The organism is Bacillus sp. NPDC094064 (assembly GCF_050279585.1).
In the GTDB taxonomy this organism is placed as follows: domain Bacteria; phylum Bacillota; class Bacilli; order Bacillales; family Bacillaceae_G; genus Bacillus_A.
This window is the reverse complement of sequence record NZ_JBNNUI010000017.1, coordinates 1-48,479: the sequence shown is the minus strand read 5'-3', so window position 1 is coordinate 48,479 and position 48,479 is coordinate 1. Positions and strand designations below refer to the sequence as shown.

Annotated in this window: 50 protein-coding genes and 2 tRNA genes; 51 read left to right on the top strand and 1 reads right to left on the bottom strand. The window is 36.2% G+C overall.

Annotation, left to right across the window (positions count from 1 at the left end; all coding sequences use genetic code 11):
• The first annotated feature begins 250 nt into the window (after window positions 1–250).
• The 9 genes from ACQKNI_RS25615 to rsmI all read left to right on the top strand — a co-directional run bounded on the left by ACQKNI_RS25615 (window position 251) and on the right by rsmI (window position 6,757).
• Window positions 251–430, top strand: a complete 180-nt coding sequence (locus ACQKNI_RS25615) for a sigma factor G inhibitor Gin (protein ID WP_088233014.1) — start codon at window positions 251–253, stop codon at window positions 428–430.
• A gap of 78 nt (window positions 431–508) precedes the next feature.
• Window positions 509–1,930 carry an aminotransferase class I/II-fold pyridoxal phosphate-dependent enzyme gene (locus tag ACQKNI_RS25610; RefSeq protein WP_098841522.1) on the top strand — a complete coding sequence of 474 codons (1,422 nt, stop codon included), beginning with the start codon at window positions 509–511 and terminating at the stop codon, window positions 1,928–1,930.
• A 1-nt stretch (window position 1,931) separates the two neighbouring features.
• On the top strand, window positions 1,932–2,558 hold the full coding sequence (tmk, locus tag ACQKNI_RS25605) for a dTMP kinase (protein ID WP_088233016.1): 627 nt from the start codon (window positions 1,932–1,934) through the stop codon (window positions 2,556–2,558).
• A gap of 35 nt (window positions 2,559–2,593) precedes the next feature.
• Window positions 2,594–3,577 (top strand): DNA polymerase III subunit delta', encoded by a 984-nt coding sequence (gene holB / locus ACQKNI_RS25600; protein WP_088233017.1) that lies wholly within the window; start codon window positions 2,594–2,596, stop codon window positions 3,575–3,577.
• A 5-nt stretch (window positions 3,578–3,582) separates the two neighbouring features.
• Complete coding sequence (locus ACQKNI_RS25595) at window positions 3,583–4,410, top strand: PSP1 domain-containing protein (protein ID WP_000272429.1); 828 nt, start codon at window positions 3,583–3,585, stop codon at window positions 4,408–4,410.
• A gap of 14 nt (window positions 4,411–4,424) precedes the next feature.
• On the top strand, window positions 4,425–4,775 hold the full coding sequence (yabA, locus tag ACQKNI_RS25590; RefSeq protein WP_000412056.1) for a DNA replication initiation control protein YabA: 351 nt from the start codon (window positions 4,425–4,427) through the stop codon (window positions 4,773–4,775).
• A 120-nt stretch (window positions 4,776–4,895) separates the two neighbouring features.
• Window positions 4,896–5,636 (top strand): tRNA1(Val) (adenine(37)-N6)-methyltransferase, encoded by a 741-nt coding sequence (locus ACQKNI_RS25585; protein WP_088233018.1) that lies wholly within the window; start codon window positions 4,896–4,898, stop codon window positions 5,634–5,636.
• Window positions 5,623–5,913 carry a GIY-YIG nuclease family protein gene (locus tag ACQKNI_RS25580; RefSeq protein WP_088233019.1) on the top strand — a complete coding sequence of 97 codons (291 nt, stop codon included), beginning with the start codon at window positions 5,623–5,625 and terminating at the stop codon, window positions 5,911–5,913. Before ACQKNI_RS25585 ends, ACQKNI_RS25580 begins: the two co-directional genes overlap by 14 nt.
• The gene (gene rsmI / locus ACQKNI_RS25575) at window positions 5,882–6,757 is read left to right on the top strand and encodes a 16S rRNA (cytidine(1402)-2'-O)-methyltransferase (protein ID WP_088233020.1); all 876 of its coding nucleotides are present in this window, start codon (window positions 5,882–5,884) and stop codon (window positions 6,755–6,757) included. Before ACQKNI_RS25580 ends, rsmI begins: the two co-directional genes overlap by 32 nt.
• Before the next feature lie 20 nt (window positions 6,758–6,777).
• Here the strand turns inward: rsmI and ACQKNI_RS25570 are convergent, their stop codons facing one another.
• Window positions 6,778–7,062, bottom strand: coding sequence for an AbrB/MazE/SpoVT family DNA-binding domain-containing protein (locus ACQKNI_RS25570; RefSeq protein ID WP_000843036.1), 285 nt, complete (start codon window positions 7,060–7,062; stop codon window positions 6,778–6,780).
• Between the two features lie 493 nt (window positions 7,063–7,555).
• Between ACQKNI_RS25570 and metG the strand changes: the two genes are divergently transcribed.
• From metG to lysS, 42 genes are all read left to right on the top strand, one after another.
• Complete coding sequence (metG, locus tag ACQKNI_RS25565; RefSeq protein ID WP_098356789.1) at window positions 7,556–9,565, top strand: methionine--tRNA ligase; 2,010 nt, start codon at window positions 7,556–7,558, stop codon at window positions 9,563–9,565.
• Between the two features lie 166 nt (window positions 9,566–9,731).
• Window positions 9,732–10,499 (top strand): TatD family hydrolase, encoded by a 768-nt coding sequence (locus ACQKNI_RS25560; protein WP_088233022.1) that lies wholly within the window; start codon window positions 9,732–9,734, stop codon window positions 10,497–10,499.
• 209 nt (window positions 10,500–10,708) lie between these two features.
• Window positions 10,709–11,266, top strand: coding sequence for a ribonuclease M5 (gene rnmV / locus ACQKNI_RS25555; protein WP_000692829.1), 558 nt, complete (start codon window positions 10,709–10,711; stop codon window positions 11,264–11,266).
• Window positions 11,263–12,141 carry a 16S rRNA (adenine(1518)-N(6)/adenine(1519)-N(6))-dimethyltransferase RsmA gene (gene rsmA / locus ACQKNI_RS25550; protein WP_088233023.1) on the top strand — a complete coding sequence of 293 codons (879 nt, stop codon included), beginning with the start codon at window positions 11,263–11,265 and terminating at the stop codon, window positions 12,139–12,141. Before rnmV ends, rsmA begins: the two co-directional genes overlap by 4 nt.
• Window positions 12,142–12,251: 110 nt before the next feature.
• On the top strand, window positions 12,252–13,115 hold the full coding sequence (gene yabG / locus ACQKNI_RS25545; protein WP_088233024.1) for a sporulation peptidase YabG: 864 nt from the start codon (window positions 12,252–12,254) through the stop codon (window positions 13,113–13,115).
• A 236-nt stretch (window positions 13,116–13,351) separates the two neighbouring features.
• On the top strand, window positions 13,352–13,615 hold the full coding sequence (gene veg, locus ACQKNI_RS25540) for a biofilm formation stimulator Veg (RefSeq protein WP_088233025.1): 264 nt from the start codon (window positions 13,352–13,354) through the stop codon (window positions 13,613–13,615).
• Window positions 13,616–13,706: 91 nt separating this feature from the next.
• On the top strand, window positions 13,707–13,886 hold the full coding sequence (sspF, locus tag ACQKNI_RS25535; protein ID WP_001985066.1) for an acid-soluble spore protein SspF: 180 nt from the start codon (window positions 13,707–13,709) through the stop codon (window positions 13,884–13,886).
• 196 nt (window positions 13,887–14,082) lie between these two features.
• Window positions 14,083–14,952: a 4-(cytidine 5'-diphospho)-2-C-methyl-D-erythritol kinase gene (ispE, locus tag ACQKNI_RS25530; RefSeq protein ID WP_140417517.1), complete on the top strand. Its 870-nt coding sequence runs from the start codon at window positions 14,083–14,085 to the stop codon at window positions 14,950–14,952.
• A gap of 54 nt (window positions 14,953–15,006) precedes the next feature.
• Window positions 15,007–15,855: a pur operon repressor gene (purR, locus tag ACQKNI_RS25525; RefSeq protein ID WP_088233027.1), complete on the top strand. Its 849-nt coding sequence runs from the start codon at window positions 15,007–15,009 to the stop codon at window positions 15,853–15,855.
• A 123-nt stretch (window positions 15,856–15,978) separates the two neighbouring features.
• Entirely contained in the window at window positions 15,979–16,353 is a 375-nt protein-coding gene (locus tag ACQKNI_RS25520; protein ID WP_088233028.1) for a RidA family protein, read from the top strand.
• 152 nt (window positions 16,354–16,505) lie between these two features.
• Window positions 16,506–16,799 carry a septation regulator SpoVG gene (gene spoVG, locus ACQKNI_RS25515; RefSeq protein ID WP_000454042.1) on the top strand — a complete coding sequence of 98 codons (294 nt, stop codon included), beginning with the start codon at window positions 16,506–16,508 and terminating at the stop codon, window positions 16,797–16,799.
• A 321-nt stretch (window positions 16,800–17,120) separates the two neighbouring features.
• Window positions 17,121–18,500, top strand: coding sequence for a bifunctional UDP-N-acetylglucosamine diphosphorylase/glucosamine-1-phosphate N-acetyltransferase GlmU (glmU, locus tag ACQKNI_RS25510; RefSeq protein WP_088233029.1), 1,380 nt, complete (start codon window positions 17,121–17,123; stop codon window positions 18,498–18,500).
• Between the two features lie 18 nt (window positions 18,501–18,518).
• Window positions 18,519–19,472, top strand: a complete 954-nt coding sequence (locus tag ACQKNI_RS25505) for a ribose-phosphate diphosphokinase (protein WP_000107420.1) — start codon at window positions 18,519–18,521, stop codon at window positions 19,470–19,472.
• A gap of 73 nt (window positions 19,473–19,545) precedes the next feature.
• Complete coding sequence (pth, locus tag ACQKNI_RS25500) at window positions 19,546–20,106, top strand: aminoacyl-tRNA hydrolase (RefSeq protein WP_088233030.1); 561 nt, start codon at window positions 19,546–19,548, stop codon at window positions 20,104–20,106.
• Between the two features lie 70 nt (window positions 20,107–20,176).
• Window positions 20,177–20,401 (top strand): anti-sigma-F factor Fin family protein, encoded by a 225-nt coding sequence (locus tag ACQKNI_RS25495; RefSeq protein ID WP_000399441.1) that lies wholly within the window; start codon window positions 20,177–20,179, stop codon window positions 20,399–20,401.
• A gap of 105 nt (window positions 20,402–20,506) precedes the next feature.
• Complete coding sequence (gene mfd, locus ACQKNI_RS25490) at window positions 20,507–24,037, top strand: transcription-repair coupling factor (protein WP_088233031.1); 3,531 nt, start codon at window positions 20,507–20,509, stop codon at window positions 24,035–24,037.
• A gap of 135 nt (window positions 24,038–24,172) precedes the next feature.
• Entirely contained in the window at window positions 24,173–24,709 is a 537-nt protein-coding gene (gene spoVT, locus ACQKNI_RS25485; protein ID WP_000648302.1) for a stage V sporulation protein T, read from the top strand.
• 231 nt (window positions 24,710–24,940) lie between these two features.
• Entirely contained in the window at window positions 24,941–26,542 is a 1,602-nt protein-coding gene (locus ACQKNI_RS25480; RefSeq protein ID WP_088233032.1) for a putative polysaccharide biosynthesis protein, read from the top strand.
• A gap of 12 nt (window positions 26,543–26,554) precedes the next feature.
• Window positions 26,555–28,015, top strand: coding sequence for a nucleoside triphosphate pyrophosphohydrolase (gene mazG, locus ACQKNI_RS25475; RefSeq protein ID WP_280147498.1), 1,461 nt, complete (start codon window positions 26,555–26,557; stop codon window positions 28,013–28,015).
• 14 nt (window positions 28,016–28,029) lie between these two features.
• The gene (locus ACQKNI_RS25470) at window positions 28,030–28,305 is read left to right on the top strand and encodes an RNA-binding S4 domain-containing protein (RefSeq protein ID WP_088233034.1); all 276 of its coding nucleotides are present in this window, start codon (window positions 28,030–28,032) and stop codon (window positions 28,303–28,305) included.
• Window positions 28,306–28,363: 58 nt separating this feature from the next.
• Window positions 28,364–28,672 (top strand): sporulation protein YabP, encoded by a 309-nt coding sequence (gene yabP / locus ACQKNI_RS25465; RefSeq protein ID WP_001059102.1) that lies wholly within the window; start codon window positions 28,364–28,366, stop codon window positions 28,670–28,672.
• Window positions 28,669–29,322 (top strand): spore cortex biosynthesis protein YabQ, encoded by a 654-nt coding sequence (gene yabQ, locus ACQKNI_RS25460; RefSeq protein WP_088233035.1) that lies wholly within the window; start codon window positions 28,669–28,671, stop codon window positions 29,320–29,322. Before yabP ends, yabQ begins: the two co-directional genes overlap by 4 nt.
• Complete coding sequence (gene divIC, locus ACQKNI_RS25455) at window positions 29,319–29,678, top strand: cell division protein DivIC (protein ID WP_001208736.1); 360 nt, start codon at window positions 29,319–29,321, stop codon at window positions 29,676–29,678. The genes yabQ and divIC overlap by 4 nt, the downstream gene beginning before the upstream one ends.
• Window positions 29,679–29,765: 87 nt before the next feature.
• Window positions 29,766–30,251 carry a S1 domain-containing RNA-binding protein gene (locus tag ACQKNI_RS25450; RefSeq protein ID WP_000021451.1) on the top strand — a complete coding sequence of 162 codons (486 nt, stop codon included), beginning with the start codon at window positions 29,766–29,768 and terminating at the stop codon, window positions 30,249–30,251.
• Window positions 30,252–30,411: 160 nt separating this feature from the next.
• Window positions 30,412–30,485 (top strand) — tRNA-Met (locus ACQKNI_RS25445).
• A 13-nt stretch (window positions 30,486–30,498) separates the two neighbouring features.
• A tRNA-Glu gene (locus tag ACQKNI_RS25440) sits at window positions 30,499–30,570 on the top strand.
• Between the two features lie 259 nt (window positions 30,571–30,829).
• Window positions 30,830–33,301 carry a stage II sporulation protein E gene (gene spoIIE, locus ACQKNI_RS25435; RefSeq protein WP_140417518.1) on the top strand — a complete coding sequence of 824 codons (2,472 nt, stop codon included), beginning with the start codon at window positions 30,830–30,832 and terminating at the stop codon, window positions 33,299–33,301.
• A gap of 254 nt (window positions 33,302–33,555) precedes the next feature.
• Window positions 33,556–34,986: a tRNA lysidine(34) synthetase TilS gene (gene tilS, locus ACQKNI_RS25430; RefSeq protein ID WP_088233036.1), complete on the top strand. Its 1,431-nt coding sequence runs from the start codon at window positions 33,556–33,558 to the stop codon at window positions 34,984–34,986.
• A complete protein-coding gene (gene hpt / locus ACQKNI_RS25425) occupies window positions 34,983–35,525 on the top strand; it encodes a hypoxanthine phosphoribosyltransferase (RefSeq protein ID WP_000981842.1) in 543 nt (180 codons plus the stop codon). Before tilS ends, hpt begins: the two co-directional genes overlap by 4 nt.
• Window positions 35,526–35,610: 85 nt before the next feature.
• On the top strand, window positions 35,611–37,512 hold the full coding sequence (gene ftsH, locus ACQKNI_RS25420) for an ATP-dependent zinc metalloprotease FtsH (protein WP_088233037.1): 1,902 nt from the start codon (window positions 35,611–35,613) through the stop codon (window positions 37,510–37,512).
• A gap of 244 nt (window positions 37,513–37,756) precedes the next feature.
• On the top strand, window positions 37,757–38,545 hold the full coding sequence (locus ACQKNI_RS25415) for a type III pantothenate kinase (protein ID WP_088233038.1): 789 nt from the start codon (window positions 37,757–37,759) through the stop codon (window positions 38,543–38,545).
• Between the two features lie 6 nt (window positions 38,546–38,551).
• The gene (gene hslO, locus ACQKNI_RS25410; RefSeq protein ID WP_088233039.1) at window positions 38,552–39,427 is read left to right on the top strand and encodes a redox-regulated molecular chaperone HslO; all 876 of its coding nucleotides are present in this window, start codon (window positions 38,552–38,554) and stop codon (window positions 39,425–39,427) included.
• A 111-nt stretch (window positions 39,428–39,538) separates the two neighbouring features.
• Window positions 39,539–40,462, top strand: coding sequence for a cysteine synthase A (cysK, locus tag ACQKNI_RS25405; protein WP_088233040.1), 924 nt, complete (start codon window positions 39,539–39,541; stop codon window positions 40,460–40,462).
• Between the two features lie 222 nt (window positions 40,463–40,684).
• Window positions 40,685–42,082, top strand: coding sequence for an aminodeoxychorismate synthase component I (gene pabB / locus ACQKNI_RS25400; protein ID WP_088233041.1), 1,398 nt, complete (start codon window positions 40,685–40,687; stop codon window positions 42,080–42,082).
• A gap of 5 nt (window positions 42,083–42,087) precedes the next feature.
• Complete coding sequence (gene pabA / locus ACQKNI_RS25395) at window positions 42,088–42,675, top strand: aminodeoxychorismate/anthranilate synthase component II (protein WP_088233042.1); 588 nt, start codon at window positions 42,088–42,090, stop codon at window positions 42,673–42,675.
• Window positions 42,669–43,541 (top strand): aminodeoxychorismate lyase, encoded by an 873-nt coding sequence (gene pabC, locus ACQKNI_RS25390; RefSeq protein ID WP_088233043.1) that lies wholly within the window; start codon window positions 42,669–42,671, stop codon window positions 43,539–43,541. Before pabA ends, pabC begins: the two co-directional genes overlap by 7 nt.
• A complete protein-coding gene (folP, locus tag ACQKNI_RS25385) occupies window positions 43,516–44,376 on the top strand; it encodes a dihydropteroate synthase (protein ID WP_141552109.1) in 861 nt (286 codons plus the stop codon). Before pabC ends, folP begins: the two co-directional genes overlap by 26 nt.
• Entirely contained in the window at window positions 44,377–44,739 is a 363-nt protein-coding gene (folB, locus tag ACQKNI_RS25380) for a dihydroneopterin aldolase (protein WP_088233045.1), read from the top strand. It begins immediately after the preceding gene.
• Window positions 44,736–45,251 carry a 2-amino-4-hydroxy-6-hydroxymethyldihydropteridine diphosphokinase gene (gene folK, locus ACQKNI_RS25375; RefSeq protein WP_088233046.1) on the top strand — a complete coding sequence of 172 codons (516 nt, stop codon included), beginning with the start codon at window positions 44,736–44,738 and terminating at the stop codon, window positions 45,249–45,251. Before folB ends, folK begins: the two co-directional genes overlap by 4 nt.
• Window positions 45,203–45,406: a helix-turn-helix domain-containing protein gene (locus ACQKNI_RS25370; RefSeq protein WP_000387027.1), complete on the top strand. Its 204-nt coding sequence runs from the start codon at window positions 45,203–45,205 to the stop codon at window positions 45,404–45,406. The genes folK and ACQKNI_RS25370 overlap by 49 nt, the downstream gene beginning before the upstream one ends.
• A 23-nt stretch (window positions 45,407–45,429) precedes the next feature.
• Complete coding sequence (dusB, locus tag ACQKNI_RS25365; protein ID WP_088233047.1) at window positions 45,430–46,428, top strand: tRNA dihydrouridine synthase DusB; 999 nt, start codon at window positions 45,430–45,432, stop codon at window positions 46,426–46,428.
• Between the two features lie 159 nt (window positions 46,429–46,587).
• The gene (lysS, locus tag ACQKNI_RS25360) at window positions 46,588–48,087 is read left to right on the top strand and encodes a lysine--tRNA ligase (RefSeq protein WP_088233048.1); all 1,500 of its coding nucleotides are present in this window, start codon (window positions 46,588–46,590) and stop codon (window positions 48,085–48,087) included.
• Window positions 48,088–48,479 lie beyond the last annotated feature (392 nt).

Genomic DNA, 48,479 nt, shown 5'->3' with positions numbered 1-48,479 from the left:
GCTCTCTAGCGCCGATGGTAGTTGGGACCTTGTCCCTGTGAGAGTAGGACGTCGCCAAGCAACTTAAAACACGAGTCATTTGACTCGTGTTTTTTTGTGCTGTTAAACAGTATGTGAAAGAAGTGAAGGTAATACAAACACGTTGCCCAAGAGTAAATCATATTATATAAGAGATTGATGTATATTTTTCTGTAAATTGTTAAGGAATAGAAGTATAAAATATGTCCATTTACGTAGAGGAGGAAGGGATATGAAATTACAAAGTGAAATATGCATTGTTTGTGAGACAAAAAGAACAGAAGGTATATATGTGTATAATAATTTGATATGTCATGAATGTGAAAAGGATATGGTGAATACCGAGACGGATGATCCGAAATATATACATTATTTAAAACAACTTCGAAAATTAGAAGTATCATATTTTTAAATAGGCATATGCCTATTATTTTTTTTGTCTTAATATCTGTATAATAGATACAGAATGAATAATAAGGAAGAGATATATATGAACCAAAATCGTATGCCTTTATATGAGGCGTTAATAGAGTTTAAAGAAAGAGGACCACTATCCTTTCATGTTCCAGGTCATAAGAATGGCGTAAACTTCCCTCAGGAAGCCGCTAGGGAGTTTAAAGATATACTATCCATTGATGTAACCGAACTAACAGGGTTAGATGATTTACATAGTCCGTTTGAATGTATAGAGGAAGCGCAACAATTGTTAACTGCTGTATATGGTGCAAAAAAAAGTTATTTTTTAATTAATGGTTCAACAGTGGGAAATCTAGCAATGATTTTTTCTTGTTGCGGTGAGCATGATATTGTTCTTGTACAAAGAAATTGTCATAAATCAATCATTAATGGGTTAAAACTAGCCGGCGCGAATCCGATTTTTCTAGATCCGTGGATTGATGAGGCGTATAACGTACCAGTAGGAATTCATGATGAAATTATTAAGGAAGCAATCAAACAATATCCCAATGCTAAAGCCCTTATTTTAACGCATCCTAATTATTATGGTATGGGGATAGATTTAGAGGTAAGTATCGCTTATGCACATGCACATAAAATCCCTGTTTTAGTAGACGAAGCTCATGGAGCACACTTTTGCCTAGGAGAACCATTTCCAAAGTCAGCGTTAGAATATGGTGCAGATATTGTAGTTCATTCTGCACATAAAACATTACCTGCGATGACAATGGGCTCCTATTTACATGTAAATAGTCATTTAGTGAATGAAGAAAGAATTTCTACTTATTTGAGTATGCTACAATCTAGTAGTCCGTCATATCCAATTATGGCTTCTCTCGATATAGCGCGCTTTACACTAGCGAATATAAAAGAAAAAGGTCACGATGAAATTGTCGAGTTTTTATGGAGATTTAAAAAGGGATTGGGCTCGATTCCGCAAATATCTGTTTTACAATATCCGTTGCAAGATGATTTAAAGGTTACTGTACAAACTCGTTGTCAGTTATCGGGATATGAATTACAGTCTTTATTCGAAAAGGCAGGAATATATACAGAAATGGCTGATCCATATAATGTCCTATTTATTTTACCTCTGCAAGTAAATGAGGAGTACATAAAGGCTATAGAGATAATCCGAATAGCATTGGAATATTATGAGATGAAAGACAAGAGCGAATCAATTCGTTATACTTATAAAAGAGAATTTTCTCCTTTACCGTATACGTATAAGCAACTAGAAGGATACAAAACAAAAGTAGTGCCTATAGAAGAAGCGGTTGGGATGATAGCAGCAGAAATGGTAATTCCGTATCCACCTGGAATTCCATTGATTATGTATGGTGAAAGAATTACTTCAGAACATAAAGAGAAAATTATATATTTAGAGAACACAGGAGCTCGTTTTCAGGGGAGCACGAAAGATATGAAAGTGTATGATATAGAAAGTAGGTTTTAGGATGAAGGGATTATTTGTAACAATTGAGGGGCCAGAAGGTTCGGGTAAAACAACGTTAATTAAAAGATTATTACCGTACTTTGAGCAAAAAGAGCAAAAGGTAATGGCGACGAGAGAACCAGGTGGTATTGCAATTTCTGAAGATATTAGAACGATTTTACATAAAAAAGAATATACGATGATGGAAGCACGTACAGAGGCGCTGCTGTATGCTGCTGCACGCAGACAGCATTTAGTGGAAAAAGTTATGCCCGCACTTAATGAGAATTATCTTGTGTTATGTGATCGTTTTATAGATAGTTCTTTAGCTTATCAAGGCTATGCAAGAGGATTAGGCATGGATAAAGTATTTGAAATCAATCGTTTCGCAACAGAAGACTGTATGCCTAGTTTAACAATTTACTTAGATATTGAACCAGAGGTTGGTTTAGCACGTATTGAAAAAGATGCAGGTCGCGAAGTAAACCGATTAGATATGGAAGATATCTCTTTCCATAAACGTGTGCGTGAAGGATATTTACAAGTTGTAGAGCGTTTCTCTGATCGTATTGTATTAGTAAATGCCGATCAACCGATGGAAAAACTTATAGAAGAAGTTGTTCAGATTATAGAAAAGAAATTGTTATAATAGAGGGAAAGAATGAAATAAGTGAGGTATGCATTATGACGAAGACGTGGGAGCAGCTTTCTGCTATACAACCCATCGGTGTAAAAATGTTGATGAATAGCATTGCAAAAGAGCGTATATCCCACGCTTACTTGTTAGAGGGAGGGAAAGGGACAGGAAAATTTGCAACAGCAATTCAAATGGCCAAGAGTTTTCTCTGTTCTCAAAGGAATGGGGTAGAACCCTGTCATGTATGTACAAATTGCAAGCGAATTGATTCAGGTAACCACCCGAACTTACATATTGTAAAACCAGACGGATTATCTATTAAGAAGCAGCAAATTCATGATTTACAAGAAGAGTTTTCAAAAACAGGATTAGAGGCAAATAAAAAAGTATATATTATTGAGCATGCAGATCGTATGACGGCAAATGCGGCGAATACACTTTTAAAATTTTTAGAAGAACCAAGTAGCGATACAACAGCTATTTTACTTACTGAACAAAGTCATCAAATTTTAAATACGATTTTATCTCGTTGTCAAGTTGTTACATTTAGACCGTTACCTACAGAATCTTTAATTAGAAGATTACAGGATGAAGGGATTACAGCATCTTTAGCGACCCTTGCTGCGCAACTCACGAATAGTTTTGAAGAAGCTTTAGCTTTGTGTAACGATGAATGGTTTGCACAAGGACGAACTTTAGTGATAAAATTATGTGAAGCGCTCGAAAAAGATAAAGCCTCTATTTTTTTTGTACAAGAAAAATGGGGAAAACACTTTGGAGAGAAAGAGCAATTACAGCAAGGTTTAGATATGTTACTCCTTATTTATAAGGATTTATTATATGTTCAACTTGGAGAAGAAGATCGTCTTGTTTTTCATGAGCAGAAAGAGATGTTTGAATCTTTCTCTTATGCTCAGAAGCGCATTGTATCAGCTCTCTTTAATATATTAGAGGCAAAAAATAGAATCAACGCTAATGTAAATGCGCAGCTTGTGTTCGAACAGTTAGTGTTGCGGTTGCAGGAGGGATGACCGTTTTGTATGATGTAGTAGGTGTTCGCTTTAAGAAGGCCGGAAAGGTATATTACTTTGATCCGAATCAGTTCGATATCTCTGAAAATGAGTTCGTAATTGTAGAAACGGTAAGAGGTATTGAATACGGAAAAGTAGTTATTACCAAAAAGCAAGTTGATGAAAATGACGTTGTATTACCGCTGAAAAAGGTTATTCGTATTGCAAATGAAAATGATCGTACCATTGTTGAAGAGAACAAACATGCTGCGAAAGAAGCATATCAAGTTTGTCAACAAAAGGTAGTAGAGCATAATCTCGATATGAAACTTGTAGATGTAGAGTATACGTTCGATCGTAATAAGATTATTTTCTACTTTACTGCGGATGGTCGGATTGATTTCCGCGAACTAGTGAAGGACTTAGCAGCAATTTTTAGGACAAGAATTGAACTAAGACAAATTGGTGTTCGTGATGAAGCGAAGATGCTTGGTGGTATTGGTCCATGTGGTCGTATGCTTTGTTGTTCTACTTTTTTAGGAGATTTTGAACCTGTATCCATTAAAATGGCTAAGGATCAAAATTTATCATTAAATCCTGCAAAAATCTCTGGTTTATGTGGTCGCTTAATGTGTTGCTTAAAATATGAGAATGACGAATATGAGGCAGCAAAGGAACAACTTCCTGATTTAGATCAACGTATACAAACCCCGCATGGTACTGGCCGTGTTATCGGATTAAATATTTTAGAAAGATTAATTCAAGTGGAACTAGTAGACAAGGAACGGATAGTAGAATATACGTTAGATGAGTTAGTGAATAAAGGGGTCGTTTCGAGTCAAACCACAGATTAATGAGGTGGGTGCTTGTGGAGAAAAAGGATATTTTTGCATCGGTTTCTAGTATGGAAGAGCAAATTGGACATTTATACAAACAGTTGGGAGAGCTAAAACAACATCTTGCAGAGTTATTGGAAGAAAACCAACATATAAAAATGGAAAATGAAAATTTGCGACACCGTTTTGAAGAAGTGCAGATTAAAGAAAAACAAAAAACTCAAAAACGTAAAGAAGTGAAGCCGAAGACAGATATTGGTGAAGGCTACGATAATTTAGCAAGACTGTATCAAGAAGGTTTTCATATTTGCAATCTACATTATGGAAGTGTACGTAAAGAGGGAGATTGTTTATTCTGTCTGTCATTTTTAAATAAAAAGTGAAATTACCTTTCCAATTATAATTGGAAAGGTAATTTTTTATACATGAGAATAAAATGAAATTTATTTTATATTAGTAGAAGATCCAATAGGGTAGGTTAAGGGTAAGAGAAGGAGTAATATATGAATTTATATGAAGATGAACGTTTAGATTATTTATTAGCGCAAGATATGAAGATTGTACAAAGTCCATCAGTATTTAATTTTTCTTTGGATGCTGTTTTGCTGGCGGATTTTGCTTGGGTGCCAATTCAAAAGGGTAATTTACTTGATTTGTGTACAGGTAACGCAGTTGTCCCCCTTTTATTAAGTACAAGAACAAAAGGGAATATTACAGGCGTGGAAATTCAAGAACGTTTATACGATATGGGAATAAGAAGTGTTCAGTACAATAAGTTAGAAGAAAGAATTCATTTAATACATGGAGATTTAAAAGATATGCCGGAGAAACTTGAACGTCATCAATATGATGTTGTTACATGTAATCCTCCTTATTTCAAAACACCTCAAACTTCCGAGAAAAATATAAATGAACATTTAGCGATAGCTCGTCATGAAATTATGTGTACATTAGAGGATGTTGTATCTGCAAGTAGTCAGTTAGTAAAACAAGGCGGGAAAGTAGCGTTTGTACATCGCCCAGGTCGTTTACTAGATATTGTTACATTAATGCGCAAATACAAAATTGAACCAAAACGTGTACGATTCGTGTATCCTAAGGCAGGGAAAGAAGCAAACACATTGTTAATTGAAGGAATTAAGGATGGAAATGCAGATTTAAAAATCTTACCACCTCTTTTTGTATATGAAGAAAATAATGAATATACAAAGGAGATGCGTTCAATTTTATATGGAGAAGAATAAGCATTGTTTTTATGTGGTGGAGTGCTCTGATGGAAGTTATTATGCCGGATATACAAATCATATAGAGAAGCGAATTCAGACTCATAATAGCGGAAAAGGGGCTAGGTATACACGAGCTAGACTTCCTGTTGTTTTAAAATATGTAGAGGACCACGAAGATAAGCGCACGGCTATGCAAGCGGAGTATTATTTTAAGCAATTAAATAGAAAACAAAAAGAAGAATATATGCAAAAAGGAGAACGTTATGTGGCAACAAAAAAGCTTTCAGCAAAATGAAAAAGGAATGTTATATCTAGTACCGACTCCAATTGGAAATTTAGAAGATATGACATTTCGTGCAATCCGCATTTTAAAAGAGGCAGATGTTATTGCAGCGGAAGATACAAGGCAAACGAAGAAGCTTTGCAATTACTTTGAAATTGAAACACCGGTTATGAGCTATCATGAGCATAATAAGGAAGTAAGTGGACGTAAAATTTTAGATAAATTGGAAGAGGGCAAGACTGTAGCTATCGTAAGTGATGCTGGTATGCCGTGTATTTCCGATCCAGGCTATGATATTGTTGTCGAGGCAGTAGCTGAGCAATATCACGTAATTCCGCTTCCTGGGGCAAATGCAGCTCTTACAGCATTAATTGCATCAGGCCTAGAAACAAAACAGTTTTATTTCTATGGTTTTTTACAAAGAAACAAAAAGGAAAGAAAACTGGAGTTAGAAAAGCTTCGATATGTACAAACTACAATGATGTTTTATGAGGCTCCTCACCGCCTGGATGATACTTTAATCTCCATGCAAGAAGTATTGGGGAATAGAGAAATTGTATTATGTCGAGAGTTAACGAAGAAATTCGAGGAATTTATCCGAGGAACAGTCGAAGAAGCAATTGAGTGGACGAAACAAAATGAAGTTCGTGGTGAGTTTTGTATTTTAGTAGCTGGTTCAACGGAAGAACCTGTGGCAGAAGAACAGTGGTGGGAATCTATTTCAGTATACGATCATATTGAACATTATATAAATGAAAAAGATATGAATTCAAAAGAGGCGATTAAAACAGTCGCTAAAGATCGAGATTTGTCGAAACGCGATGTATATCAAATCTATCATGTCGATAAAAAATAAGCTTCTCATAATTGAGAAGCTTATTTTGCTGTTTCGATATAATCTTGAAGCTCGTTTAAGATTTGCTCAGCGCCTTCTTTGCTTAAGATAATTTTACCTTCAGCTAAAGATAGGTTACCATCAGATACTTCACCAGTTACTTGGCAAGTCATGTTTGGCTTATATTTTTTTAAGATGATTTTCTCATCATCAACGTAGATTTCAAGTGCATCCTTTTCTGCAATACCTAAAGTACGGCGTAATTCGATTGGAATTACTACACGACCTAATTCATCAACTTTACGAACGATACCAGTAGATTTCATAATTCTTTTCCTCCTAAAGAAATAGTTTATAAGTTTCGAGTCTATTTTTAGATTCGTCATTTTTCGACAAAATACCCTATGGACATATGATACCAATCATTTACATTTCCGTCAATTCTTAAATTCTATATTTTTTAAAAAGATTTATAGATTTCTTACTTCTTATATATAATAGAATGGGAGTAATTTCTACAATTATTTCACTTTATTTTCCGAAAAGTTTATACATTATATGTGAAGAGTGTATATTTTTTTGAAATATGAGTAATAGATGATACATATATTGAGCATCAGCTCGTTACTATGCCATTATTTTCGAATAGTAAGACTTGCACCTTAAAAGTAGGCTGGAGCAAAGAAGTTAAGTGAGTGCTTTGCTGTTAGTAAAAGCCTAATTGGTGAAAGGAAATGATCAGCCGGAGATGAACAAACCCCTTACTGATTAAAGTTTCACTTTATATATGAGTTTTTGATATACTGTTTATAAATACATATGAGGTTATTCGGGAGGTCCAAAACAATGACAGAGGAAAATAAGTCCTTTTATATTACTACCCCAATTTATTATCCAAGTGGAAAATTACACATTGGACATGCTTATACGACAGTAGCAGGAGATGCGATGGCGCGATATAAGCGTATGCAAGGATACAATGTCCATTATTTAACAGGAACTGATGAGCATGGACAGAAAATCCAAAAGAAAGCAGAAGAATTAAATGTTACACCACAAGCGTATGTGGATAACATTGTTTCAGGAATTAAAGAACTTTGGGAGAAAATGGACATTTCTTATGATGATTTTATTCGTACAACTGAAGATCGTCATAAAGATGTTGTTGAAAAAATCTTCAAGCAACTAGTAGATCAAGGTGATATTTACCTGGATGAATATGAAGGTTGGTATTCAGTACAAGATGAGACATTCTATACGGAGCATCAATTAGTAGATCCAATTATGGAAGGTGATAAAGTAGTTGGAGGAAAAAGTCCAGATAGTGGGCATGACGTAGAACTTGTTCGTGAAGAATCATATTTCTTTAGAATGGGTAAATATGTCGACAGACTATTAAAGTTCTATGAAGATAACCCACATTTCATTCAACCAGAGTCTCGTAAAAATGAAATGATTAATAACTTCATTAAACCAGGATTAGAAGATTTAGCAGTTTCTCGTACGTCATTTGACTGGGGAGTTCGTGTTCCAGGTAACCCAAAACACGTTATTTACGTATGGGTAGATGCATTATCTAACTATATTACCGCATTAGGATATGGAACAGCGAATGAAGAGAAGTATAAGAAATTCTGGCCAGCAGATGTGCATTTAGTTGGAAAAGAAATTGTTCGTTTCCATACAATTTATTGGCCAATCATTTTAATGGCATTAGATTTACCTCTTCCGAAAAAAGTATTTGCTCATGGTTGGATTTTAATGAAGGATGGAAAAATGAGTAAATCAAAAGGAAACGTAGTAGATCCAGTTACATTAATTGATCGTTACGGATTAGATGCATTACGTTACTACCTACTTCGCGAAGTCCCATTTGGATCTGACGGGGTGTTCACACCAGAAGGATTTGTTGAACGTATTAACTTCGATTTAGCAAATGACTTAGGTAACTTATTAAACCGTACAGTAGCTATGATTGATAAATACTTTAATGGAGAAATTCCTGCATATAAAGCAAACGTAACGGAGTTTGATGAAACATTAGTAACATTTGCACAAGATACATTGAAAAAAGTAGAAGAAGCAATGGAGAATATGGAATTCTCTGTGGCGCTAAGCTCAATTTGGCAATTGGTTAGCCGTACGAATAAATATATTGATGAAACGCAACCATGGGTACTAGCGAAAGATGAGAATGATCGTGAGAAATTAGCTTCTGTAATGGCTCATTTAGCTGAAGTACTTCGTCAAACGGGTATTATGCTTATGCCATTCTTAACAGTGGCACCGAGCAAAATGTTTGCTCAACTGGGCCTTACGGATGAAGCACATAAATCTTGGGAAAGTCTATCTGCAATTGGCTGTATTCCAGCTGGAACAAAAGTAGAAAAAGGACAACCAATCTTCCCGCGTCTAGAAATGGAAGTAGAAGTAGAGTATATTAAAGAACAAATGAAAGGTTCTGCTCCTAAAGTTGAGGAGAAAAAAGAAGAAGAACCGAAAGCAGAAGAAATTACAATTGATGATTTCTTCAAAGTAGAATTACGAGTAGCGGAAGTAATATCGGCCGAACCTGTGAAAAAAGCAGATAAGTTATTAAAAATTCAGCTTGATTTAGGTACAGAAAAGCGTCAAGTTGTTTCAGGGATTGCAAAATTCTATTCTCCAGACGAACTAAAAGGTAAAAAGGTTATTTGTGTAACGAACTTAAAGCCTGTAAAATTACGCGGTGAATTATCACAAGGTATGATTTTAGCAGGTGAAGAGAATGGCGTATTGTCGTTAGCATCAATCGACCAAAACCTACCGAATGGTACGAAAATCAAGTAATTAAGACAAGAAAAGAGATGTTTCACGTGTAACATGTGTGAAGCGTCTTTTTTCTTTTTACACACTCTATTTTTGCATTTAAATTGTAGTATTGTTATCGTTAAGCTATTAAAGAGCTTATTTTTGTAGAATAAACTTGATTTCAATATAAAAGGAGTTATGTATTATGTTGTTTGATACACATTCACATTTGAACGCAGAGCAATTTGAAGAAGATTTACAAGAAGTTATTGCACGAATGAAAGAAGCGGGAGTTACATATACAGTTGTTGTTGGATTTGATGAAGTAACGATAAAAAAAGCAATTGAATTAGCGGAAGCCTATGATTTTATTTACGCTGCGGTTGGATGGCATCCTGTGGATGCAATCGACATGACAGAAGAACATTTAGCTTGGTTAGAAGAACTTGCTTCCCATCCTAAAGTCGTTGCTATTGGAGAAATGGGCCTAGATTATCACTGGGATAAGTCACCAAAGGAAATACAGAAAGAAGTATTCCGTAAACAAATTGCATTAGCCAAAAAGGTGAAATTACCAATTATTATACATAACCGCGATGCAACTCAAGATATTGTTGATATTCTAGAGGAAGAGAATGCAGCTGAAGTAGGAGGCATTATGCATTGCTTTAGCGGTAGTGTTGAAGTAGCGCAGCGATGCGTTGATATGAACTTTTTAATTTCTTTGGGTGGGCCAGTTACATTTAAAAATGCTAAGAAACCGAAAGAAGTTGCTGTGGAGATCCCACTAGAGAAATTGTTAATTGAGACTGACTGTCCATATTTAACGCCACATCCATTTCGCGGGAAACGAAATGAACCGAGCTATGTAAAACTCGTAGCAGAAGAAATTGCGGATTTAAAAGGAATTTCTTATGAAGAGGTAGCAGAAACAACAACAAAGAATGCAAAAGCCTTATTTGGTGTTGAATAAAAAAGAATGGGGAAGCCCATTCTTTTTTATTTTTTGAGGAACGAAATAGTAGAGAAAACAAGGGCGAATGAGGAAGTGTTACAATAAAGAGAGAGAACAAAGTTTTTGCCATTCTATTTTTTAAAATCTAAGAATGGGGAAAATAATAATGGAAAAGTCGTCATTTTTTTGTTTTACTAAGTAGAGACGAAACGAGTGTGGAGGCAAGCATGAAAATTAAAGAGATTATCGTTGTAGAAGGTAAAGATGATACAGTTGCAATTAAACGCGCTGTTGATGCGGATACAATTGAAACGAACGGTTCAGCAATCGGTGATCATGTTATTGAACAAGTTAAATTAGCGCTGCAAAAACGAGGCGTTATTATTTTCACAGATCCGGATTATCCTGGAGAGCGTATTAGAAAAATTATTTCTGACAAGGTTCCTGGATGTAAGCATGCTTTTTTACCGAAGGAAGAGGCACTTGCTAAGAGGAAAAAAGGTGTTGGAATCGAACATGCTTCTAATGAATCCATTCGCCGTGCTTTAGAGAATATACATGAAGAAATGGAAGCTTATACAAGTGAAATTAGTTGGAGTGATCTAGTCGATGCAGGCTTAGTGGGCGGAGAAATGGCAAAGAGTCGCAGAGAAAGAATGGGTAAGCTATTAAAGATTGGTTACACAAACGCAAAACAGTTACATAAACGTTTACAAATGTTTCAAGTTTCAAAGGAATCATTTGCAGAAGCTTATAAGCAAGTAATACAGGAGGAAAAGAAATGAAGGATATCGCAACGCCAAATCGTACAAAAGACATTGTTGAAAAGTATGGATTTTCATTCAAAAAAAGTTTAGGGCAAAATTTTTTAATTGATACAAATGTATTAAATCGTATCGTTGATCACGCAGAAATCGGGTCAGAAAGTGGTGCAATTGAAATTGGACCAGGTATCGGTGCGTTAACAGAACAATTAGCGAAGCGTGCTAAAAAGGTAGTGGCCTTTGAAATTGATCAGAGATTATTACCAATTTTAGATGAGACGTTAGCTCCGTATAGCAATGTTACTGTTATAAATAAAGATGTACTAAAGGCAGATGTACATGAAGTGTTTAGTGAGCAATTTGAAGAAGGACAAGATGTAATGGTAGTAGCTAACTTACCATACTATATTACAACGCCAATTTTATTTAAATTGCTTGAAGAAAAATTACCGGTTCGTGGATTTGTTGTTATGATGCAAAAAGAAGTTGGAGATCGTTTAGCAGCTAAACCTGGAACGAAAGAATATGGTTCTTTATCAATTGCGATTCAGTATTATACAGAGGTAGAAACCGTTATGACTGTACCGCGTACAGTGTTTGTACCACAACCAAATGTGGATTCCGCGATTATTCGTCTTCTAAAGCGCCCGAAGCCAGTTGTAGAAGTGACAGATGAGACGTTCTTCTTTGAAGTAGTACGAGCAAGTTTCGCACAGCGTCGTAAAACTTTAATGAATAATTTATCAAATAATTTAAATGGTTTCCCAAAAGATAAAGAGCTGTTGGATCGAATTTTAACAGATGTAGGAATTGATCCAAAGCGCAGAGGCGAAACGCTATCTATCGAAGAATTTGCAACATTAAGTAATGCATTAGTTCTTCATAAATTATCATAAGAATATAAAAGGGACAGCTCAAGTCGAGCTGTCCCTTTTGTCACCTTTATGCTCCTAAATTCATACTTTAAAAACAGGTAAGATGGCCTAATGAGTTTGGGGGTAGGAGAATGGCTTTACATGTTGGAGAATTAGTGGAACGATATTCTCATAATAGGGATATCCTTTTTCGTATTATAGAAATAAAAGGTGAAACAGCAATATTGTTTGGAGAAGAAATTAGACTTGTAGCAGATGCACCACTTGAAGATTTAGTTAGTATAGATCAACGAGAACATAAAAATAGAGTAAAGCGTGAAAAAGAAACGATGGAGCGTACGTACCGTTTATTTCAACAAGATTATGTATTGATGAAACAAAGGCATGAACACACTTCAACTGGTGGGTACACAAGTGAAGTGAATTATTTTCAAATGCCAGGGCGTGTATTGCATATAGATGGAGATCCGTTATACTTGCGCAAGTGCTTAGATTTATATAATAAAATTGGTGTTCCTGTACAAGGTATTCATTGTAAGGAAACAGAGATGCATGAAAAGGTAGTAGATTTAATCGATCATTTTCGTCCAGACATTTTAGTTATTACAGGCCATGATGCGTATACAAAGTCAAAAGGGGTAAAGGGAGATTTAGCAGCATATAGGCACTCGAGGCATTTTGTACAGGCTGTTAGAGAAGTGCGAAAAAAATATCCATCATTGGATCAACTCGTTATTTTTGCAGGGGCGTGTCAATCGCATTTTGAGGCGTTAATTCGAGCAGGTGCTAACTTCGCTAGTTCTCCATCCAGGATTAATATTCATGCATTAGATCCTGTATATGTGGTTGGTAAAATTAGTTTTACTTCATTTATGGAGAGAGTAAACGTATGGGATGTTGTACGTAATACGATTACTGGTGAAAAGGGACTAGGCGGAATTGAAACGAGAGGGATTTTACGAACTGGGTTACCCTTTCAACATTATGAAGAATAAGCAGGATACATACGTATCTTGCTTTTTTGTATGGAAAGGATTTGAATGAACTTGGATAAAAAGAGGCAAGAACGTACAGACTACGTAATGATACTTTTACAATATAGTATTTCTTCTATCTATTCAAACGCAGAATGCTTTTATAATGATATTAGCTGTGAATTGCGGTTAATCATTGGGATAGATATCGTGTTTTAAGTGTTCAATCTAAATTACAGCGAGGTGTAGCAAGGGATATGTCAAAACGTTTAGATGATATTAAAAACGAATTAGATCACCATCTTGGACAGCGACTTATGTTAAAGGCGAATAGTGGAAGAAGAAAAACTGTGGAGCAATCGGGTGTACTTGCAGAAACGTATCGTTCTGTCTTTGTTGTACAATTAGATCAGCAAGAAGACGCATTGCAACGTGTATCGTATAGTTATGCAGATGTTTTAACAGAGACAGTAGAGTTAACATTTTATGATGAACCCCAGAATGAAGCATTTTATAATTGATGTGTTATTTGTTACATATATTCCCATAAATGAAAGGCTATATTATTTTGCATACTAATTATACCGTAGCAAAATAAGGAGGGACTCTGCATTGAGTAGACGAAGAGGAGTCATGTCAAATCAATTTAAAGAAGAGCTTGCAAAAGAGCTTGGCTTTTATGATGTTGTTCAGAAAGAAGGATGGGGCGGAATTCGTGCGAAAGATGCTGGTAATATGGTGAAACGTGCTATAGAAATTGCTGAACAGCAATTAATGAAACAAAACCAGTAGTTGTAAGATACTTTCTATGCTACGGTAGCCGAGGAGAGATTCCTCGGCTTTTTGCACGCTAAAAGGTGCCATCATTTGACATAAGTAGTTTCATTCTGAATGCTTTTCGTTATAATTAGGGAAGTGTCATCGTCTTACTATAAATTTATGGTAAAATAAACGATAAAAGATTGAGTACATAGAGTGGGTGAATAGATTGAAGCTACTAGTGAAAGCACCAGCAAAGATTAATCTGTCGTTAGATGTACTGGGAAAAAGACAAGACGGATATCATGAAGTGAAAATGATTATGACAACAATTGATTTAGCGGATCGTTTAGAACTAACGGAATTAGCAGAAGACCGTATTGAAATTTTATCCCATAATCGGTATGTCCCAGACGACCAACGAAATTTAGCTTATCAAGCAGCGAAATTATTAAAAGAGAAGTTTAATGTAAAAAAAGGTGTATCTATTACGATTGAAAAAACGATTCCAGTAGCAGCTGGATTAGCAGGTGGAAGTAGTGATGCAGCAGCGACATTACGTGGTCTTAATAAATTATGGAATTTAGGACTTACAATTGACGAATTAGCAAAGCTTGGATCAGAAATTGGATCAGATGTATCGTTCTGTGTATACGGAGGGACCGCAATTGCCACTGGAAGAGGAGAGAAAATTGAGCATATAAAGACTCCACCTTCTTGTTGGGTTATTTTGGCGAAACCACATATTGGTGTATCTACTGCTGATGTGTATGGAAATTTAAAATTAAATCGAGTTACACATCCAAATGTAGATAAAATGGTTGATGTTATAAACGCTGGAGATTACAAAGGGATTTGTAATACTGTTGGTAACGTTTTAGAAGATGTAACATTTAAGATGCATCCTGAAGTTGCTCGTATTAAAGCACAGATGAAGCGATTTGGAGCAGATGCTGTATTAATGAGTGGAAGTGGTCCAACTGTATTCGGCCTTGTACACCATGATTCGCGAATGCATCGGATTTATAACGGATTAAAAGGATTTTGTGAACAAGTATATGCAGTACGTTTATTAGGAGAGCGAGAAACGCTTGAATAAAGACGTATAATACGTTATGATTTGTTTAGAATATTCGTGATTTGAGGTGAGAGTATGAAAATTAGACGAAGTACAAGGCTGGTCGATATGACGTATTACTTGTTACAAAACCCTCGTCAGCTAGTTTCTCTCACTTTTTTTGCTGAAAGGTATCAATCAGCTAAGTCTTCCATTAGTGAAGATTTAGTTATTATTAAGCAAACGTTTGAACAACAAGGGGTCGGCACATTGCAAACGATACCAGGAGCAGCAGGAGGAGTGAAATATATACCATATATAAGTGAAGAAGAGGCAGACCTAATTATTGGTGAGCTTTGTAGCTTATTTGAAAATCCAGGTCGTATTTTGCCTGGCGGTTACTTATATATGACAGATCTTTTAAGCAATCCTCGCTACATTAATGGAGCAGGTCGCTTGTTTGCTTCTGTTTTTGCTAGGCAACCAGTTGACGCGGTTATGACGGTAGCGACAAAAGGAATTCCACTTGCTTATGCAGTGGCAAACTACTTAGATGTACCGGTAGTAATTGCGAGAAAAGACAATAAGGTAACAGAAGGACCTACTGTTAGTATTAACTATGTATCAGGTTCTTCTAAGAGAATTCAAACAATGACATTAGCAAAGCGTAGCCTTCCAGAGGGATCAAATGTTTTAATTATTGATGACTTCATGAAAGCTGGCGGAACAATTCAAGGTATGATGAGTATGTTAGAAGAGTTTAAGGCTAATGTTGTCGGTATTGGAGTATTAGTAGAATCTACGGACATCGAAGAGCGATTGATTAGTAATTTTGTATCATTAATTCGTCTGTCAGAAGTTGATGTGAAAGAAAAAGCAATTCAGGTGGAAAAGGGAAATTATTCACTGGCACCATTTGATGAAGGAATTGTAGAGGCTGAGTAAAAAAGGTAAAGCGTATAGCTTTATCTTTTTTTATTCTATTTATAAATTATAAAATAGATGGACAAACTGCTTTTCGTGCACTATTTTTAAAGAGTAAAAATAAATAATAAAAGGGTGAAAAATATGAAAGTTGTTCAAACAAGCAAGGCACCACAAGCGATTGGACCTTATTCACAAGGGATTATTGTAAATAATATGTTTTACAGTTCAGGACAAATTCCATTAACTGCAGGCGGAGAGCTTGTAGCAGGAGATGTGACAGTACAAACAGAGCAAGTATTTGAAAATTTACAAGCCGTATTAGAAGAAGCGGGCGCTTCATTTGATACAGTAGTAAAAACAACAGTATTCTTAAAAGATATGGATGACTTTAATGCTGTTAATGAAGTATACGGTTCTTATTTCTCTACTCATAAACCAGCGCGTTCTTGTGTACAAGTAGCAAAATTACCGAAAGATGTTTCAGTTGAAATCGAAGTAATTGCCCTAGTTAAGTAAGTCTTTGTAAGCGATAACCTCTATTAATCTTTATATTCAACTGTGTTAAAAATTTTTATCTTAAAAATTTTTAAAAAATTAAAGGGAAAATAGAAATTTTGTGGAATTTATACAAATATATCGCTTATTTAGAAAAGGGTGGTGAACACAAGATGGAAGTAACTGACGTAAGATTACGCCGCGTAAACACAGAAGGCCGCATGAGAGCAATTGCCTCTATTACCCTAGACCATGAATTTGTTGTTCATGATATTCGTGTAATTGATGGTAATAATGGATTATTTGTAGCAATGCCAAGTAAACGTACTCCAGATGGAGAATTCCGTGACATTGCACATCCAATTAATTCTAATACACGCTCTAAAATTCAAGATGCGGTTTTAACAGAGTATCACCGTTTAGGCGAGTTAGAAGAGGTTGAGTTTGAAGAAGCAGGTGCTTCGTAAAATTCGAATGAAAAGGGCTTTTGAAAGAAAGTCTTATAATTTTGTAACAAACCCCTGTAAGTATTTACAGGGGTTTGTTTTTTTGTTTTTATACATTCGAAATCCAGAAAATTCGAAATTTATTAAGGTGAAGAAGAGAAACTTCTAATTTTTTCAAAATCATTTTAAATAGTATAGCTTATTTCTTAAAAAAGATACTAAAGAGTAAAACATCTTATAAGAATTATGGTAAAATTTAATAGTTAAAATGTGTTTCTTGAAATATATGATGATTTAGGATAATATCGTTAATGGATAAATAGGTTGCGATGGAGGGTCTATATGTCAAACAGATTTGCAGTGATTCTAGCTGCAGGTAAAGGCACACGTATGAAGTCTAAGCTATACAAAGTGCTTCATCCTGTATGTGGAAAACCTATGGTACAACATGTTGTCGATCAAGTATCTCAATTAGGATTGCAGAAACTTGTAACAGTCGTGGGACATGGTGCTGAAATGGTACAAGAACAGCTAGGAAACGTAAGTGAGTTTGCATTACAAGCAGAACAACTTGGTACAGCGCATGCTGTAGATCAAGCTGCGAGTGTACTTGCAAATGAAGAAGGAACAACTTTAGTTATTTGTGGCGATACGCCGCTAATAACTGCTGAAACGATGGAAGCATTACTTCAGCAACATAAAGAAGCAGGGGCAATGGCAACGGTGCTAACAGCTTACATAGAAGAACCTGCTGGATATGGTCGTATCGTTCGTAATGAGAATGGTCATGTTGAAAAGATTGTTGAGCATAAGGATGCAAATGAGAAAGAATTAGCTATTAAAGAAATCAATACGGGTACGTATTGTTTTGATAATAAAGCTTTATTCGCTTCACTTTCTAAAGTTTCAAATGATAACGTACAAGGTGAATACTACCTGCCAGATGTTATTGAGATTTTAAAAAATGAAGGTCATATTGTATCAGCTTATCAAACGGAGCACTTCGATGAAACGTTAGGTGTTAACGACAGAGTCGCTCTATCGCAAGCGGAAGTTATTATGAAAAACCGTATCAATCGAAAGAACATGGTAAATGGTGTTACAATTATCGATCCAAGTAACACATATATTTCTGCCGATGCAATTATCGGTAGTGATACAGTTCTTCATCCAGGAACAGTTATTGAGGGTAATACTGTAATTGGTTCTGATTGTGAAATTGGGCCACATACAGTAATTCGCGATAGTGAAATTGGAGATCGTACGACAATTCGTCAATCGACTGTACATGATAGTAAACTTGGTACAGAAGTAGCGGTTGGTCCATTTGCACATATTCGCCCAGATTCAGTTATTGGAGATGAAGTACGCGTTGGAAACTTCGTGGAAATCAAAAAAACTGTTTTTGGTAATAGAAGTAAAGCTTCACACTTAAGTTATATCGGGGATGCACAAGTTGGAGAAGACGTGAATCTTGGTTGTGGTTCAATTACGGTGAACTATGATGGCAAGAATAAATTCAAAACTGTGATTGGTAACGGGGTATTTATTGGATGCAATTCAAATCTTGTTGCGCCAGTAACAGTTGAAGATGGTGCTTATGTAGCAGCAGGCTCTACAATCACAGAGGATGTTCCATCAAAGGCATTATCAGTAGCACGTGCACGTCAAGTTAACAAAGAAGACTATGTTGATCAATTGCTGAATAAGAAAAAATCATAATGTGGAGGGTTAATCTAGATGTCGACTCAATATCTAAATTCTAATTTGAAAGTATTCTCTTTAAACTCTAATAAGGAACTTGCCGAGCAAATTGCAAAGCATATTGGGGTAGGACTAGGAAAATGTTCTGTTGATCGTTTTAGTGATGGAGAAGTTCAAATTAACATTGAAGAAAGTATCCGTGGTTGCGATGTATTCATTATTCAATCTACAAGCTTCCCAGTAAACGAACATATCATGGAATTACTTATTATGATCGATGCATTAAAACGTGCATCTGCAAAAACAATTAATATTGTTATTCCTTACTATGGTTATGCGCGTCAAGACCGTAAAGCGCGTTCTCGTGAACCAATTACATCGAAACTTGTAGCAAACTTGCTTGAAACAGCAGGTGCAACTCGTGTAATCACTCTAGATTTACATGCTCCACAAATTCAAGGGTTCTTTGATATCCCAATCGACCACTTAATGGGTGTACCGATTCTTTCAGATTACTTTGAAACAAAAGGTCTTAAAGATATCGTAATCGTGTCTCCTGACCACGGTGGTGTAACTCGTGCTCGAAAAATGGCAGATCGCCTAAAAGCACCAATTGCTATTATTGATAAGCGTCGTCCTCGTCCGAACGTATCAGAGGTAATGAACATTATTGGTAATATTGAAGGTAAAACAGCAATTTTAATTGATGACATCATTGATACAGCTGGTACAATTACATTAGCAGCAAACGCTCTTGTAGAGAACGGTGCTTCTGAAGTATATGCTTGCTGTACGCACCCAGTATTATCTGGTCCAGCAATTGAACGTATTCAAAATTCAAATATTAAAGAGTTAGTTGTAACAAACTCTATCGTATTACCAGAAGAGAAGAAGATCGACAAAGTACATGAACTTTCAGTTGCTCCATTAATCGGAGAAGCAATCATTCGTGTATACGAAGAAGAATCTGTAAGTGTATTATTCAATTAATTGGATAGAATGAGACGTAACCAAGCTTGGTTACGTCTTTTCGTATCGAAAAAAGAAAGTAGTTGGTACAAGAATGAAATTGATAGTAGGACTTGGGAACCCGGGTAGAGAATATGAATTAACAAGGCATAATATTGGATTTATGGCGATTGATGAACTTGCAAAGCGTTGGAACATTTCTTTAAATGAACAAAAATTTAAAGGAGTATTCGGTGCAGGATTTGTTAATGGAGAAAAAGTAATATTATTAAAGCCGCTTACATATATGAATTTATCTGGGGAAAGCATTCGACCACTCATGGATTACTATAAGATCGACGTTGAGGACTTCGTTGTTCTGTACGATGATTTAGATATCCCTGTAGGTAAATTGCGCCTTCGTATGAAAGGGAGTGCTGGTGGACATAATGGTGTAAAATCAACAATTTCGCATTTAGGAACACAAGAGTTCCAACGTATCCGTATGGGAATTGATCGTCCGAAAAATGGAATGAAGGTAGTAGATTACGTATTAGGACGTTTTACATCGGAAGAAATTCCTGATGTCAATCATTCTATTGAAAAAGCGGCGGATGCATGTGAAGAATGGTTAAAAAAACCTTTCCTTCAAATTATGAATACTTTCAATAGTTAAGGGCATGATTGGGAATATTTTATTTTATTTTCACCCATACTAGTAGAAATTGGATATTTAGGAGGCTAGTATGGAAGGGTATTATTATTGCAGACATTGTGGGAGCAATGTAGGCTCCGTTACCGCAGAAAAAGTATATAGCGACGTTTTATTTCAACTAACAGAGCAAGAAGTAGTAGAGATGATTCATTTTCATGAGAATGGAAATATATATATAAAAACGATTTGTGAATCGTGTCAAGAAACGCTCGCATCTTATCCCGAGTATTATGAATATGAAAAATTTCTACAATAAAATGTTGTCGCTTTGGCATGTCCAAAGCATTTTTCTGTTTCCTTTTTCCAAAATATTTGCATAAAATATAGTAACTTGCTCTTTATGTTGAGAGGAGTTTTGAAAATGATAGGCTTATTAGAGCAGTTTTATAAAAATGAAGAGATACAATCGGTTATTAATGGGTTAGAAGATGGTTTAAAAGAGCAACTTGTATCAGGTATGGCAACATCTTCTCGTTCATTATTAATGGCAGCCTTATATAAAAAAACAAAAAAATCACAACTGATTGTGACGCACAATTTATACCAAGCACAAAAAGTACATGAGGATTTAGTGGCATTACTTGGTGAAAAAGATGTGTGGCTATATCCAGTAAATGAATTGATAGCATCAGAAGTTGGGGTTGCAAGTCCAGAATTGAAGGCACAGCGCATTGAAGTGTTAAATCGCTTAGCTGCGGGAGAGAATGGGATTATTGTAGCGCCAGTTGCAGGGCTGCGTAGATTTTTACCAATAAAAGAATTGTGGAAGCAAAGGCAAATTGAAATCAATCTAGGGCAAGAGATTGATTTAGATGCATTCTTGCATACTTTACATCATATTGGGTATGAGCGTAAGTCAATGGTAGAAGCTCCAGGGGAGTTCAGTTTGCGTGGGGGCATATTAGATATTTATCCATTAACTGAAGAATTACCATTTCGTATTGAATTTTTCGACACAGAAGTCGATTCTATTCGATTATTTGATGTGGATGAACAGCGCTCTCAAGATAAAAAGGAAAGTATTAGATTCGGACCAGCAACAGAGTTTTTATTTTCACAGGAAGAATTGAAAGCGGGAATTAAGCATCTTGAAGAAGGTTTAACTAAGACGATGCAAAAACTTTCCGATGATAAATTAAAGACTACAGTCCTTGAGACGGTAAGCCATGAAATTGAAATGTTGAAAAACGGGCAAAGTATAGAACAAATGTTTAAATATTTATCTATTTTCTATAAAGAACCTGCTAGTCTGATAGATTATTTACCAGAAGACGGTGTTGTCATTTTAGATGAGATTTCCCGCATTCAAGAAACAGCATCACATCTTGAAACAGAAGAGGCGGAATGGTATATATCACTTCTGGGCGAAGGAACAATTATTCAAGATTTATCTTTCTCACACTCATTTGAGGGGTTTCTTCATCATAAAAAAAGAAGTTTTGTATATTTAACGTTATTCTTACGCCATATAGCACATACACATCCGCAAAACATTGTGAATGTGACATGTAAAACAATGCAAGATTTCCATGGACAGATGCAGTTGTTAAAAACGGAAATTGATAGATGGAATGAAGGGCACTTTACGACCGTTGTGCTCGGAACAGATGATGAGCGTGTAAAAAAACTACAACACATTTTAAGTGATTATGATATTGAAGCGGATATTGTAGAAGGCACAGATATTTTATTGCCTGGAAGGTTACAAATTGCGGTAGGTGATTTACATGCAGGGTTTGAAATGCCGATGCAAAAGTTCGTTGTCATTACTGAAAAAGAGCTTTTTCATAAGAAAGTTAAAAAATCACAACGCAAGCAAAAGTTATCTAACGCTGAACGTATTAAAAGTTATTCGGAATTAAAAGTTGGAGACTATGTAGTTCATGTAAATCACGGTATAGGTAAATTTTTAGGTATTGAGACTTTAGAGATTAATGGTGTTCATAAAGATTATCTGAATATCAAATATCAAGGGAACGATAAGTTATACGTTCCGATTGAACAAATTGACCAAGTGCAAAAATATGTAGGATCTGAAGGTAAGGACCCAAAAGTTTATAAATTGGGCGGAAATGATTGGAAGAAAGTCAAAACAAAAGTTGAAAAGTCTGTACAAGACATAGCGGATGACTTAATTAAATTATATGCTGAGCGCGAGGCTTCAAAAGGTTATGCATATACACCAGATACGGCAGAACAGCAAGAATTTGAATCTTCTTTCCCGTATCAAGAGACAGAGGATCAATTACGTTCTATTGAAGAAATTAAGAAAGATATGGAACGCGGACGTCCGATGGATAGGCTTCTGTGCGGTGACGTAGGATACGGAAAGACGGAAGTAGCTATTCGTGCGGCATTTAAAGCAATTATGGATGAAAAGCAAGTTGCGATTTTAGTACCGACAACGATCCTTGCACAACAACACTATGAAACAATTCGAGAGCGTTTTCAAGATTATCCAATTAATATAGGTTTATTAAGTAGATTCCGCACGAGAAAACAGCAAAATGAAACGATTAAGGGCTTAAAAGATGGTACGGTAGATATTGTAATCGGAACGCATCGTATTTTATCTAAAGATGTTACGTATAAAGATTTAGGTCTCCTTATTATTGATGAAGAACAAAGATTTGGTGTGACGCATAAAGAAAAGATCAAACAATTGAAAGCAAATGTTGACGTATTAACATTAACGGCAACTCCGATTCCGCGTACACTCCATATGTCTATGCTTGGTGTGCGTGATTTGTCTGTTATTGAGACACCGCCAGAAAATCGTTTCCCGGTCCAAACGTATGTAGTAGAGTATAATCCGGCATTAATGCGAGAAGCGATAGAGCGAGAACTTGCAAGAGGTGGGCAAATTTACTTCCTGTATAACCGTGTGGAGGATATCGAAAGAAAAGCAGATGAAATTTCGATGTTAGTTCCAGATGCTCGTGTAACATACGCACATGGAAAAATGAACGAAAGCGAATTAGAGTCTGTCATGCTATCGTTTTTAGAGGGGCAGCATGATGTTCTTGTAAGTACAACAATTATTGAGACGGGTGTAGATATTCCAAATGTAAATACATTAATTGTATTCGATGCAGATCGTATGGGATTATCGCAGTTGTATCAGCTTCGTGGGCGTGTTGGGCGTTCTAATCGTGTCGCATATGCATATTTTGCATACAAACGAGATAAAGTGTTATCAGAAGTTGCAGAGAAGCGTCTGCAAGCAATTAAAGAGTTTACAGAGCTGGGATCTGGTTTCAAAATTGCGATGAGAGACTTATCTATTCGTGGTGCTGGTAACTTATTAGGGGCAGAACAACATGGATTTATTGATTCTGTCGGATTTGACCTGTATTCTCAAATGTTAAAAGATGCAATTGAACAGCGCAGAGGGACAGACGGAGTTGAGAATACAGTTAATGTTGAAATTGACTTGGAAGTAGATGCATATTTACCAGATGCTTATATTTCAGATAGTAAGCAAAAAATTATGATGTACAAACAATTTAGAGGTGTTTCTACAATCGAGGATATTGAAGAATTACAGGAAGAAATGATCGATAGATTTGGTGATTACCCGCAAGAAGTTGGTTATTTATTACAAATTGCAAATATTAAAGTATTGGCAATGAAAGAACAAATCGAGTTGATTAAGCAAAATAAATTTGAAGTAACAATCCTGTTCTCAGAACAAGCGAGCCAAAATATTGATGGTGGAAAATTATTCATGCTTGGAAATAGTTTTGGTCGTATGATTGGTCTTGGAATGGAAGGATCACAATTGAAAATCGTTATGAAAACGAATGGATTAGAGACATCAAAGTGGTTAACAATTGCTGAAAATTTATTAAAAGGCTTACCAGATGTAAAAAAAGAAGTAATAAATGCCTAATATAAGATAAAAAATACAATTCGACGTGCATAGAAGAACTAATGTGTAAAATACTATGTCTAACAGTTGGTGATTTTTACATGAACAGGTAAATTCACCACTTTGATCATCAGTAGAAAGTGAGGCAGCATTAGAATGAAAGCAACTGGAATCGTACGTCGAATTGATGATTTAGGCAGGGTAGTAATCCCGAAGGAAATTCGTAGAACTTTACGTATTCGAGAAGGAGACCCACTAGAAATATTTGTTGATCGCGATGGGGAAGTAATTTTGAAGAAATATTCTCCAATTAGTGAATTAGGTGATTTTGCAAAAGAATATGCAGATGCTTTATACGATAGTTTAGGACATAATGTGCTTGTGTGCGATCGAGATTCTATTATCGCAGTATCAGGTGTATCCAAAAAAGAATACTTAAATAAAAGTGTAGGGGATCTAATTGAAAAAACGATGGAAGAACGAAAGTCTGTTATTATGACGGACGAAAGTGATATTTCCATTATCGATGGTGTAACAGAAAAGGTTCATTCTTATACAGTTGGACCGATTGTTGCAAATGGAGACCCAATTGGAGCTGTCATCATTTTTTCAAAAGAAGCTATTATAAGTGAAATAGAGCATAAAGCGGTCAATACTGCGGCCAGTTTCTTAGCGAAACAAATGGAACAGTAAGAATATATAATTTTAGAAGTAGCAATCTTTCCTAATTATGATATTTCTTTTTGAGAAATCAATTATTTGGAGATATATGTATATTGAAAAAAGGTAGCGCTTTGCTACCTTTTTTCGTTGAACATTTTCTAGTGTTGCATGAACTTATTATCACTCGTTGGGGTAAGGGAGCTTGTTCTTTTCTTTATGATATAATACGAGGGGTGAGAATAGAAAAAGGAGTTTTCTTGTATGGAAGCGAAGAAGTATCAAGCCTTTTGGCGTGGGGCTATTATATTAACAATCGCAAGTTTTATTACGAAAGTATTAAGCGCTTTTTACCGTATTCCATATCAAAATATAGCGGGTGATATTGGATTTTATATTTACCAACAAATTTATCCTTTTTATGGATTTTGTTTAATTTTAGCTACTTATGGGTTCCCTATTATAATTTCAAAAATGGTCGCGGAACGATTAGAGCGAGGGAAGCAAAAAGAAGCAGAAGAAATTATTTGTGTATCTTTTTGGTTTTTATTAGGAATTGGTTTCATAGGCTTTTTTACATTGTTCTTTGGCGCTGAAACAATTGCAACAGCTATGGGCGATATACACTTAGATAAGTTATTACGTGTTATTTCGTTTTCATTCATATTGATGCCATTTTTATCTGTAGCAAGAGGATATTTTCAGGGGTTTAATAATATGATGCCAACGGCTGTTTCGCAAGTGATAGAACAAACCATTCGGGTTTCTATTATTGTATTTTTATCCCTATTTCTAATTGCTCACGGATTTGATTTATATACAGTTGGTGCAGGTGCTATGTTAGGTTCAATTGCGGGTGGACTGATTGGGATTATTGTACTTTTACTTTATATGCGTCGTGATTTTCGTTCTATATTCTTCAAAAGTTTGAAGAATATTAGGGGGAAAGGAAGGATAATTAAAATCCTTTTTTGGCAAGGATTAGCAATTTGTGTTAGTAACTTGGTGCTTATTTTTATACAAATGGCTGATTCTGTTTCCTTTTATTCTTTACTTATTGGGGCGGGAGAACAAGCTGAAAGTGCAAAGGTATTAAAAGGTGTCTATGACAGAAGTATCCCTCTCATGCAGCTAGGCACTGTCGTGACAACTTCTTTCTCGTTGTCACTTATTCCGATTATTACAGCAGCTAAGGAAAGAGGAGATCTTTCCTTTATTCAAGAAAAGGTAAAGTTAGCAATGAAAATAACGTTCGTAATTGGATTTGCAGCTGCCATTGGATTAACTTGTATTATTCAACCTACGAATATTATGTTGTTTGAAAATAGTGATGGATCAGATGTTTTATCCATTTTATCTTTATCTATTTTATTTAGTTCATTGTCAATTACAACCGCTTCTATTTTACAAGGTTTGGGACAAACGTTAAAACCAGCAATATTTGTTGTATTTGGGGGTAGTTTAAAGTTAGCCTTAAACTACATACTAATGCCGCATTTTGGTGTGAAGGGAGCTGCAATTGCAACCTTAGTTGCGCTAATTGTCATTTCAATGCTAAATAGTGTACTACTTATGCGAGCAGTATCGGAATCGCTTATCGATAAGCGGAATATGCTAGGTGTAGTTATTAGTGGTATTGGTATGGGATTTGTATTAATAATGTTTATCCGTGTGTTGCAAATGTCTGGATTAGTAATTGATGCAGGGCATAGAGGAATTGCAACACTTGAAGCGTTATTAGGTGTAGCCATCGGCGGATCAACATATTTGTTTTTCATTTTAAAATTACGTGTATTTACAAAAAAAGAGCTAGGAACTGTTATGAAACAAGAGAAAAAAGAAGGTTCATTGAAGAAGAGTGGATAGAGGTGGCAGATTGTGAGTGGAATCATTACTATTTTGGGCCTAGGTGCTGGTGAGTTAGATCAGTTAACGATGGGTGTATATCGAAAAATAAAAGAAGCGGATCATATGTTTGTTAGAACGAAGGAACATCCCGTTATAGAAGAATTAGAGAGCGAAGGTATACAATATACGGCTTTTGACAATGTATATGAAGCGCATGATACATTTGAAATTGTATATGAAACAATTGCGAATACATTGCTAGAACAAGCTAAAGGTACAGAAATCATCTACGCTGTTCCAGGGCACCCGCTAGTAGCGGAAAGAACAGTTCAGCTACTGTTGGAAAAAGGAGAAATAGCAAATGTTGAAGTGCGGATTGAAGGTGGACAAAGCTTCCTTGATCCGATGTTCGCAAGTCTGAAAATCGATCCGATTGAAGGGTTCCAACTAATTGACGCTACATCATTTGAAAGAGGGCAATTAGAATTACGTCAACATTTAATCTTTTGCCAAGTGTATGATGCGTTCGTTGCTTCAGATGTGAAGTTAACATTAATGGAAATGTTACCGGATGATTATGAAGTGTATATCGTAACAGCTGCAGGAACTTCGTTCGAACAAGTTAAAAAGGTACCATTGTACATGTTAGATCATGAAACAGAATTGAATAATTTAACGAGTGTATATGTACCACCAGTTCAGGAACGTGCGTCCTTGTATCAACAGTTTGATGTGCTTAGAGAAATTATTGCAGACCTTCGTGGGCCAAATGGTTGTCCGTGGGATAAAAAGCAAACACATCAATCTTTAAAGAAGTATTTAATTGAGGAAGCTTATGAAGTATTAGAAGCAATTGATGAAGAGGACGATGATCATTTAGTAGAGGAACTAGGCGATGTATTATTACAAGTTATGCTTCATGCCCAAATTGGGGAGGATGAAGGTTGGTTCTCTATAGATGATATTATTCGAACTCTATCTGAGAAAATGGTTCGTCGCCATCCACATGTATTTGGAAATACGGATGTAAATAATGCCGATGAAGTGATTGCTAATTGGGAAGAAATTAAAAAACAAGAAAAAGGATCTGTGAAAGAATCTGTTTTAAATGGAGTTCCAAAAAGTTTGCCGCAGCTACTACGTGCTTATGAAATTCAGAAGGAAGCCGGCAAGGTAGGATTTGATTGGGCAGATGTGCAACCGATGATTGAAAAAGCCATAGAAGAATGGCAAGAGTTCCAACAAGAAGTTGTGAACATGGATGTGGAAAAGATGTTAGGTGAATTTGGTGATTTATTATTTGCGTTTGTTAATATAGCCCGCCATTATAAAATAGACCCAGAAGAGGCGTTACGTTCAACTAATGAGAAATTTATCGGTCGTTTTTTATACATGGAAGCAAAAGTAGCTGAAATGAATAAAGAAATGCAAGATTTATCACTAGAACAGTTAGATGTTTTATGGGAAGAGGCAAAACAAACAGAGCGTTAATAGGGGGATTTTATATGCGTCTAGATAAGTTTTTAAAAGTATCACGTTTAATTAAAAGAAGAACATTAGCGAAAGAAGTAGCTGACCAAGGAAGAATATCAATTAATGGTCAAGTGGCAAAAGCAAGTTCAGATGTGAAAGTGGCTGATGAATTAACAATTCGTTTTGGTCAAAAAATAGTAACTGTAAAAATAAATGAATTGAAAGAAACGACTAAAAAAGAAGATGCAGCAAATATGTATAGCTTAATTCGCGAAGAAAAAGTAAAAGCGGAAGAAGGCTTGTTCTAAAATTGGTTATCCTTCCATACATTACTATTAGCTAGTATAAATCTATGGGGGGATTTACGTGAATAATGGTTACTCACCTATGTCTTCTAATCAACAAAACGTTTCTGTAGAGCATGATATTGTTATGCGTGGCAGGCGTGTAATCGATATTACTGGTGTAAAGCAGGTAGAGAGTTTTGATAGCGAAGAGTTTTTACTCGAGACTGTAATGGGTTTTTTAACAATTCGTGGTCAAAATTTACAAATGAAAAATTTAGATGTAGAAAAAGGTGTTGTATCGATTAAAGGTAAAGTTCATGAAATGCTGTATATTGATGAGAATCAAGGGGAGAAAACTAAAGGTTTCTTTAGTAAGTTGTTTAAATGAGTCTAACAATTCAGCTGTATACAATGCTTTCAATGATTGGAATGGGTGCTTGGATTGGAGCGTCTTTAGATACATATCAACGGTTTTTAAAGCGTTCAGAACGTAAACGTTGGCTTGTATTTATACATGATATACTATTTTGGATTGTCCAAGCATTATTCGTTTTCTATGTATTGCTTCTTGTAAATGAGGCTGAACTACGTATATATGTGTTTTTGGCATTATTATGTGGTTTTGCAGCATATCAAAGCATGTTGAAAGCATTATACATGAAGATGTTAAATTTTCTCATCTATATTTTTGTACAAACAACACACTTTTTTGTTCGAATTATACAGCTACTCGTGATAAAACCTGTTATTATTATAGCGCAGCTATTTATTGCATTTATATTATTCTTATTTCGTATACTGCTTTCAATTGGACATGTGTTATGGAAAATGGTGATTTGGATATTACTTTTCATATGGAAAGTTTTTTTCTGGCCTGTTCGATTTATTGCTTCGCTCATATGGAAACTTCTCCCTAATCGTGTTAAACTTTTTATAATGAAACATGTAGGGTTCCTGCAATATATAGCAAAATTGAAGGGACATATCTTCCAATTATGGGAGCGTATAAAAAAGAAGTTAGGGGGACCTCGGAAATGAGGGAACTGAGACAAAGAACAATCGAAAAACAGAGTCCAAATCCTGTTAAAGAGCATATAATACAAACGGATGAGAACAGGAAGCGACTTTATCGCCGTTTAGCGGTTTTTCTTGTCTTTGCTTTTACAATTATTGCGAGTATTAGTGTAACGTTTTATCAACAAAACAGTTCCATTAAAGCAAAAGAAGCAAAAGTTAAGGACATGAAAAAAGAACTGGATTCATTAACGAATAAAGAAAAGAGTCTAAAAGACGAAGTTCAAAAGTTAAATGATGAAGAGTACGTATTAAAGATTGCTAGAAGGGATTATTTCTTCTCTGGAAAAGGGGAGATAATTTTTCCTGTTTCTAAGTAGAGTATGTCTTATTGACACTATATTTTAGGATTATATATAATAAAGTAAAATTTGACTTTTTAACCACTAAGGAGGAGCATTTTTTTTATGTCAATCGAGGTAGGCAGCAAGTTACAGGGTAAAGTAACAGGTATTACAAATTTTGGGGCTTTTGTGGAGCTGCCAGAAGGCTTAACAGGTCTTGTTCATATTAGTGAAGTTGCTGATAATTATGTGAAAGATATTAACGATCACTTAAAAGTGGGCGACCAAGTAGAAGTAAAAGTTATTAACGTTGAAAAAGATGGCAAGATTGGTCTATCTATTAAGAAAGCGAAAGAGCGCGAAAAAACAGAAGGAGATCGTCCACGTGGTGAATATCAACGCGGTGGTGATCAACAACGTTCTGGACGTCCACAACGTAATAATCGTTCTTTCAATAGAGATAATCGCGGTGGCGGTAACGACCGAGCTCCAAAAGAAACATTTGAGCAAAAGATGGCGCGCTTTTTAAAAGATAGTGAAGATCGTTTAACTTCTTTAAAGCGTAACACAGAATCTAAACGTGGTGGCCGTGGCGCACGTCGCGGATAATACGACCGTTTAATTCTTGACATATAGAGAGGTACCCAGAGCGATTGCTCGGGGTGCTTTTTTATATGGGAAAATATATTTTTAAAAAAGTTTTCAAGATGTGTTGACTTTAAATTGTATCTGATGTAAGATACTAATTGTCCGTTAAATAAGACGACATGGCGGTGTAGCTCAGCTGGCTAGAGCGTACGGTTCATACCCGTGAGGTCGGGGGTTCGATCCCCTCCGCCGCTATATTTATTTTAACGGCCCGTTGGTCAAGTGGTTAAGACACCGCCCTTTCACGGCGGTAACACGGGTTCGAATCCCGTACGGGTCATCTAAAAAGATCATGCAAATGTGCATGATCTTTTTTTGTTAAATAAATTAAGATATACAATACTTCTACAAAATTATCCTATATTTTCTGAATGTTCAATCAAAATATTAGGGATAAATTACATACTGTGTATATATGTAGAGTTATTTCAAATAAAAAGTCGAACGATTATAAAAGTGAAAACTGTTGTTTTGACAAAAATCCCAATAATCATCTTTTATAATGACAGTAATTAAACTATGCAGGTGGTGTTAAAAATATGCCTAAAGCAGGAAGGAATACTATGAATACAAGTGCATTGGCAATGGATGAGAGTCAGCTTGGAACAATAAAGTGGACGAGTAAGTTGCGAATGAAGTTTGAACAGGTTTTCTTTAGATGGGGATTTATTATTGTTGTTATTGGTTTTCTTTTGGGACGAGCATATATATTAACAAACATTTTACCGTTTGCACTGCCATTTTTTGCTGCTGTTTATGTTATGAAGCGGGATAAAATGCCGCTCGCGTTCTTAGCTCTAATGGGAGGAGCGCTTTCCGTTTCGATAGATAATTTATTTTTTACTTTTGCATCTATTTTTACTTTCTTCATTTATAATATCTTCTTTAGTCGATTTACACGTAAAACGGTCGGACTTGTTCCATTCCAAGTATTTATCTCCGCATTAACCGCACACTTAGTTGTTGTCTATTTTGCACAACAGACTGTCACCATGTACGATTTACTTGTTAGTACGATTGAGGCGGGGCTTAGCTTTGTATTAACTATGATATTTTTACAAAGTGTTCCGCTTTTAGTAGAAAGGAAAGGAAAACAACAAGCATTAGAGACAGAAGAAATAGTTTGTTTAATTATATTACTAGCATCTGTATTAACGGGTACAACAGATTGGTTTGTATATGATGCTTCGATTCAACATATTTTCACTAGGTATTTAGTACTAGTGTTTGCATTTATTGCTGGCGCTGCCACCGGTTCTACAGTGGGGGTTGTTACTGGATTAATATTAAGTTTAGCGAATGTGTCTAGCTTGTCTCAGCTTAGTTTACTTGCCTTTTCTGGATTACTTGGTGGGTTGTTAAAAGAAGGGAAGCGTCTAGGTGTTAGTTTAGGTTTATTAATTGGGACAAGCTTGATTACGCTATATGTAGACAAGCAAACAAATATCGTAACAACTTTAATTGAATCTGGTGTGGCGATTATGTTCTTCTTATTAACGCCGAAACTTGTTGTGGATCGTATTGCTAAATTTATGCCAGGTACACAGGAACATTCGCAAGATCAACAACAATATCTAAGAAGAATGCGTGATGTTACAGCGAACAAAATTAATCAATTTGCAAATGTGTTTGCCGCTTTATCTAATAGCTTTTCTGTATATGGGTACGTGGAGGAGGAAGATAAGGAGACAGAGGCGGATTTGTTCTTAAGTACAATTACTGCAAAAACATGTCAAACATGTTTTAAAAAGGATCAATGCTGGGTAGTTAATTTCGATAAAACATACGATTATATGAAACAAATCATGAATGAAACAGAAGAAGGGACGTTACAACATAATCGGAAGTTAGTTCGTGAATGGGACAAGCATTGTGTGCGAGGAAAAAAAGTGACAGATTTAGTAGCGGGCGAATTAGATCACTTCTATGAAGGACAGAAATTACGAAAACAAATGAAAGAAAATCGTAGAATAGTAGCGGAACAATTATTAGGTGTATCGAAAGTTATGGAGGATTTCGCTAAGGAAATACAAAAAGAACGAGAAAATCATCAAGTACAGGAAGAACAGATTTTGCAAGCGTTTCGTGATTTCGGTGTAGAAGTGGAGCATGTTGATATTTATTGTTTGGATAGAGGGAGCATTGATATTGAAATGTTGATTCCGGCTGCATCTAATGAACATGGAGAATGTGAAAAATTAGTTGCGCCGATGCTTTCTGATATTCTAAAAGAAAATATCGTTGTGAAGCATGAAGAAAAATCTTCTTATCCAAATGGGCACAGTTTAATATCATTTGGTTCAGCAAAGACGTACTCTCTTGATACAGGGTTGGCCACAGCTGCAAAAGGTGGTGGGTTCGTTTCGGGTGATTCTTATGCGATGATGGATTTAAGTGTCGGTAAGTATGCGCTTGCGATTAGTGATGGTATGGGAAATGGGCAAAGAGCTCATATGGAGAGTAAGGAAACGGTAAAATTATTACAAAAAATACTTCAATCAGGTATTGATGAGGAAATAGCAATTAAATCTATTAATTCAATTCTTTCTTTAAGAACGACAGAAGAGATGTTTACGACGTTGGACTTAGCTATGGTAGATTTACGGGATGCGAGTGCAAAGTTTTTAAAGATTGGATCAACGCCGAGCTTTGTTAAGCGCGCAAATAATATTTTGAAAATTGAGGCAAGTAATTTGCCAATGGGAATTATTGAAGATGTTGAAGTTGATGTGGTGGGTGAGCAATTAAAAACAGGCGATATCCTTATTATGATGAGCGATGGGATTTTTGAGGGAGCGCAACATGTGGAAAATCATGAACTATGGATGAAACGAAAAATTAAAGAATTGCAAACCGAAGATCCGCAAGAAATTGCAGATATTATTATGGAGGAAGTAATTCGATCTGGTGATGGTTATATAAACGACGATATGACTATTGTTGTGGCGAAAGTAAAGAAAAATATGCCGAAGTGGGCTACGATTCCAATTGTAGGGATGCAGGCGCAATAAAGAATTGCTTTATTCAATGGGGGTGTTTGGCCACTACTGATTAATATAGTCTATTTACAAAAAAACCTAGGTGGATGCCTAGGTTTTTTGCTTTAAAAGATAATGTTATTATTTTTGTGAATATACATGAAGGATGTAAGATAAAAATGTAATTTTTGTATATCTTTTTTTTGCACAATGTTTGTAAAAGTTGTACCATTATAGACAAGGTAACTAACGTTGCTGTTCTTGTTTAATGAAAGGTGATTACGAAGTTGAAAGATACATTTGTTGAAAAGGTAGATGACTTTGTAAAGCAGCATGATGTATTAAAGGAACGTTCAACAATTGTTGTAGGAGTTTCTGGTGGTCCTGACTCTTTGGCTCTTTTATATTATTTGTTAGAAAAAAGAGAGGCAAAACAGTTGAAAATTGTAGTAGCGCATGTAGACCATATGTTTAGAGGCGATGAATCTCATGAGGACCTACAGTTTGTGCAGAGTCTTTGTAAAGGGCTGGGAGTTATTTGTGAAACGATAAGAATTAACGTGTCGCAATATCAACAGCAATACGGGATGAATGCGCAGGTTGCTGCTAGAGAATGCAGATATGCATTTTTGGAAAGAATAATGAAGGAATATGATGCGAGATATGTAGCTCTTGGGCATCATGGAGATGATCAAGTAGAGACAATTTTAATGCGTCTTGTACGAGGGAGTACTCCAAAAGGGTATGCAGGAATTGCAGTGAAGCGTCCTTTTCATAATGGATATTTAATTAGGCCTTTACTTGGAGTAACGAAGGAAGAAATTATTGATTACTGTAATAAGCTAAATGTAATTCCCCGTATAGATCCGAGTAATAAAAAGGAAGTATATACAAGGAATCGATTACGTAAATATGTTCTTCCTCATTTGAAAGAAGAAAACCCACAAGTGCATGAGAAATTTCAAAAATTTAGCGTGCAGATGCAAGAGGATGAGGCGTATTTGCAGGAATTAGCTTTTGAGAAAATGAATAAAGTAATTACAAAAAAAAGTGATAAACAAATTAGCTTATCAATTCCTGCCTTCGAATCCATGTCTTTGCCTTTACAAAGGAGAGGGATTCAACTAATATTAAACTATCTTTATGAATATAAGATTCCGTCTTCTCTTTCTTCTATACATATTGACAAAGTGATTGAGTTTTTTAAGCGGATACAACCTTCGGGTTCACTTGATTTCCCAGGTGATTTAAAAATTGTCCGCACATACGAGGAGTGTAGCTTTAGATTTAAACAAGAAATTGTTTCTCCTTTTTCGCAAGATTTATCAGTACCCGGGACAATTACATTATCGAACGGTGATAAACTTGTAACAGAGGTGAGCGAAGATATACCAAGTAACATGAATGAAACAGTATTTGTTGCTAAGTATAATGATATATCATATCCACTTCGTATTCGGTCTAGAGAAAATGGAGATCGCATGTCAATACAAGGTATGGATGGCACAAAAAAGATAAAAGCTATTTTTATCGAAGCGAAAGTACCAAAAGAAAAAAGGGAAGAATGGCCGGTCGTTTGTGATGCAAGTGGAAATATTATTTGGGTACCCTTGTTGAAGCGATCTGCATTTGCTATTTCGAAAGAAATAGCAAAGAAGGATAAATATATGATTATTCACTACAAAAGCAAGGAGTCTTCCGGGAGGATAATGAAATGATGAATCAAGATATCGAAAAAGTATTAATTTCTGAAGAACAAATACAAGAAAAGGTGCGCGAATTAGGTGCAATTATTGCAGAGGATTACAAAAACACAGTACCTCTTGCAATTGGTGTATTAAAGGGTGCAATGCCATTTATGGCAGATTTATTAAAGAGAACAGATACATATCTTGAAATGGATTTTATGGCTGTATCTAGTTACGGTCACTCTACAGTTTCAACAGGTGAAGTGAAAATTTTAAAAGACCTTGATACTTCTGTAGAAGGTCGCGACATTTTAATCGTTGAAGATATTATTGATAGCGGTCTTACGCTAAGCTACTTAGTGGACCTGTTCAAATATCGTAAAGCGAAGTCTGTAAAAATTGTTACGTTATTAGATAAGCCTACAGGCCGTAAGGTTGATCTGAAAGCGGATTACGTTGGATTTACTGTTCCGCATGAATTCGTTGTAGGATATGGGTTAGATTATAAAGAGCAGTACCGTAATCTTCCTTATGTGGGAGTATTAAAACCAAGCGTTTACTCAAATTAATTAAATACAGGCGTCACAATTGTATAGGAAAGTTTTTCTATGTTACGATTTACTATAGTGTTTATGCCGTGAGAGGAGGTTAGGAATGAATCGTATCTTCCGTAATACCATCTTTTATTTACTGATATTCCTAGTAGTAATTGGAATCGTGAGCTATTTTAATGGTTCGACGCAAAAAACGACACCAGTTAGCTACGATAAATTCATTACTAAACTAGAAAAAGGTGAAGTGCGCAATGTGCAACTTCAACCGAAAAATGGTGTGTTTGAAGTAAAAGGACAATTTAATAACTCTAGCCAGGGAGAACAATTTGTTACTTATGCACCAAATACTGAGGAATTACAAAAGAAAATTAATGATAAAGCGCAAGGTGCTGAAGTTAAGTATCAACCAGCAGAAGAAACAAGTGCTTGGGTAACATTCTTTACTTCGATTATTCCGTTTGTCATTATCTTCATTTTATTCTTCTTCTTATTAAACCAAGCTCAGGGTGGCGGTAGCCGTGTTATGAACTTCGGGAAAAGTAAGGCGAAGCTATATAATGACGAAAAGAAAAAAGTTCGTTTCAGAGATGTTGCTGGAGCGGATGAGGAGAAACAAGAACTTGTTGAGGTAGTTGAATTCTTGAAAGATCCTCGTAAGTTCGCTGAAGTTGGTGCCCGTATTCCGAAGGGTGTTCTATTAGTAGGACCTCCAGGTACAGGTAAAACTTTACTAGCACGTGCTGTTGCAGGTGAAGCAGGCGTTCCGTTCTTCTCTATCAGTGGTTCTGACTTCGTAGAGATGTTCGTCGGTGTCGGTGCATCCCGTGTACGTGATTTATTCGAAAATGCAAAGAAAAATGCTCCTTGTATCATTTTCATTGATGAAATTGATGCAGTAGGACGTCAACGTGGCGCAGGTCTTGGTGGTGGCCATGATGAGCGTGAGCAAACGTTGAACCAATTACTTGTTGAAATGGATGGGTTCGGTGCAAACGAAGGTATTATTATCATCGCTGCGACAAACCGTCCTGATATTCTTGATCCAGCGTTATTACGTCCAGGTCGTTTTGACCGTCAAATTACAGTAGATCGTCCAGATGTAAATGGCCGTGAAGCTGTACTTAAAGTACATGCTCGTAATAAACCGCTTGATGAGAATATCAATTTAAGAGCAATTGCAACTCGTACACCAGGATTCTCTGGTGCCGATCTTGAAAACTTATTAAACGAAGCTGCTTTAGTAGCTGCGCGTCAAGATAAGAAAAAAATTGACATGAGTGACATTGATGAAGCTACGGATCGCGTTATTGCAGGTCCAGCTAAGAAAAGTCGTGTTATCTCTGAAAAAGAACGTAATATCGTTGCTTTCCATGAAGCGGGCCACACTGTAATTGGTGTTGTTCTTGATGAAGCTGATGTCGTTCATAAAGTAACAATTGTCCCTCGTGGTCAAGCTGGTGGATATGCAGTAATGCTTCCGAAAGAAGATCGTTACTTCATGACAAAACCAGAGTTACTTGATAAAATCACTGGTTTACTTGGTGGTCGAGTAGCTGAAGAGATTGTATTTGGTGAAGTAAGTACAGGTGCTCATAATGACTTCCAACGTGCGACTGGTATTGCAAGACGCATGGTTACAGAATTTGGTATGAGTGATAAGCTTGGACCGATGCAATTTGGTAGCTCACAAGGTGGTCAAGTGTTCTTAGGAAGAGACTTCCATTCAGAACAAAACTATAGTGATGCGATTGCGCATGAAATCGATGTGGAAATGCAAACGATTATGAAAGAATGTTATGCTCGTGCAAAACAAATTCTTACTGAAAATCGTGATAAACTAGATCTTATTGCGAAAACGTTACTTGAAGTAGAAACATTAGATGCAGAGCAAATCAATCATTTATGTGACTATGGCAGATTGCCAGAACGTCCAACATCTTCAGCTGATGTGAAAGTAAACATCAACATGAAGAAAGACGATGAAGATAAAGAAGATAAGTAAGAGCTGAAGGAGTGACGATAGTCACTCCTTTTTTGTTTGTTAAATTTTTTTCTGATTACTATTGAGAGTTTATGGAATAAAGTAATTTTAGTAAAACTAGTATTAAAAATTGAAATAGAGAGCAATCTTTTTGTAAAATGATGAGTATAGAAAAACTGATTATATAAGTATGTGTGATATGATGTTTTTATAAGTTTTATACATACTGCACAAATATAGATTAAATAAGATAAGTGGTGAGAATATGATTTTTGTATTGGATGTAGGGAACACAAATGCGGTGTTAGGTGTGTTTGAAGAGGGGGAACTTCGTCAGCATTGGCGCATGGAAACAGATCGTCATAAAACAGAAGATGAGTATGGGATGCTTGTGAAACAGTTACTTGAGCATGAGGGTCTTTCGTTTGGAGATGTGAAAGGTATTATTGTGTCTTCAGTTGTACCGCCAATTATGTTCGCTTTAGAACGCATGTGTGAAAAATATTTTAAAATTAAACCGCTTGTAGTAGGGCCTGGAATAAAAACGGGACTAAATATTAAATATGAAAATCCACGTGAAGTAGGTGCAGACCGAATTGTAAATGCAGTAGCAGGAATCCATTTGTATGGAAGTCCGCTTATCATTGTTGATTTTGGTACGGCTACTACATATTGTTATATTAACGAAGAAAAGCATTATATGGGTGGAGTTATTACGCCAGGAATTATGATTTCAGCAGAGGCTTTATATAGTAGGGCTGCAAAACTTCCTCGAATTGAAATTACAAAACCAAGTAGTGTTGTTGGAAAGAATACAGTAAGTGCAATGCAATCCGGAATCCTTTATGGATACGTTGGACAAGTGGAAGGTATTGTTAAGCGTATGAAAGAGGAAGCTAAACAAGAACCGAAAGTTATTGCAACAGGTGGATTGGCGAAATTAATTTCAGAAGAATCGAATGTAATTGATGTTGTAGATCCATTTTTAACGTTAAAAGGTTTATATATGTTATATGAGCGTAATGCAAATTTACAACATGAGAAAGGTGAATAAATACGTATGAAAGATTATTTAGTAAAAGCGTTAGCTTTTGATGGGGAAGTGCGTGCGTATAGTGTACGTACAACAAACACAGTAAGTGAGGCGCAAAGACGTCATGATACATGGAGAACAGCTTCAGCGGCGCTTGGTCGTTCTTTGACTGCAGGTACAATGATGGGCGCAATGTTAAAAGGTGACCAAAAGTTAACGATTAAGGTGGAAGGTAACGGTCCAATCGGCCCTATCTTAGTGGATGCTCATGCAAATGGAGATGTACGTGGTTATGTAACAAATCCGCATGTTGATTTTGAAGGAACAGAACAAGGGAAATTACGTGTATATCAAGCGGTAGGTACAGAAGGGTTTGTAACAGTAATCAAAGATATTGGTATGCGTGAGCCGTTTATCGGTCAATCCCCAATCGTTTCCGGAGAATTAGGGGAAGACTTCACGTATTATTTCGCAGTTTCTGAACAGACGCCTTCTTCTGTAGGTGTTGGTGTTCTTGTAAATGGAGATGACAGCATATTAGCTGCAGGTGGATTTATTCTTCAAATTATGCCGGGTGCACAGGAAGAAACAATTTCATTCATTGAAGATCGTTTGCAAAAAATCCCTCCTGTATCAACGTTGATCGAACAAGGTCTTTCTCCAGAGGAGTTACTATATGCAGTTCTTGAGGAAGATAAAGTAAAAGTATTAGAAACGATGGATGTTCAATTTAATTGCACATGCTCACGCGAACGTATTGAGAGTGTGTTAATTAGTTTAGGTAAAACAGAGTTAGAGCAAGTTCGTGAAGAAGAGGAAGAGACAGAAGTTCATTGTCATTTCTGTAATGAGCGATACAAGTTCTCTAAAGAAGATATTACAAATTTAATTGAGAATCTGTAATAAGGATTAAAGGGAGCGCTCTTTCAAATTGATTGACAAACAGGGAATTTTCTGACAAAATCTAAATATAGATAAAACCAATAAAAATACTCGGTGTTAGGAGTGACAGGAATGCGAGTGGCACAATCAGTTTCAGAATTAATCGGGAAAACGCCGATCGTTAAGTTGAACCGCATCGTAGAATCAGACAGCGCAGATATATATTTGAAATTAGAATTTATGAATCCGGGGAGCAGTGTTAAAGATCGTATTGCATTAGCTATGATTGAAGATGCTGAAAAAAAAGGATTGTTAAAAGAAGGCGATACAATCATTGAGCCAACAAGTGGTAACACAGGAATTGGCTTAGCGATGGTAGCAGCTGCTAAAGGATATAAGGCAATTTTAGTAATGCCAGAAACAATGAGTGTGGAGCGTCGTAATTTATTACGTGCTTACGGTGCTGAATTAGTATTGACTCCAGGACCTGAAGGAATGGGCGGAGCAATTCGTCAAGCGACTGAATTAGCGAAAGAGCATGGCTACTTTATACCGCAACAGTTCAAAAATCAATCGAATCCAGAAATTCATCGTTTAACAACGGGTCCAGAAATTGTTGAACAAATGGGTGATCAACTAGATGCGTTTATTGCGGGTATTGGTACAGGTGGGACAATTACTGGTGCTGGCGAAGTGCTGAAGGAAGCGTATAAAGATATTAAAATTTATGCAGTAGAACCTGCGGATTCGCCAGTGTTATCTGGTGGAAAACCGGGTCCACATAAAATCCAAGGAATTGGAGCGGGATTTGTTCCGGAGACATTGGATGTAGAGATATATGATGAAATCATTCAAGTAAAGGCAGAGCAAGCGTTCGAATATGCGAGAAGAGTGGCTAAAGAGGAAGGTATTTTAGTCGGTATCTCTTCAGGGGCAGTTATTTATGCAGCGACAGAAGTTGCCAAAAAGTTAGGTAAAGGGAAAAAGGTACTTGTTATTATCCCGAGTAATGGTGAACGGTATTTAAGTACACCACTTTATCAATTTGAATCCTAATTAAATGTGATTGAAAAAGCATCCTTGAAAAAGGATGCTTTTTCTTTTTGGATTGGAAATAGGAAAAGAGTGAATGACTAGAAAACTTCATGTAAAATAAGAGGTAGTATAATTAATTTATTTTCACTAGCCCTCGAGTATAGTCATTCTCCATATACATAACATATGTAGTTTGGAATGATTAATCTAAGAGGGTGGGATAAAAGAAGACGGGGTGTTGATATGCAACGAAGAAAATCTTTAGCGCTTTCTATTCCATATCAGTTAGACTTTTTTAAACAATATAAATTTCTTTCTCAGGATAAGCCGCAGCATATTTTGTTAGAAAGTGGACGTGGTGGCCGTTATAACATTGTGGGGCTAAATCCGGTAGCGGTAATCCAAGGGAAGGATGAAACGTTACATATAAGCGAAAGTGGTAAGGAAACAATAAAGCGAGGGAATCCATTAGATTTAATGCAAGAATATATGGAGAAATGGAAAACAGACTATAATCCGGAGTACCCGCCTTTCCAAGGTGGAGCGATTGGTTACTTTAGTTATGATTGTATCCGTTACATCGAAAAACTTTCTTCTCTTGCGGAGGATGACATTAATATACCTGATATATTCTTTTTGTTATTTGATGATGTGTTTGTATATGATCAAGAAGAAAAAGTATTATGGATTATTACGCATTATGTAGATAAGCATGAAGAGGCAAAAGAGCGATTAAATGAATGGAAGGTTCTTTGGGCGACAGAAGCGCCGGAAGTGACTATACCGTTTGTGTGCCCTGAAAAGAAAAGTGAAGCAGTTGCATTTACTGAAGAAAGCTTTATGAAGGCGGTTGAATGTATTCAAGAATATATTGGTGCTGGTGATGTGTTCCAAGTAAACTTGTCGACAAGACAAGAAAGAACGTTACAAACACACCCGCTAGAAATTTATACGAGTCTTCGTGAAATTAATCCATCTCCATATATGGGTTACTTGGAGCTTGGGGATTTTCAAATTGTTAGTGGATCGCCAGAGTTGCTAATTAAGAAACAAGGAACCGAAGTAAGCACAAGACCAATTGCTGGAACAAGATCTAGAGGGGCGAACGAGCAAGAGGATGAAGAATTAGCGAGAGAATTAATTGAGAATGAAAAAGAAAGAGCAGAGCACGTCATGCTTGTGGATTTAGAACGAAATGATTTAGGGCGTGTTTGTAAATATGGCACTGTAGAAGTAGATGAATTTATGGTAATTGAGAAATACTCACATGTTATGCATATTGTTTCTAATGTGCGTGGTGAGGTGGAAGAAGATAAAGATGCTTTTGATTTAGTGAAGGCTGTATTCCCGGGGGGGACAATTACTGGTGCCCCGAAAATACGTACGATGGAAATTATTGAAGAATTAGAACCTGTTCGCCGAGGGATTTATACAGGTTCAATCGGTTGGATCGGTTATTCTGGAGATACAGAATTGAATATTGTAATTAGGACACTTCTTGCTAAAGATGGAAAAGCGCATGTACAAGCAGGAGCGGGAATTGTAATTGATTCGAATCCAGAAAATGAATATAAAGAGTCGTTAAAAAAGGCGATTGCTTTATGGCGTGCAAAAGAACGTAGCGAAGAAACGGTTAGGTGAGAGAAATGATATTAATGATTGATAATTATGATTCTTTTACATTTAATTTAGTGCAGTTTCTTGGAGAACTTGGACAAGATCTTGTTGTTAAGCGTAATGATGAAGTGACTATTTCGGATATTGAGGATATGAAGCCAGACTTTTTAATGATTTCGCCAGGTCCGTGTAGTCCGAATGAAGCAGGGATTAGTATGGAAGCTATTCAATACTTTGCTGGAAAGATTCCGATTTTTGGAGTTTGTCTTGGGCATCAATCTATTGCACAGGTGTTTGGTGGAGAGGTTGTTCGTGCGGAGCGGTTAATGCATGGGAAAACGTCGCCTATGCACCATGACGGAAAGACGATTTTTTCGGATATTCCTAATCCGTTTACTGCAACGCGTTACCATTCCCTTATTGTTAAGAAAGAGACGTTACCGGATTGTTTAGAGGTAACATCTTGGACAGAGGAAGGGGAAATTATGGCGCTTCGTCATACGACATTGCCGATTGAAGGTGTACAGTTCCACCCAGAATCTATTATGACTTCTCATGGAAAAGAGTTACTGCAGAATTTCATTCGTAAATATAGTCCAAGTGTGGCATCATGTTAATTTACGTAAATGGTGAGTACGTAAAAACGAGTGAAGCGAAAATTTCTCCTTATGACCATGGTTATTTATATGGGCTTGGAGTTTTTGAGACGTTTCGTATTTATAATGGTCATCCCTTTTTGTTGGATGACCATTATGACCGTTTAATAGATGCGTTGGATACATTGCAAATTAAATGGACAATGACAAAAGAGGATGTAATGTTTATTTTGAAAAATTTGCTCGCTAAGAATGAATTGGAGCATGCATATGTACGCTTTAATGTTTCGGCGGGTATAGATGAAATAGGATTGCAAACCGAAATGTATGAAGAACCGTCTGTTATTGTTTTTATAAAACCTTTAGCAGCCCCAGGGGATATAGTGGAAAAAGAAGGGGTTATTTTAAAACAAGTGCGCAATACGCCGGAAGGGACGTTGCGCTTGAAATCTCATCACTATTTAAATAACATTTTAGGGAAGCGCGAAATTGGAAATGTTGTGAATAAGGAAGGTATTTTCCTTACTGAAGCAGGTTATGTCGCAGAGGGTATTGTTTCGAATCTCTTTTTTGTGAAAGATAATGTTTTGTATACACCTTCACTAAAAACAGGAATTTTAAATGGTATCACTCGTGCGTTTATTATAAAGGTTGCAGAGGAACTTAGTGTAGAGGTGAAAGAAGGTTTCTTTACGAAAGGTGAATTACTTTCAGCAGATGAAGTCTTCGTAACAAACTCCATTCAAGAAGTTGTTCCACTTTATCATATAGAAGGGCGAGATTTCCCGGGTAAAGTGGGAGTGGTTACAAAAAGATTGACGAATCTTTATGAAATGCAGAGAGAGAAATTGTGGAGCAGAAATGAATTGCGAAGAGGAGATGTGTAGTTTGAAGTGGGATTATGATTTGCGCTGCGGTAAATATACATTGAATTTAAATGAAAAGACATTAATTATGGGGATTTTAAATGTAACGCCAGATTCATTTTCGGATGGCGGGAGTTACAATGAGGTAGAGGCCGCAGTGCGCCATGCAAAAGAAATGCGAGATGAAGGTGCTCATATTATCGATATTGGTGGTGAATCTACTCGCCCAGGTTTTGCTAAAGTATCAGTAGAAGAAGAAATCAAGCGAGTTGTTCCGATGATTCAGGCAGTTTCAAAAGAAGTAAAATTGCCTATATCTATTGATACATATAAAGCTGAAGTTGCAAAGCAAGCAATAGAGGCTGGTGCTCATATTATTAATGATATTTGGGGAGCGAAGGCGGAACCGAAAATTGCTGAAGTTGCAGCTCATTATGATGTGCCTATCATTTTGATGCATAACCGCGATAATATGAATTATCGTAATCTAATGGCGGATATGATTGCTGATTTGTATGACAGCATTAAAATTGCGAAAGATGCTGGTGTGAGAGATAAAAATATTATTTTAGACCCGGGCATCGGCTTTGCGAAAACACCTGAACAAAACTTAGAAGCGATGCGTAATTTAGAGCAGTTAAATGTGCTAGGGTATCCAGTTCTCTTAGGCACTTCAAGGAAATCCTTTATTGGGCATGTACTAGATTTACCAGTAGAGGAACGTCTTGAAGGAACGGGAGCTACTGTTTGTCTTGGTATTGAAAAGGGTTGTGAGTTTGTTCGCGTTCATGATGTGAAAGAAATGGCGCGCATGGCTAAGATGATGGATGCGATGATTGGTAAGGGGGCAAAGTAATTGGATAAAATTTATATCCATGATATGGAGTTTTACGGTTATCATGGTGTATTCCCAGAGGAAAATAAATTAGGTCAGAGATTCAAAGTCGACTTAACAGTGGAATTGGATTTAAAACGCGCGGGAGAAAGCGATGACTTAGAGCATTCGGTCAATTATGGAGAGCTTTTTGAACTATGTAGAAAAGTTGTTGAGGATAGAACATATAAGCTTGTAGAGAGTATCGCTGAAAATATTGCTGCAGATATATTGAAACAATATGAGGGTATTGCACGGTGTACAATTAAGGTAATTAAACCAGATCCACCGATACCGGGGCATTATCGTGCTGTGGCAGTAGAAATTACGAGAGAACGATCATGAATAATATAGCGTACATTGCATTGGGGTCAAATATTGGAGAGCGTTATACGTATTTAACCGAAGCGATTCGATTTCTAAACAAAATCCCATATATCCAAGTTGATGATATGTCATCTATATATGAAACTGAGCCGGTTGGCTATACTGATCAAAGTTGTTTTTTAAATTTAGTTATAAAAATTTCTACCAATTTATCACCGCAAGAATTATTGAAAGTAACACAAAAAGTAGAAAATGATTTAGGAAGAAAAAGGGAAATAAGGTGGGGGCCGAGAACCATCGACCTTGACATTTTGCTCTATAATCAAGAAAATATTGAAGCAGAGAATCTTATTGTTCCACATCCTCGGATGTTTGAAAGAGCTTTTGTTATCGTTCCGTTGTTAGAGATTAATCCAGATATTAAACAAGACATTTCACGTTCACAAGTAGAAGAAATGAAAAGGCGAGAGGGAGTAACGGTATGGAAGCAGAAAAATGGGGAAGACGCATTCGTGCTTTTCGAAAGCTAAAAGGTTATACGCAAGAAGGTTTTGCTAAAGAATTAGGGGTATCTGTATCTGTTTTAGGAGAGGTCGAGAGGGGAAATCGATCGCCTTCTCAAGACTTTGTAGTAGAAGTTGCGAAGGCATTAAAGGTTTCAATAGATGAATTAATGCCGAAGTAACTGTAAAGGAAGGAGTAAGTCGGTTGTTAAAGATTGCAAATATTGAGATGAAAAATCCGGTTGTATTAGCACCGATGGCGGGAGTGTGTAACTCTGCATTCCGTTTGACAGTAAAAGAATTTGGCGCAGGTTTAGTTTGTGCTGAAATGGTAAGTGATAAGGCGATATTACTTAATAATAAAAGAACATTGGATATGTTATATATCGATGAGAGAGAAAAGCCGTTAAGTTTACAAATCTTTGGTGGTGAGAAAGAAACTCTTGTAGATGCTGCGAAATACGTAGATAAATATACAACAGCAGACATTATTGATATTAATATGGGTTGCCCAGTGCCGAAAATCACTAAATGTGATGCGGGAGCGAAGTGGCTTTTAGATCCAAATAAAATATATGAAATGGTAGCAGCAGTTGTAGATGCTGTTGAAAAACCTGTAACAGTTAAAATGCGTATTGGTTGGGATGAAGATCATATTTTCGCAATAGAAAATGCTAGAGCTGTTGAGCGTGCTGGTGGACAAGCAGTAGCGGTTCATGGACGTACACGAGTGCAGATGTATGAAGGTAAAGCAGACTGGGATATTATTAAACAAGTAAAGCAAGCTGTAAATATTCCAGTTATCGGAAATGGTGATGTCGAAACACCGCAAGATGCAAAGCGTATGCTTGATGAAATTGGCGTAGATGGCGTTATGATTGGTCGCGCTGCTCTTGGGGATCCGTGGATGATTTATCGTACGGTAAAGTATTTGGAGACCGGTGAATTAATGCCAGAACCTACAGTGCGCGAAAAAATTGATGTATGTATGTTGCATCTAGATCGTCTTATCGGCTTAAAGAATGAAAATGTCGCTGTAAGAGAGATGAGAAAGCATGCAGCTTGGTATTTAAAAGGTGTTCGTGGTAATGCGAGTGTGCGTAATGGTATCAATGCTTGTAATACACGTGAAGACCTTGCGAATGTATTAGGTGCATTTGTAGAAGAAGTTGAAGCAAAACAACAAACAATTCACGTTGGTTAATACTAGATAGAGAAGATTGACATTCTTCTATTCACTTCCTATAATTACGTGAAAGAAAGAAGAACTGCCAGTTAGTAGCTGGCAGTTTTTCTAGTTGGGTAGAAAATGCTATACTGTATATATTATAAAATTAAATAGAGCTGGAGTGATATCAATATCATGGATAACATGAACCACGAAGAATTAAACGACCAATTGCTTGTTCGTCGTGAAAAGTTACATAACTTACGTGAACAAGGAATCGATCCGTTCGGTAAACGATTTGAACGCACAAATGCAACAAATGATTTATTAAGCTTATATGGAGAGTTCTCTAAAGAAGAACTAGAAGAGAAAGAAATCTCTGTTTCTATCGCTGGTCGTATTATGACAAAACGCGGTAAAGGGAAAGCTGGATTTGCACACATTCAAGATTTACATGGACAAGTTCAAATTTATGTTCGTAAAGATGCTGTGGGAGATGAAGAGTACGAATTATTTAAAACAGCAGATTTAGGTGATTTAGTAGGTATTGAAGGTAAAGTGTTCAAAACAAATGTTGGAGAACTTTCAGTAAAAGCAACAGGTTTTACACTATTAACAAAATCTCTTCGTCCATTACCGGATAAATACCATGGATTAAAAGATGTTGAACAACGCTATCGTCAACGTTATTTAGACCTAATTACAAGTATGGAAAGTCGTGAAACGTTCGTTACTCGTAGTAAGATCATTCGTGAAATGAGAAGATATTTAGATGACAATGGTTATCTTGAAGTAGAAACACCTATGATGCACGCGATTGCAGGTGGAGCATCTGCCCGTCCTTTCACTACACACCATAATGCGTTAGATATGGAATTATATATGCGTATCGCGATTGAACTTCATTTAAAACGCCTTATTGTGGGTGGATTAGAAAAAGTTTATGAAATCGGACGTGTATTCCGTAATGAGGGTGTATCAACTCGTCATAACCCTGAGTTTACGATGATTGAATTATATGAAGCGTATGCTGATTATAAAGATATTATGAAGTTAACAGAAGATATGGTTGCTCATATCGCGAAAAAAGTATTGGGCACAACAACAATCCAATACGGTGATTATGAAATTAATCTAGAACCAGAATGGACACGTCTTCATATGGTAGATGCGATCAAGCAATACTCTGGAGCTGATTTCTGGAATCCAATGAGTGTAGAAGAAGCGCGTGAACTTGCAAAAGAACATAATGTAGAAATTAAAGATACAATGGAAGTTGGTCATATTATTAATGAGTTCTTCGAACAAAAAGTAGAAGATAAATTAATTCAACCAACATTTATTTACGGTCATCCGGTAGAAATTTCGCCACTTGCGAAAAAGAATGATGAAGATCCACGATTTACAGATCGTTTCGAATTATTCATCGTTGCACGTGAGCATGCAAATGCATTCACTGAGTTAAATGATCCAATTGATCAAAAAGAACGTTTTGAAGCTCAATTAAAAGAACGCGAGCAAGGTAATGATGAAGCTCATATGATGGATGACGATTATATCGAAGCTCTTGAGTATGGTATGCCTCCTACAGGTGGACTAGGAATTGGTATTGATCGTCTTGTTATGCTATTAACGAATGCACCATCTATTCGTGATGTATTATTATTCCCGGCTATGCGCCATAAACAAGACTAAGCTTTGGAGATTTCTCCAAAGCTTTTTTTATTTGAGTGTGAGTTACTTGAGATAGTAGGTCTTGATAGTGTAGAAAGTTATATTTATATAGAAGAAATGTACTGTTTTTATACTTTTTTACTAAGTTAAAAATTTTATTAGAAAAACTATTGCATTTTAATAATCAAACTGGTATATTTATATTCGTTGCCACGAAAGGTAACAAACAAAACAAACGAAAAACAACTTATTAAAAAAAGTTGTTGACGAAAATATAACGAAATGTTATATTGATAAAGTCGCTTCTGAGCGATGAAGAAGTTCTTTGAAAACTGAACGAAACAAACAACGTGAAACGTCAATTTTTATTTTAGATGCTAGACAAACTAACTTTATTGGAGAGTTTGATCCTG

What these genes read in the sequence shown, in the direction of transcription:
- ACQKNI_RS25615 (WP_088233014.1), top strand. Translation starts at nt 251, where the DNA reads ATGAAATTACAAAGTGAAATATGCATTGTTTGTGAGACAAAAAGAACA.
- ACQKNI_RS25610 (WP_098841522.1), top strand. Translation starts at nt 509, where the DNA reads ATGAACCAAAATCGTATGCCTTTATATGAGGCGTTAATAGAGTTTAAA.
- tmk (WP_088233016.1), top strand. Translation starts at nt 1,932, where the DNA reads ATGAAGGGATTATTTGTAACAATTGAGGGGCCAGAAGGTTCGGGTAAA.
- holB (WP_088233017.1), top strand. Translation starts at nt 2,594, where the DNA reads ATGACGAAGACGTGGGAGCAGCTTTCTGCTATACAACCCATCGGTGTA.
- ACQKNI_RS25585 (WP_088233018.1), top strand. Translation starts at nt 4,896, where the DNA reads ATGAATTTATATGAAGATGAACGTTTAGATTATTTATTAGCGCAAGAT.
- ACQKNI_RS25580 (WP_088233019.1), top strand. Translation starts at nt 5,623, where the DNA reads ATGGAGAAGAATAAGCATTGTTTTTATGTGGTGGAGTGCTCTGATGGA.
- rsmI (WP_088233020.1), top strand. Translation starts at nt 5,882, where the DNA reads ATGTGGCAACAAAAAAGCTTTCAGCAAAATGAAAAAGGAATGTTATAT.
- ACQKNI_RS25570 (WP_000843036.1), bottom strand. Translation starts at nt 7,062, where the DNA reads ATGAAATCTACTGGTATCGTTCGTAAAGTTGATGAATTAGGTCGTGTA.
- metG (WP_098356789.1), top strand. Translation starts at nt 7,556, where the DNA reads ATGAGGTTATTCGGGAGGTCCAAAACAATGACAGAGGAAAATAAGTCC.
- ACQKNI_RS25560 (WP_088233022.1), top strand. Translation starts at nt 9,732, where the DNA reads ATGTTGTTTGATACACATTCACATTTGAACGCAGAGCAATTTGAAGAA.
- rnmV (WP_000692829.1), top strand. Translation starts at nt 10,709, where the DNA reads ATGAAAATTAAAGAGATTATCGTTGTAGAAGGTAAAGATGATACAGTT.
- rsmA (WP_088233023.1), top strand. Translation starts at nt 11,263, where the DNA reads ATGAAGGATATCGCAACGCCAAATCGTACAAAAGACATTGTTGAAAAG.
- yabG (WP_088233024.1), top strand. Translation starts at nt 12,252, where the DNA reads ATGGCTTTACATGTTGGAGAATTAGTGGAACGATATTCTCATAATAGG.
- veg (WP_088233025.1), top strand. Translation starts at nt 13,352, where the DNA reads ATGTCAAAACGTTTAGATGATATTAAAAACGAATTAGATCACCATCTT.
- purR (WP_088233027.1), top strand. Translation starts at nt 15,007, where the DNA reads ATGAAAATTAGACGAAGTACAAGGCTGGTCGATATGACGTATTACTTG.
- ACQKNI_RS25520 (WP_088233028.1), top strand. Translation starts at nt 15,979, where the DNA reads ATGAAAGTTGTTCAAACAAGCAAGGCACCACAAGCGATTGGACCTTAT.
- spoVG (WP_000454042.1), top strand. Translation starts at nt 16,506, where the DNA reads ATGGAAGTAACTGACGTAAGATTACGCCGCGTAAACACAGAAGGCCGC.
- glmU (WP_088233029.1), top strand. Translation starts at nt 17,121, where the DNA reads ATGTCAAACAGATTTGCAGTGATTCTAGCTGCAGGTAAAGGCACACGT.
- ACQKNI_RS25505 (WP_000107420.1), top strand. Translation starts at nt 18,519, where the DNA reads ATGTCGACTCAATATCTAAATTCTAATTTGAAAGTATTCTCTTTAAAC.
- pth (WP_088233030.1), top strand. Translation starts at nt 19,546, where the DNA reads ATGAAATTGATAGTAGGACTTGGGAACCCGGGTAGAGAATATGAATTA.
- ACQKNI_RS25495 (WP_000399441.1), top strand. Translation starts at nt 20,177, where the DNA reads ATGGAAGGGTATTATTATTGCAGACATTGTGGGAGCAATGTAGGCTCC.
- mfd (WP_088233031.1), top strand. Translation starts at nt 20,507, where the DNA reads ATGATAGGCTTATTAGAGCAGTTTTATAAAAATGAAGAGATACAATCG.
- spoVT (WP_000648302.1), top strand. Translation starts at nt 24,173, where the DNA reads ATGAAAGCAACTGGAATCGTACGTCGAATTGATGATTTAGGCAGGGTA.
- ACQKNI_RS25480 (WP_088233032.1), top strand. Translation starts at nt 24,941, where the DNA reads ATGGAAGCGAAGAAGTATCAAGCCTTTTGGCGTGGGGCTATTATATTA.
- ACQKNI_RS25470 (WP_088233034.1), top strand. Translation starts at nt 28,030, where the DNA reads ATGCGTCTAGATAAGTTTTTAAAAGTATCACGTTTAATTAAAAGAAGA.
- yabQ (WP_088233035.1), top strand. Translation starts at nt 28,669, where the DNA reads ATGAGTCTAACAATTCAGCTGTATACAATGCTTTCAATGATTGGAATG.
- divIC (WP_001208736.1), top strand. Translation starts at nt 29,319, where the DNA reads ATGAGGGAACTGAGACAAAGAACAATCGAAAAACAGAGTCCAAATCCT.
- ACQKNI_RS25450 (WP_000021451.1), top strand. Translation starts at nt 29,766, where the DNA reads ATGTCAATCGAGGTAGGCAGCAAGTTACAGGGTAAAGTAACAGGTATT.
- spoIIE (WP_140417518.1), top strand. Translation starts at nt 30,830, where the DNA reads ATGCCTAAAGCAGGAAGGAATACTATGAATACAAGTGCATTGGCAATG.
- hpt (WP_000981842.1), top strand. Translation starts at nt 34,983, where the DNA reads ATGATGAATCAAGATATCGAAAAAGTATTAATTTCTGAAGAACAAATA.
- ftsH (WP_088233037.1), top strand. Translation starts at nt 35,611, where the DNA reads ATGAATCGTATCTTCCGTAATACCATCTTTTATTTACTGATATTCCTA.
- ACQKNI_RS25415 (WP_088233038.1), top strand. Translation starts at nt 37,757, where the DNA reads ATGATTTTTGTATTGGATGTAGGGAACACAAATGCGGTGTTAGGTGTG.
- hslO (WP_088233039.1), top strand. Translation starts at nt 38,552, where the DNA reads ATGAAAGATTATTTAGTAAAAGCGTTAGCTTTTGATGGGGAAGTGCGT.
- cysK (WP_088233040.1), top strand. Translation starts at nt 39,539, where the DNA reads ATGCGAGTGGCACAATCAGTTTCAGAATTAATCGGGAAAACGCCGATC.
- pabB (WP_088233041.1), top strand. Translation starts at nt 40,685, where the DNA reads ATGCAACGAAGAAAATCTTTAGCGCTTTCTATTCCATATCAGTTAGAC.
- pabA (WP_088233042.1), top strand. Translation starts at nt 42,088, where the DNA reads ATGATATTAATGATTGATAATTATGATTCTTTTACATTTAATTTAGTG.
- pabC (WP_088233043.1), top strand. Translation starts at nt 42,669, where the DNA reads ATGTTAATTTACGTAAATGGTGAGTACGTAAAAACGAGTGAAGCGAAA.
- folP (WP_141552109.1), top strand. Translation starts at nt 43,516, where the DNA reads ATGAATTGCGAAGAGGAGATGTGTAGTTTGAAGTGGGATTATGATTTG.
- folK (WP_088233046.1), top strand. Translation starts at nt 44,736, where the DNA reads ATGAATAATATAGCGTACATTGCATTGGGGTCAAATATTGGAGAGCGT.
- ACQKNI_RS25370 (WP_000387027.1), top strand. Translation starts at nt 45,203, where the DNA reads ATGGAAGCAGAAAAATGGGGAAGACGCATTCGTGCTTTTCGAAAGCTA.
- lysS (WP_088233048.1), top strand. Translation starts at nt 46,588, where the DNA reads ATGGATAACATGAACCACGAAGAATTAAACGACCAATTGCTTGTTCGT.